The organism is Psychroflexus aestuariivivens (genome assembly GCF_004010055.1).
GTDB lineage: Bacteria > Bacteroidota > Bacteroidia > Flavobacteriales > Flavobacteriaceae > Psychroflexus > Psychroflexus aestuariivivens.
The window spans coordinates 1-43725 of record NZ_RQVT01000019.1 but is presented as its reverse complement, the minus strand read 5'-3'; the positions used below and the strand labels follow the sequence as shown (position 1 = coordinate 43725).

Here is a 43725-nt window from a genome sequence, read left to right as displayed (position 1 = left end):
GCCGCCTTCCTTATTTGCAATAAAAGCCTCTAGAAATAGAGGCTTTTTTGTTTTAATCAAACAATCTTTGACAATAAATAATAATTCGAGTCTTATTTATTTTTGTAAATATCAAATACTCTATTTTTCCTGAAGTTTTCAATTTATATTTCTTTTGGATTTCTAAAGTAGCCATCCCATAATTCCTACTAATTAAATTCACACCTGATGATTTAAATTTTTTCTTTAAATCTTTCGTTTTAATGATCTGAATAAATTTAAAAATTTTACCAGGAAATTCATCTATTTTTTCATTAGAGGTAAATATATTTGAGTTTAAGTCTATTTTTTTTAAATTATATTTAACTGATAAAGTATTAAACAAACCACTCTTCATAATTCCTGAATTAGGCTCATATAAATATTTCAGAGGTAAAGAAAATTCAGTATTAAGCTGTATTTCTTCATTTTTATTTCCTTCAAATTTTGAAAATTGATTAGAAGTTTTGTAATTATAAATTTTTATATTCTTATAATTAAATTCTCTCCAATCAATAAGCCATAGGATTTCTTTTACTTCATTTTTAATGCAAATTATTTGCACTTCTCGAATACCTTTAAGTTCTTTAAATCCCATGTTAAGGTCATACATAGGTGATGTTTTTATCATTAATTGCCTACAATGCTCTTCAAATATTTTATAATTTTCAATAATGTTAGGTAACGAATTTTCAAGTTGTATTACTTTTTTTCCTTCATTTCTACGTGAAGGATCTATATAAATCCAATCGTAAGTTTTAGTAGAATTTTTTAAATAATCAATACCATTCCCGTTGACAGAAAAGATATTACTTACTCCAAGTATTTCAAAATTATATTTTGAAATCAGAGATAGTTCATCATTTAATTCTATATGTGTAACTTGCTTTGCGCGCTTAGAAAAGTAAAAATCATCGACTCCAAAACCTCCTGTTATATCCAAAACTTTAGAATTTTTGTCAATAATTTTTGACTTATGATTCGCTGTTATTTCAGATGATGTTTGTTCTAAATTTAGTTTCGGTGGATAAATTACCGAATCAGCATTAAACCAAGTTGGAAGTTTTTTCTTTATTTTTAATTTACTTTCAATTTGGATGGCTATATCTTTTATTGAAATATCTTCAAAAGGACTTCCTTTCAATATTAACCTTGTAATATCTTCATTCAAATTCTCGATAATAAAATCTTGTACCTCTTTTCGAGATAATCGTTTTATTTTCTCTTTAAAGTCATCTATTGAGTTCATATAGTGCAATTCCACAAGATTGGGCAACATTGATGCTCGAGTTTAATCCAAACATAGGTATATGATAAATGGAATCTAAAATTGATATAACTTCTTTTGAAATTCCACCAATTTCATTTCCTAAAACCAAAGTACAAGTTTGTATATTTTCTTGTATATGATAAATGTTTTTGCTTTCTGAGGTAATTTCAATCCCAATCTTAATTTGAGTTACTTCTTTTAAAACTTCAATAGGATTGTCATAAAATTCAATATGGAGATTTTTTTCTGTTGAACGAGATGTTCTTTTAAACCTAGAGCTCCTTAAATCTGCCATATTCGATTTATTTAGCCAAATTTTTTTTACTCCAAAAGCTTCAGCGTTTCTGAAAATAGCTCCTAAATTTGCTGGGCTATTTAGTTTTTCAAGAAATAATTCAACTTTTATAGAATTTTTTTGATTCTCAATATCTTGATGCTCTAATTGATATTGTTTCATCTTAATTTAAAAATGCATATTTTAAAATATTACTTCCCATCTTCAAGGCTTTCAAACGAATTTCCTTTGGGTCGTTATGCACAGATTCATCTTCCCAACCGTTTCCAAGATCACTTTCATAAGTAAAAAGAAGCATAATCCTGCCATTATCATCTTCAATAGCAAAAGCTTGTGGTGGCTTGCCATCGTGCTCATGAATTTTTGGTAAACCATTTTCAAAAACAAATTTATTTTTGAAAATAGGATGATTACTTGATAATTCTTTCAATTCTCGATTTGGAAAAACCTTTTTGATGGCTTCACGGAAATATGGCTCCATTCCATAATTGTCATCGGCATGAAGAAATCCACCACTAAGCATGTAATTCCTTAGGTTTTTTGCAGCTTCTTCAGAAAAATATACATTACCATGACCAGTCATATGAATGTAAGGATATCTGAAAATTTCAGGACTATCTGGCTCAACTTCCTCAGCTTGAGCATCTATTTTTGTTGAAATATTTTCGTTCGCAAAAGCAATCAGATTTGACAATGAAGTAGGATTACTGTACCAATCACCACCACCTTCATATTTTAATAATCCAATTTTTTGACCGTGAGCTAGAATACCAACAAGGAGGAAAATATTTATAAAAATAAATTTCATAAAGAACGCATTAAATTAATTGTATGACAGGCAACAATTCCAGCAGTTTCTGTACGAAGTCTTGAATCTGAAAGATTGATTGCTTCAAAACCGTGACTTAAAGCTTTCTCTATTTCTGTACTGGAAAAATCGCCTTCAGGACCGATTAAAACTAAGATATTTTTTTCAATTTTGGAAGAAAGTTCTGATTTTTCTGAATCTTCGCAGTGAGCGATTAACTTTTTTTCTTCAGTATTCATTTTGATAAAGTCTTCATAACTTTGAAGTGGATTCAAAACAGGTAAATGAAATTTTAAAGATTGTTTCATTGCTGCTTGAAGCACTTTTTCATAGCGTTCTGGTTTGATTTTGCGACGTTCACTGTTTTGGCAAATAATAGGTGTAATTTCTGTAATTCCAATTTCTGTAGATTTCTCTAAAAACCATTCAAATCGATCGTTAGCTTTGGTTGGTGCAATCGCAATATGTAAATGTTCAGGCGTATTTTGAGATAACAGTTCGTCAACCTTTATAACACATTTTTTAGGGTGATTACTAACTAATATTCCTTTAGCACAGAGGCCTCGACCATTTGTAATATTTATTAAATCACCATTATTTTTTCTCAATACTTTGGCAATATGTCTACTTTCTGTTGAATTGATTTCAACAAATTCCTGTTTGTTTTCAAAATCTGGTTCGTAGAATAATTGCATTATCTCACTTCCGTTTCTAAAACAACAATTTCCCTAATTTTACGTGGAGAATAAGTTTTTTTGACCAAATAAAACCATTTTTCATTTTCTAAATCTATTTTAAAAATTTCATTAGCATTTCTCATTTTAGATAATGCTGCATTTCTAAAATCTTCATGAATTCTGCCTTCCTTAAACCAACCAGAATCTCCACCTCTGTTTCTGTTCATGTCCATAGAATATTGCTTGGCAAGTCCTTTAAAATCATATCTTCCTCCTGCCATATTTTTTAGTTTATCTCTTAGTTTATCAATTTTATCGTACGTGAATTTATTACCATCCAGAAATATATAATTAATTCTATAGTGCTCAATTTCTTTACTGGCAACAACTTTCAAAACTTTAGTAAAAGTGCCTTTTTTAATTTCATAAGTTTTTCCAACTTTCAAATCAAACAGTTTTTTTGCTAAACTAGTGGAGTGTTTTTCGACATTGAAAATGGTGAGTTTCCCTTCAGATTTATATTGTTTTAATTCATTCTCGGGAATATCGAATTCTGAAAATTCATCAAAATTTTGATTGAACAATGCGCGTTGTGCTGTTAAATTGAAACTTAATAGTAAAATGAATATAAAAAATATTTTTTTCAACATGTTTTTTAAAATTTAAAATCGATATCTAGCATTTGATTTTGCTGTTAACTCCGTAAAATCCTTATTCAAAAATTTATAATAACCAACAATCCCAATCATTGCAGCATTATCCGTACAATATTCGAATTTTGGCACAAAAGTCTCCCATTTTTTTGAAACTTCTTTTGCTTTCAAAGCTGACCTTATTCCAGAATTAGCAGAAACACCACCACCGATAGCAATTTGTTTGATGCCAGTTTGCTTCACTGCTTTTTCTATTTTTGAAATTAAAATATCAACCACTTTAGCTTGAAATGAAGCGCACAAATCATTTAGATTTTCTTCTATAAAATTGGGATTGTCTCGGGTTTGTTTTTGCAAAAAATATAAAACTGAAGTTTTTAAACCGCTGAAACTAAAATCTAAACCTTTCACATTTGGTTTTGCAAATTCAAATTTTTTCTCATTTCCTTTATCTGCAAGTTTGTCGATATGTGGTCCGGCTGGATAAGGCAATTGAAACATTTTGCCACACTTATCAAAAGCTTCGCCGATGGCATCGTCCAAAGTTTCACCAATGACTTTCATTTCAAAATAATCTTTCACTTCTACAATTTGCGTATGACCGCCGCTAATTGTAATTCCTAAAAATGGAAATTTTGGTTTCGATAAATGATCTTCATCAATAAAATGTACCAATAAATGCGCTTGCATATGATTCACTTCTATCAATGGAATTTTCAAAGCTAAGCTCAAAGATTTAGCAAAAGAACTTCCAACTAACAAAGCGCCCATCAAGCCTGGCCCTTTTGTAAAGGCAATTGCAGACAATTGCTTTTTAGAAATTCCTGCACTTTCTATAGCTTGTTGTATTACTGGTACAATATGTTGTTGATGTGCTCTGGAAGCAAGTTCTGGAACAACTCCGCCATATTTTTCATGAACTTTCTGCGACGCAATAATATTGCTCAAGACTTTATCGTTCTTAAGAACAGCTGCCGAAGTGTCATCGCAGGAAGATTCTATGGCCAAAACGTAAACGTCTTTGGAATTTGACATTATTTTGTTGATATTTCTAAAACTAAGACAAATCTAAATAAATTTGTTACTTAAAAAAATGCATTTGGGATTAGTATTTCATTTATCTTTGAAAAAGTCTCGCTGAACAAGAAAAAAACAGGTTATCAAAAAATTTTTAAACATTCTAAAAAAGATTTTTGTCGCAATATTTTTATTATTGTTACTCATTGTTTTGGTATTTTCAATTCCACAGGTTCAGTCTTATTTTGCTAATAAACTGACCACCAATTTGAATGAAACTTACAACACAAAAATTTCTGTAGATGGCATTAAAGTTAATTTTAAAGGTCAAGTTGAATTAGAGAACGTTTTCATTCAAGATGATTATAATGATACAATTATTTATGCAAATTCTTTATCCACTTCATTGGTGAATCTTTCAGAATTTGCAGACAACACTTACAATTTTTCAAACGCTGAATTTGAAGGTTTAAAATTCAAATTGAAGCAATATAAATTCGAAGAGGATGATAGCTTCTCTGCTTTTCTTAATAAATTTGAAGATACAACCAAAGTTTCAAAACCTTTCGAATTGTATATCGACCGAGTTTTAGCAATCAATAGTCGTGTAATTATTGAAGATGAAAACAAAACAGAACAGCGTACATTCGATATAGATGAATTGGATTTCAATATTAGTGATTTTAAAATTATAGGAACAGAAGTCGATTTGCAAGTTCAACGCTTATCCGGAATTTTACAGGAAGGTTTGGTTATAGAGGACTTTACGTCAAAATTCAACTACACAAGATCGTCCATGAGTTTTGAAAATCTTCAAATTGAAACGCCTAACTCAAAGCTAAATGGCAAAATTGACTTGAGTTATGAACGCAAAGATTTGAAAGATTTTACCGACAAAGTTAATATTAAAGCCAGTTTTGAAAATGCTAAAATTTCCAGCTCAGATTTACGACGGTTTTATGATGGTTTTGGCTTTGGTCAAGATTTTGTTTTAAGTAGCGATTTTAGCGGAACGCTTAATAATTTGACATTATCCAATCTTGATATTAATGGCATTTCTAAAAGCAAAATTGAAGGAGGATTGACGTTGAACAATATGTTTGGCGAATCTGATTTCAATTTGGATGGTGATCGCTTTTCTGTGACTACAAATTATGAAGATTTGGTAAGCTTGTTACCTAGAGATTTAGGTACAAATTTACCAGAATTTATTTCAAAATTTGGAATGATGACACTAACGGGAAGAGCAAAAGTTTCTGAGAATGATTTAAGTCTAAATATGTTGGCTTCAACTGAAATAGGTCAATCCAAATTGAAAATTAATTTCCAAAATTTCAAAGATCCTGAATCTGTAACTTATCAAGGCGATTTGCGTTTTGATAATTTCAATATCAAATCTTTTTTTTCTGAAAATATTCTTGGCAAAACCGCCTTCAATCTTAAAGTTGATGGCAAAGGTTTCACTAAAGAATCACTGAATACGCAAGTTGCAGGCCAAATAAAATCTATAGAAATCAATAATTATGAATACAAGAATATAGAAATCAATGGCAACCTGAAAGCTCCCTATTTCAAAGGTGATTTGAAAAGTAACGATCCTAACTTTCTGTTCGATTTCAAAGGTTTAGTAGATGCCTCGAGCGAACAAAATGTTTATGATTTTGAAGCCGATATTGAATATTCCAATCTTAAAGCTTTGAATATTGTTACTCGTGATAGTTTAGCAGATTTCAAGGGCAACGTAAAAGTTGACTTAGTTGGAAATGAAATCGACCAAATGCGCGGTGATATTGTCTTCAATAATTTTGAATACAACAACGAAAAGGAAAAATTCAATTTTGAAGAATTACAGATTTCTTCAAAATTTGATGAAGAAATTCATACCATCAGTATCAATAGTCCAGATATCATAAGCGGAAGTTTAGTTGGAGATTACAAAATCTCTGAGCTCCCAAAATTATTCTTCAATGCGGTTGAAAATCTATATTTCAGATCTGAAGAGACCGACAAAACGAACTATCAGTACGTAGATTTCGATATCAATATTTATAATAAAATTGTCGAAGTTTTCTTCCCAGATATTGAAGTTGCACCAAATACTTTTATGCGTGGAAGTATTGTCGCTAGCGAAAATGATTTTAAGTTAAATTTCAAATCTCCTTCTATTGGAGCTTATGATAATAAATTCGAAAACGTAAACATTCAAATAGATACAAAAAGTTCATTGTATAACAGTTATGCTGAAATCGAAAAAATTCATACTTCAGCTTACGATATTTCCGATTTCAATATGATTAACGTCAATTTGAAAGATACACTTTTCGTGAGAACAGAATTTAAGGGTGGCGATAATAATCAAGATAAATTCAATTTGAGTTTGTATCAAACTGCAAATGAAAACGACAAATCTACATTTGGTTTCAAACGCTCAAGCATCGTCTATAAAGACAACCTGTGGTTTATAAATAAAAATTCTAACAAGCGGAATAAAGTAAAAATTGAGCGTGGCTTCCAAAATTTTGAAATTGACTCTATACTTTTATCACATAATGATCAATTTATTAAATTGAATGGTGAACTTAGAGATTCCACCTACAAAGATGTAAACTTGAAATTTGAAGAAGTAGATTTAGCTAAAATCACCCCAAATATCGATAGTTTGAATATCAATGGCGTTTTGGATGGCGTATTGAATATTTACCAAGAAAACAACCTCTATAATCCTAATTTTGACGCAACAGTTAAAGATTTAAAACTGAATGATCAAGATTATGGAAATTTGAATTTATTAGCAGATGGAAATGAGGATTTGAGTAATTTTTCTTTAAAAGCCTTGCTGAAAAAAGATAACAAAGAATTGTTTAAAGCTGAAGGTGAAATCAGGAGCCAAAACCAAAATCAGTTTTTCGATATGAATGTTGCTTTCAAGGATTTCAACATTCTTCCATTTAGTGGTTTCGGCGAAGATGTGGTTTCTAATATTCGTGGTTTAGTTTCAGGAAATGTTGATGTTTCTGGACAAATCAACGATCCAGAATTTGATGGAGAACTCAATTTGGACAAAGCTGGTCTTAACGTACCTTATCTAAATATCGATTACGATTTTGCTGAAAATTCAAAAGTAAAATTCAACAGAAAAGAATTTGTTTTTGATAACATTGAAATCATTGATACAAAATATGAAACCAAAGGAATTTTATCGGGAAGCATTACAAATCAAGCATTTTCAAAATGGAATTTAGATCTAAATATTTCTTCAGACAATCTTCTAGCATTAGATACAAAATTTGAAGATGGTGCGCTCTATTATGGAACGGCTTTTATAGACGGAAATGCGCAGATTTCTGGACCGACTGATGAGCTGGTTATCGATGTAGAAGCAAGAACACAGGAAAATACTGTTTTCAAAATTCCTCTGGACGATTCTGAAACGCTTGGGGATAATTCATTTGTATATTTTTTAAGTCTAGAAGACAAACTGAGACAAGAGGAAGGAAATCAAATAAGAATTAAAGATGTAAAAGGGGTAAGTTTGAATTTCAATTTGGATATTACGCGCGATGCTGAAGTCGAAATTGTGGTTGATCAAATCAACGGAAGTAGTCTGAAAGGTCGTGGTGCTGGAACTTTATTGATTGAAATCAATACCAATGGAAAATTCAATATGTATGGCGACTTTGTGGCTTACGAAGGCGAATACAATTTTAAATATTCAGGATTAGTTCAGAAAAAATTTCAAGTTGTTCCAGGTTCAAATTTGACTTGGAATGGTGATCCAGTTCGTGCAAATATTGACGTTCAGGCAAAATATGTAACCGAGGCTAATCCTTCAATATTGTTGGAAAATCCAAGTATAAATCGTGAAATCCCTGTTGAAGTGATGATTAACCTAAACGGGCAAATTATTCAGCCAGATATTACTTTCGACTTGAACTATCCCAATCTTTCTTCAGTAGTGAAAAGCGAGTTGGAATATCGAGTTCAGGGTAGGGAAAATACAGAATTGCAAGCCCTGTCTTTGGTCACTCAAGGTACTTTTTATAGTCAAGCTGGAATTGGGCAAAATGCGATTACTGGAAACCTGATTGAGCGCGCCTCAGGAATTGTGGATGATATTATTAAAGATGAAGACAACAAATTCAAACTTGGTTTGAATTATCAACAAAACGATCGCACACTTAATCAAAACAATATGGCGGATCGTGTTGGATTATCTATCAAAACACAAATTAGTGAGCGCATTTTAATCAACGGAAAATTCGGTGTTCCCGTTGGTGGTGTTACAGAATCTGTAATCTTTGGCGATGTGGTTGTCAATTTCTTGCTAAACGAAACAGGTAGTTTACGTGCTAATGTGTTCAATCGAGAAAGTGATATTCAGTTTATAGGTGAAGAATTAGGTTATACACAAGGTATTGGTCTAACTTACACCGTAGATTTTGATACTTTTAAAGAGTTGATTAATAAAATTTTAAACAAGGAATTCGAAAAGCAAGAGAAAGGCAGAGAAGAAGAGGAGCAAAGAGCAGAGCCATCCAAACAACCAGATTATATTATTTTTCCTAATGAGAAAAAAGGTTTCAATTGAATTTGAAAGGAATCATCACGAAAAAGATTCTTGAATTATTTCAAATTCAATATTTGAGCTGAATGTTTTAAATTGAACTTCATTTTAAAACAATAGTACCAATTTGAAGTTTAAACTGGTATAAAATCAACTTAGAATTTTCTTTCGAAATTTTATAATTATTCCAATAGAAATCACAGAAATTGATGTTGCAATTACAGATAACATGAAATTTTTGTAAATAAAATATCCAGTCGCAAATAAAGCCGAATAGACGCCAGAAATTCCAAACACAAATCCTAGTATTTTGTATTTGAAATTATGAAATTTATCGCCTTGGTCGAAGACTTTATTTTCAAATTTACGGAGTGTTTTCTCATCAGTTGGTCTCGTGCAAAAACTCACTGTAACCCAAATAATAGTGGTGATTAAAACCCCAATAACCAATTCAATATGCGATTCTAATTGCCACCAGTTTTGTTTTTTACCAACAAAAAAAAGAACTGCTATAATGAATGAAGATAGCATGGCAGCAATTTCACTATATGGGTTGATTTTGTACCAAAACCATCTTAGAATAAATAACAATCCTGTGCCAGCACCAATTTGCAAAAGCAAGTTGAAAGCATCTCTGGCTTCATCCAAAACCAAAGCCAACAAAGCAGCACAAACCATCATCAATAATGTAGACAATCTTCCAGTCAGTACTTTTTGAAATTCAGTAGCATTTGGCTTTAGAAATCTCACAAAAAAATCATTGACAACATAGCTACTTCCCCAATTTAAATGTGTTGAAATGGTACTCATAAACGCTGCAATTAGTGAAGTGACAACCAAACCTAGTAAACCGGATGGTAAGTAGGAAAGCATAGCGGCGTAAGCCAGGTCATTTTTGATAAAATTTTCACTCAAATCTGGAAAAGCTACGGCTAAACTAGCCAAGTCTGGAAAAATTATTAATGAAGCTAAACCAATAACAATCCAAGGCCAAGGTCGAACCGCATAATGAACCACTGTGAATAAAAGTGTAGCCAAAGTGGCGTGTTTTGTGTTTTTTGCAGCCAACATTCTTTGAACAATATACCCACCACCGCCAGGTTCGGCACCCGGATACCAAACGCTCCACCACTGTACGGCTAAAGGAATAATTAATAAAGGAATATAAATTTCAGGTTTCGAAAAATCTGGGAAAATGGAGGTTTTTCCTTGAATTTCTGCGCTAGCTAGCAAATTTTCTAAACCGCCAATCTCAGGAATATTTACAATATAAATCGTTGCCCAAATACTGCCTGTAATTGCAATAGCAAACTGAACAAAATCTGTAATAATAACACCTTTCAGACCGCCAAGCATTGAATATAAAACAGTGACAGAACATGAAATCACTAAAGATTCTACTGCAGAAAAGTTGAACATGACATGGCCTATTTTAATTGCAGCCAAACAAACTGTAGCCATAATCACAATATTGAAAAATACGCCTAAATATAAAGCCCGAAAACCACGGAGAAATGCAGCACTTTTTCCACTGTAGCGAAGTTCATAAAATTCTAAATCAGTGGAGATTTCACTTTTTCGCCATAGTTTTGCATAAAAAAAGACAGTTAACATTCCTGTAAGTAGAAAACTCCACCAAATCCAGTTGCCATAAACACCATCATTCCTGACGATTCCTGCGACTAATCCTGGAGTGTCTGCAGCAAAAGTAGTGGCAACCATAGAAATTCCCAGCAGCCACCAAGACATATTTCTGCCCGATAAAAAAAAGTTTTTGGCACTTTGACCGCTTTTTTTGGAAACTATAATTCCAATGGCAAGACTGAGGACAAAAAAACTAATAATAATAAGCCAATCCCAAGTGCTAAGAACCATAAATTTAGATGTTTTCCACAGCGATCAAACTGATTTCTACATTGGCATTTTTAGGTAATTTTGCCACCTGGACAGTTTCTCTAGCCGGCGCTTCTTTTTCATCAAAATAAGTGGCATAAACCTCATTTATTTTTGAAAAATTATCCATGTTTGAAATAAAGATGGACACTTTGATTACATTAGAAAAACCCAAATTAGCAGCTTCAAGAATGGCTTTTAGGTTTTCCATAACGCGTTTTGTTTCAGATTCAATATTGTCGAATTCTATTTGTCCAATTTCAGGATTTATAGCAATTTGTCCAGAAGTGTACAAAAAACCTTGGCTTAAAATGGCTTGATTGTATGGCCCAATTGGAGAAGGAGCATTTTTAGAGTTGATGATTTTTTTCATAATTACTATCTTAAAGTTCGGTCGCGTTCTCTGTTTTTATCGTATTTGATGTCTTGCAAAATCGATGATTTTATACCGATAAAGAAAAACCATGATTTTCTAGTTCCAAATGGCGTCCAATTGAAACTCATTTGCCAACTTTTCAAATCACGCATAAATCTCAATTGCGTAAATGTAAAGCCTTTATTTTTAATATCATAACCAGAGGAAACGCCGACATTCCAACTTGGTGATAATTCTACATCGCCAGAAAACATTAAGGAATGCGAAGATATTTCATCTTCTCTGGCGTTGTTGCTATAGGTCATCGTGTAGGAAAGGTTCAGATTCCACGGTATTTTATAATTATAACGTTCGTTGTCGTCTGTGACAGGTTCATCATCGTCAGTATTTCGTCGATTCAGCGGGTCGCTTGTTCCAAAAAGATCATCTCGTCTACCACCATTTCTAAAGGTTTCACTTCCAAGATCTTCTTCCTCTTCTTCCTCGTCTTCATCTTCGCTTTTTTCGAAATCTTTATTTGAAAAAGAATAGCTAAAACTCATATTTCCTCTAGTAAGTCTAAAAAGACTACCACCATTGTTGATGTTTAGCTTGTCAATTCTACGGTTATTGCTGTTTAAAGCGTATGGATCCAAAGTTCCTAAAAAGTTGATACTCAATTTTTCTTGAACTATAGGAAGTGTTCCTCGAATGCTTACAGGACTTAATTTCAAAGAATCTGCGGCAAAATTGTAATTTGCACTGACGCCAAAATTGTTCAAAAGTTTTATTTTTTTGAATCGATCATCACCAGTTAGAGTTGAATCTTTCTTTTTGACTTTAGCTTCAAAATCGTTGGTTAAACTAAATGACATACTACTTGAAAAATCTTTGTTAGGAGCGCCATTCAAAGTACCTTGAAATCTAGAATATTCGACAACTTCGTCTGGTGCGCCAGCGATGCCAGTTCTAACATATTCGTCGTAATATTGATCGAAACCTGGGTTGATGTTGTAAGAAATAGACGGGCGCATAACGTGTCTAATCGCTTTTATTTTTTTATCATCATCAAAATTAAACATTCCATAAACTGTTGTTCCAATGCCAGTAGAAAAATTATAAGTTCTATATGAATCAAACCCTCTCACAGTATCTCTATCCACTTGTCGGAGTTGTTCATCGTAGCGTTGTTCAAAAGTTTTCATAGTCCAAACTTCTTCAAAATTTGTACTTGTACTTACACTGAAATGATCAAAAATTTTAAAATTGGTTGACAAAGGAATAGTATGTCTGGCACCGACGTCTGCGCCTTTGAACATCTCTGGCTGAAAAAATAAAGAATCTGTGGTTTGAATTCTATTTTCTGCTCTTACATTGTATTGTAAATTGATATTTTCAATGGCTCCTTTTTTGGTTCCAGTTTTGGGTTCAAATGGAAAAATACGACCAATGCTAAATTGCATAGTAGGCAAAGTTAAATTGATTGCTTCCGTGTTTGTATTTTGATTGTGAGTTGCTGTTACATTCAAATTCATACTTGGTTCACCTTCAAAAGACTTTGAATATGAAATAGAAGAATTCATTGTGTTATTCAAAAAATTACCTGTATTATTTTGGTTTACAGATTGTTGGTAATAATCGCTTGAGCCTAGGTTTACTGAAGCAGAAAATCGCGAACTTGGATTTGCTTTCTGATCCTGATTGTGTGTCCATCTAAAGTTGAAAACTGTGGTTTCACTAAAATCAGGAAAACCACGTTCTTCCAATAATAATTTTTCGTAGCGGAGCGCAAAATTTCCATTGAATTTATACCGCAAAGCATAATTCGACTCCACGCGCAAACCATAACTTCCGTTGGTATAATAATCACCCTGAATCGCCAAATCTGCATAATCACTTAAGGCTAAATAGTAACCGCCATTTTGTAAGAAAAAACCTCTGTTTTGATTTTCACCATAGGATGGAATAATGAAGCCTGAAGACTGTTTGTCGGTCAAAGGGAAAAAACCGAATGGCAAACCTAAAGGCGTTGGAACATCGGCGATATACATATTAACTAATCCTGTGACTATTTTTTTGTCCGGGACAAATTTTATTTTTCTAGCAAAAAAGTAATAATCTGCATTATCAATATCTTCAGCGGTTGTGAACTTTGCATTGGCAGAATAATAGGTGGAGTCATTTTGTCTTTTCGAAACTTCACTTTTCACTTTGAAACCACCCTGCTCAGTTCTGGAATTGTAAACCAAAGCTTTTTGTGTATCAAAATTGAAAGTCAAACTGTCAGGTTTTATTTCTTGTTGTCCTTGTTTAAACACAGGCATCTGGGTGTAAGTTCCTGTAGAATCAACAATACCTGCTGCAAAAACTTCTTGTTTAGCATTATCTATTACAATCCGGCCAGCGTTTATTTGCATATCGCCATAAACAATCTGAGCTTCGTTGTACAAATACATTTTGTCTTCTTTTCTAGAAAATCTTTGATAATCTTTAGCCTCAGCTTTTACGATATCTGTAAGAGTTTCATTTTTTACTTTTACTGAATCTTGCTGAATGGTGTCACCAATTGCAATTTTAGTAGCTTGAGTGATAGAATCGATAGGATTTTTAATCAAATAACCAAGGTCAGAGTCGCCGGTCTTTTTTTCTTGAGCGTTTAGACTGAAGTTTGCAAACAGTCCAATCCAAAAAAGTATATGAAGTATATTTGTGCGCAATGCTTTTAGTACTATTTTTGTAAAAACGGCTTAGTTTTTGAAACCCCAAAATTACATTTTATTTTTATGCTAGCTAAAAAAGTTTCAATTATCATTAATAACATCATATATATGTCTTCCAAAAACTTCAGTTTGTGTTTTTTATTGTTTTTAAATTTTATTTTTTTCAGTCCAATTCAGACTTATTCTCAGCTTTCGTCTTCAAAATTCAAGGTTGTTTTGGATGCTGGACACGGTGGTAAAGATTCTGGAAATACAGGGAATGATTATTTGGAAAAAGATATTGCCTTAAGTATTGTTCTTCAAGTCGGTGAAGAATTGAAAAAATATGATGATATAGAAGTCATTTACACCAGAACAAAAGATGTTTTTATTCCATTACATAAACGTGCTGACATTGCTAATAAAGCCAAAGCAGATTTGTTCGTTTCGGTACATTGCAATGGTGTAGCAAACAGTTCGCCTTATGGTACAGAAACATTTGTTTTAGGTCTTCACCGAAATAAAGATAACCTAGAAGTTGCGATGAAAGAAAATGCGGTAATTAAGTTTGAAGAAGATTATGAAGTTAAATACGATGGTTTTGATCCAGAATCTCCAGAATCTTATATAATTTTTAGTCTTACACAGGAAGAATTTTTAGACCAAAGTATTCTATTAGCAGATTTTGTTCAAAAAGAATTTACAAATACTTTGAAACGAAAAAACCGTGGTGTAAAACAAGCTGGTTTTCTTGTACTAAGAGAAACTTATATGCCAAGTGTTTTGGTAGAAACAGGTTTTTTGACCAACAAAAAAGAAGGTGCTTATCTGAATTCTAAATCTGGTCAGGATAAACTAGCAGATGCTATTATTGACGGAATTAATAATTATAAAAACACTATAAATGTAAGTAATATTGAAGCTGAATTGGAAGAATACAAAGTGAGTACCGAGGCTGTAGTTGAAGATTTTGACGATGTGATTTTTAAAGTGCAATTGGCGGCGAGCTCTAAGAAAATAGATCCGAGTCCAGAAAATTTCAAAAAATTATCTCCTCTGAGTAGAAATTTAGAAAACGACTTATACAAATACTATTTTGGAGAAACCAATAATTATATTGAAGCCCAAAACCTGAAAGACAAGGCTAAAGCTCAAGGTTATACTTCTGCATTTATAGTCGCTTTTAATAAGGAAGCAAAAAAAATATCAATAAAAGAAGCCTTGAAAACCAAAGCAGATGAATAAGTTTCATCAAAGTTTATTACATTTGAACTAAAATTTATTCATTTGAAAAAAGAACTAAAAGCCGGAATTTTAGCTATTGTAGCTCTAGCTATGTTGATCTTTGGTTACAACTATTTGAAAGGTAGTAACTTATTTGATTCCTCACGTGTGTTTTATGCTATTTATGACGATGTTGAGGGTCTAAGTGCTTCTGCACCGATTACCATAAACGGTTATCAAGTTGGAAACGTGTCTGATATAAGTTTTATTGATAATACAGGTAAATTAATTGTAACTTTAAGCATAGATCATGATTTTCAGTTTTCTGAAAGTAGTGAAGCGAAGATTTACGGTGGTGGGTTAATTGGAGGAAAAACCATGACAATCGTGCCAGATATCGGCAATAAAGAAATGGCACAACCTGGCGACACTTTGCAGTCTTCAGTCGATGAAGGCTTAATAGAATTAGTCAATGAGAAATTGAGCCCTCTTAAAGATAAAATAGAAAGAGCTGTTGTAAGTATCGACACTTTGGTTTCTTCTGTAAATTTTATTTTAGATTCCGAAACAAAATCTTCTGTCAAAACTTCTTTTGCTGAATTGAATGAAACTTTGCAATCTTTAAATAAAGCTTCGCAAGAAATTGAAAAAGTAGTTGGTTCAAACTCAGAAAATATTGACAAAACATTTCAAAATTTCAAAAAAACATCAGATAATTTAGTCAAAGTTTCAGATACTTTATCTCAAATAGAATTCAATAGAATTGTTTCTAATGCTGAAGAAACAGTGCTTAGATTCAAGAAGATTAGTGAGAAATTGGACAACGGAGAAGGCAGTATGGGTAAACTCTTAAACGATGAAAAACTTTATACTAATTTAGAAAAAGCAACCAAAGAACTGGAAGAGTTGCTTCGGGATATTAAAGAAAATCCAAAGCGTTATGTGCATTTTTCAGTATTTGGAAAAAATAGCGTAAAATATAAAGATTCAGAATAAACACATAAATGATGCAATATTTACCACAAATTTTATTCATTCTAGCTTTGGCTTTTGCCGTTTGGTTTTTTATAAAAAATGTAAAAACTTTATCTAGAAATATAAAACTAGGAAAAGACATTGACAGAACCGACCAAAAAAACCTTCGTTTCAAAAAAATGATGCGTGTTGCTCTAGGTCAATCCAAAATGGTCAAACGACCAATAGCAGGTTTTCTTCATATCATTGTTTATGTTGGTTTTATAATTATAAATATAGAAGTTCTAGAGATTATTATCGATGGTATACTTGGAACACATCGTATTTTTTCATTTCTAGGACCGGTTTATGATGTCTTAATTGGTAGTTTCGAGATTTTAGCTTTATTAGTTTTAGTTAGTGTTATAATATTTTTGATAAGACGTAATTTTTTGAATATCAAAAGATTTTTAGCTAATGAACTTAAAGGCTGGCCTAAAAGTGATGCCAACTACATTTTGTATTTTGAAGTGGTTTTGATGGTTTTATTTCTAACAATGAATGCCACAGATTATCAATTACAACTCAATGGTGCTGAACATTATGCAAGTGAAGCAGGAATTGCAGGCGCATTTCCAGTCAGTCAATATTTATTACCCATTTTTGACCAGATGAGTAATTCAACATTAATTATTATTGAAAGAGCAGCGTGGTGGTTGCATATTATCGGAATTTTAATTTTTCTGAATTACCTATACTATTCCAAGCACCTTCATATTTTATTGGCATTTCCCAACGTATATTTTTCAAATTTGAATCCACAAGGAAAATTCAAAAATCTTGAAGCTGTTACTAATGAAGTAAAACTAATGATGGATCCAGATGCCGATCCATTTGCAGAACCTGAAGGAGGAGAAGAAGATGTTCCAGAAAAATTTGGGGCAAGTGATGTTAAAGACCTTAATTGGTTTCAACTTCTTAGCGCTTACACTTGTACAGAATGTGGTCGTTGCACTGCAGAGTGTCCAGCCAATCAAACTGGGAAAAAATTGTCGCCAAGAAAAATAATGATGGATACCAGAGATCGCTTGGAGGAAGTCAGCAAGAATATTGACAATAAAAAAGAAAACGACGATAAACAACTTTTAGATGATTACATTTCCAGAGAAGAACTTTGGGCTTGTACAACTTGTAATGCTTGTGTAGAAGCATGTCCCGTAGGAATAGATCCATTATCTATTATTATGGATATGCGACAATATTTGGTTATGGAAGAAAGTGCTGCGCCAGCGGAACTAAACAACGCCATGTCCAATATCGAAAATAATGCTGCACCTTGGCCATATAATCAACAAGATCGTCTGAACTGGGCGACAGAAGAATCCTAAATATTATGAAAGATCAACTTCAACAAAAAAAAATTGAAGGCGAAAATGTAAGCCCTATTTTACCAGCAGATATTAAAAATTATCTGATAGATATTGATGGTACAATTACAGAAGATGTTCCAAACGAAGAGCCGGAAAGAATGGCAACATGTGAGCCATTTTTAGATGCTCTGGAAACTTTGAATTCATGGTACGAAGATGGTCATCAGATATGTTTTTTCACCTCAAGAACAGAAAACCATCGAGAGATTACTGAAAACTGGTTGAACAAACACGGTTTTAAGTACCATAATTTATTGATGGGGAAACCAAGAGGAGGAAACTATCATTGGATAGATAATCACCTTGTGAAAGCAACAAGATATAAAGGAAAATTTACTGAATTAGTTGAGAAAAATGTGACAATTCAAGTTTTTAAAGATTAAAAAATATGAGTGAAACACTTAAAGTGCCAACGATGGCATCATATCTAGCAGAAGGCAAGCAACCCGAAGTTTTATTCTGGGTTGGATGCGCTGGAAGTTTTGATGACAGAGCAAAAAAAATAACTAAGGCTTTTGTAAAAATTCTTAACAAAACCAATGTCGATTTCGCTGTTTTGGGAACCGAAGAAGGTTGTACAGGAGATCCTGCAAAACGTGCTGGAAATGAGTTTTTATTTCAAATGCAAGCGATGACAAACATCGAGGTAATGAATTCTTATGAAGTGAAAAAAATTGTCACTGCATGTCCACATTGCTTCAATACAATTAAAAATGAATACCCTGCTTTAGGTGGAAATTATGAGGTCATTCACCACACACAATTTCTAAAGCAATTACTAAATGAGGGGCGTTTGAAAGTTGAAGGTGGAAAGTTTAAAGGCAAGCGTATTACTTTTCACGACCCTTGTTATTTAGGTCGTGCTAACAATGAATATGAAGCGCCACGAGATTTACTTAGAAAACTCGAAGTTGAACTGATAGAAATGAAATCTTGCAAAGCAAAAGGGCTTTGCTGTGGTGCAGGTGGTGCTCAAATGTTCAAAGATGCAGAAAAAGGAGACAAAGAAGTTAATATTCACAGAACAGAACAGGCTATAGAAACAAAACCTGATATTGTAGCTGCGGGTTGCCCGTTTTGCAATACCATGATGACAGACGGCGTTAAGAATAAAGAAAAACAGGATGATATCGAAGTTTTGGATGTCGTTGAAATGATTGCAAATGCAGAAGATTTATAAATTATGGTTGTAGATTTTAAAGATTTACCAGACGATTCAAGAGTTTGGATTTACCAAGCTAATAGAGGATTTAATGAAGATGAAATTGCTGAAATCAGTCAAAAACTAAATTCTTTTTTACAGGAATGGACAGTTCATGGCAAAATGCTGAAAGCTGGTTTTGAAATAAAATACAACCGATTTATTGTAATAGGTTTAGACGAATCTCAGGCAAATGCCAGCGGTTGCTCTATAGATGCTTCAGTTCATTTTATTCAACAATTAGAAAAAGAATATGATGTTGATTTGCTAGACAAAATGAACGTCAGTTTCAAAAGTGGTGAATTTGTTGCCTATAAGACATTATTGGATTTCAAAAAAATGGTAAAAACTAAAGCAGTTTCGCCAAAGACAATTGTATTCAACAATCTTGTGAATACAAAAGCTGAATATAAAGATTTCTGGGAAGTGCCGATGACTGAAAGTTGGCATAACAGGTTTCTATAAAATTTTAATATGAAAAAGAGAATTAATACAATAGTCATCATTTTGGTGACTATTTTTTCATCACAAACTTTTTACGCTCAAAACCCATTATTTGCTGAAGATCTAAATGCGCAAAGTCAGTGGGTTGACTCTGTTTTTAAGGAGATGACATTAGATGAAAAAATAGGTCAGTTATTTATGATTGATGTGTTTTCAAATAAGTCTGAATCTGAAATAAATCAGCTTAAAAAAACCATAAAGAAATACAAACTTGGAGGTGTCATTTTTTCAAAAGGTGGACCACAGCGACAGGCTAAAATTACCAATGAAATTCAGAAAAATGCAAAAATCCCTTTACTTATAGGAATGGATGCAGAATGGGGATTGGCTATGCGTTTGGATTCTACTTTCACCTTTCCGTGGAACATGACTTTAGGTGCTATTCAAGACACAAGTATTGTGAAAGAAGTGGGTTTTCAAATCGGCAAACATAACAAAAGACTTGGTGTTCACATTAATTTTGCGCCAGTTGTCGACATCAATACCAATCCTGAAAACCCAATTATCGGAAATCGCTCTTTTGGGGAAACTAAAGAAATTGTTAGCAGAAATGCTCTGGCTTTTATGAATGGTATGCATGAGGCGGGAATTTTGTCAAACGCCAAGCATTTCCCAGGACATGGAGATACAAGTCAGGATTCTCATAAAACGCTACCAACAATCGATTTTACAGAAGAAAGAATTAGAAGTGTTGAACTTTCGCCTTTCAAAAAATTGATTGATGCTGGTGTTAGCAGCGTTATGGTTGCACATTTGAATGTTCCGAGTTTAGACCCAAAAATGAATTTTCCTTCTTCTTTGTCTAAAACAATCGTTTCAGACTTATTGAAGTCCGAACTAAATTTTGACGGCTTGGTGATTACCGATGCTCTTAATATGAAAGGAGTCAGCAATTTTGATGAAGCAGGTGAAGTTGATGTTCAAGCTTTGAAAGCTGGCAGTGATATTTTACTGATATCTGAAGACATTCCCAAGGCAATTCAAAAAATTAAGCAAGCATTGAAAGATGGTGAAATTAGTGAACAACGATTGGCAAGTTCTGTCAAAAAAATTCTCTATGCGAAATATAAAGTTGGCTTAAATAATTTTAAGCCTGTAGAAACTGAAAATTTAATTGAAGATTTAAATAAAACTGAAAATCACGCCCTTTGCCAAAAAGCTATTAAAAATGCCGTTACTTTAATTAAAAACGATATTGGCATTTTACCGATTTCGGATTTAGCATATCAAAAAACAGCTTATTTAAAACTTGGAGATGATTCTGGCGAAGAGTTTTTCAAAATGTTGAACCGTTTTACTAAAGTTGAACGCATTCAATCTAGCAATTTGGATGACATAAAATCCGAATTGAAAAATTTTGACCGTGTTATTATAGGTTATCATAAATCCGACGAAAGCCCATGGGCAAGCTATAAATTTAGCGAACAAGAAATTCACTGGATAGATGAAATTTCTAAAAACAACAAAACGATTTTAGTGAATTTCACAAGACCTTACAGTCTCCTAGATTTGAAAAGTTTCATCAATATTGACGGTATTATTCAAGCTTATCAGAATAGCAAAATCACCCAAGGTGTAGTTGCTCAGCAGATTTTTGGTGCTTTGCCTGTTAATGGAAAATTACCTGTAAGTATCACTTCAGCTTTTCCAGTAGGTACAGGATACAGTTACAGTGATAACGGACGTTTGGGTTACGATTATCCAGAGAATTTAGGATTCGACCCCGATGAACTCTCAAAGATAGATTCTATCGCAAATCTTGCTATTGAAGAGAAAATGACGCCAGGAATGCAAATTCTTATTGCTAGAAAAGGTAAAGCGATCTTCAATAAAAATTTCGGTTTTCATACCTATAGTAAAAATAATCCGGTAGAAGAAAATGACGTTTACGATTTAGCTTCAGTGACCAAAATTCTTGCAACTTTGCCAATTTTGATGACTCTAGAAGAAGAAAATAAAATTAGTTTGGACACACAATTGGTTGACATTTTACCAGAATTAGCCAACACCAATAAAGCTAATATTACGGTAAAAGATATGCTAACCCATTATGCAAGACTAGAACCTTGGATTCCTTTTTATCTAAATACCTTGGAAGATTTAGAAAAATATTACAAAACCCAGCCTTCAAAGGATTTCAATATAAAAATTACTGAAGAAATGTATCTGCGTAGTGATTTTAGAGATTCTATTCAAAATACTATTATTGATAGTGATTTGAGGGATGAATTGGAGTATAAATACTCTGATCTGCCTTATTACTTTTTGAAAGAATACATCGAAAGAGAAACAGATTCAACTTTAGATCAAGTCGCTTATGAATATTTTTATAAGTCAATGGGAGCGAATAATTTAAGATTTTATCCTTTAAAACATTTTGATGAAAACCGCATTATTCCAACTGAAAATGATGAAATCTGGAGAAAAACTTTAATAAAAGGTACAGTACATGATCAAGGTGCAGCCATGTTAGGTGGTGTAGGCGGTCATGCTGGTTTGTTTGGAAATGCCACTGATGTTGCTAAATTTATGCAGATGTATTTGAATGGTGGTTATTATGGAGATAAACGTTATTTCTCTCAAACAACGATTGATAAATTTAATACCTGCTATTATTGTGATAATGAAGTAAGACGTGGGGTTGGTTTTGATAAACCACAGCTAGACGAAATCGGCCCAACTTGTGGTTGTTTATCGATGACGAGTTTTGGCCATTCAGGATTTACAGGAACTTATGCTTGGGCAGATCCAGAAAAAGAAATTGTTTACGTCTTTTTATCTAATAGAATTCACCCAGATGCGAGTAACAAAAAATTAATTGAGGAAGACATTCGTACCAAAATTCAAGGAATCATTTACCAAGCGCTCGAAAAAGAATAGACAATTGACATTTGTTTAAGACAATTTTTTTCTAAATGCGCTAATTTTGAACAAACAAAAAACCGAATGAAAATAGCAATCGTGTGCTACCCAACTTTTGGCGGTAGTGGAGTAGTAGCAACAGAATTAGGTATTGCCTTGTCAAAAAAGGGACACGAAATTCATTTTGTAACTTATAAACAGCCCGTCAGATTAGAGCATTTGAGCCATAAAATAAAATACCATGAAGTCTTGGTTCCTGAATATCCATTATTTCATTATCAACCTTATGAACTGGCTTTATCTAGTAAATTAGTAAACACGGTCAAAAAATATAATATTGATATTTTGCACGTGCATTACGCAATTCCTCATGCTTATGCTGGTTTTATGGCGCAACAAATGTTGGCTGAAGAAGGCATAAGCCTACCAATGATGACAACTCTGCACGGTACAGATATTACTCTCGTTGGTAGTCATTCTTTTTATAAACCAGCAGTAAATTTCAGCATCAACAAAAGCGATGTGGTGACTTCGGTTTCCGAAAGTTTGAAAAAAGATACTTTAGATATTTTCGATATTAACAAAGATATTCACGTTGTTCCAAATTTTATAGATTTTGAAAATCTAAATGACGACCATTCAGATTGCCAACGCGAACTTGTGGCAAATGAAGATGAAAAAATTGTAATTCATGTCAGTAATTTGCGAAAAGTCAAACGAATTGACGATGTGATTAAAATATTCGATAAAATTCAAAAACACGTAAAATCCAAACTTATTATTATTGGAGATGGTCCAGAACGTGAAGCAGCTTCAGATCTAGCCCATAAATTGGGTATAAGAGATAAAATTATTTTTCTAGGCAAGAGCAACGAAGTCGAGAAAATCTTATGTTATTCAGACTTGTTTTTATTACCATCAGAAAAGGAAAGTTTTGGTTTGGCAGCTTTAGAGGCTATGGCACATAGTGTTCCTGTTATTTCTTCAGATGTTGGTGGTCTTTCTGAAGTCAATATTCACGGAGTTTCAGGTTATTTGAATAAAGTTGGAGATATCGATGGAATGGCAGCAAATGGGATCAAGATATTATCTGATGAAAATTTGCTAGCAAAATTTAAAGTTGGTGCTAGAAAGACTTCAGAAAAGTTTGATGTCAAGAAGATTGTTACAGAATATGAGGCACTTTACCAGAAAATGATTTGAAATTTTATTTTAAGTTAGTATTCAAAAAATCAGTACATTTAGACTGATTTAATTTCAAAAATCTATTTGAAAAACTAACCTAATTTGAATTATGTCTTCTGCAACCAAATCCTTTTTAAAACTTTCACTTTTAGTGTTGTTATGTTTTTCAATTTCTTGTAAAAGCAAGAAAAAAACAGCTGAAAATAGCGACAAAAAACCTAGAACTGAAACCAAAAGTTCCAGTAAAATTTCTAATTCTGGCAAGGAAAGTTTTGAAACTTTCAATAAAAAATTCCACAATAATCCTAGTTTTCAAATGTCGAGGATAAACTTTCCTCTTGAAGGTGTTTTTGTTGATGGTGTGAAAAATCATAAATGGAGTAAAGAAAACTGGGAATTTATTCAAGCTGAAGTATCTGAAAATCCAAAATCTGAAGAATTTGAGCATAGTTTGAAAAAAACAAATGATATGGTCGTTGAGAAATATTGGATTGAAGATGCTGGATTCAAAATTGAGCGACGCTTCAAATTGAAAGATGGGAAGTGGTATTTGGTCTATTACGACGACATAAATATGTAAATTCTAATAAAAAGTAAATGCGATATCCCGTTAATTTATTTTTATCACGAATCTGCTTATCCTATATTTGCAAATTAAATTAAGCTATGAAAATTTTTAAATTCATATTTAGTAAAGTTTTTTTACTTCAACTTATACTAGCAACTATTGTATTGGTATTGCTCGGGTTTGGTACAATGCATTACTTGGATGTTAAAACAAATCACAACGAAACAATCGATGTTCCAGATCTTTCCAAGCTGACATTAGATATTGTAGATAAAAAGTTGGAAACAATGAATCTGAGGCGAGAGATTTTAGATTCTGCCAATTATAACCCCGATTACCCACCTTATTCTGTATTGGAACAATTTCCTGCAGCAGGACGAGAAGTTAAAGAAAATCGTAAAATATACCTCACTTTAAATCCATCTGGTTTTATAGATGTTGAAATTCCAGAAAATTTAATTCGGAAAACCAGAAGACAAGTTGAACCTACTTTGAAATCTTTGGGCTTCAAAATTGGTGAAATCATAAAGAAACCTGACATGGCAAAAGGAGCAATTTTAGAATTGAGGCATGAGGGAGAAAAGCTAGAATCTGGTGATTTTCTACCTAAGACCAGTGTCATAGATTTGGTTGTTGGCGATGGAAGTTTAAGGTTTGACCAAGATTTAGAAGATACTACTCAAGTTACTGACACGATTCAGTCAACAAATCAATCAAACACAGACTAATTTAATGCAACACCAAGATATCGACGAAGGCAACGACGACCTTTTTGAACACCACAGTTTTAAGGCTACAAAAGGACAAGAACCTTTGCGAGTAGACAAATTTTTGATGAATTTCATTGAAAATGCGACAAGAAATAAAATTCAAAAGGCAGCCAAAGACGGAAATATTTACGTTAACGGAGATCCTGTCAAGCAAAATTACAAAGTAAAAGCAGGCGATGAAGTCAAAGTGCTTTTGGAATACCCGCCCTACGAAAACTTACTCACTCCCGAAGATATTCCGCTTGATATCGTATATGAAGACGATAGTTTACTCGTTGTGAACAAACCCGCTGGAATGGTAGTCCATCCAGGACATGGCAACTATTCTGGAACTTTAATCAACGCATTGATTTATCATTTTGATAATCTGCCAAACAACTCTAGCGAGCGTCCAGGTTTGGTTCATAGAATAGATAAAGACACAAGTGGACTTTTAGTGATTGCCAAAACAGAATCTGCAATGACATATCTGTCTAAACAATTTTTTCATAAAACCAGTAAACGTGAATACATCGCCTTAGTTTGGGGCAATGTTTCCGAAGAAGAAGGAACTATTGAGGGAAATATTGGTAGAAATCCTAAAAATAGACTTCAAAATATGGTTTATGAAGGCGATGATGCTGAATATGGCAAACCTGCCATAACCCATTTTAAAGTGCTAGAAAGTTTGGGTTACGTGACATTGATTTCCTGTCAACTGGAAACTGGCAGAACGCATCAAATCAGAGTTCACATGAAGCATATTGGTCACACGCTTTTCAACGATGAACGTTACGGTGGTCATAAAATTCTGAAAGGCACGACATTTTCAAAGTATAAGCAATTTGTAGATAATTGTTTTAAAGTTTTGCCTCGACAAGCTCTGCATGCCAAAACTTTAGCGTTTGAGCATCCAGTGACTAAAGAGTGGATGGAATTCAATTCTGAAATACCAGAAGATATGCAGACTTGTATTGAAAAGTGGCAAAATTATTCAAAAAATAGCGTTCATAAAATATAATCAAATTATTTGATGGTTGTATTGTGAATGATTAATTGAATTGATTTCTGAAACCAATAAATTCATTATTTTTAATCAAAATTGAAATTATGAAAATTGTTATTTCACCAGCAAAATCTTTGAACCTTGAAGATTCATTGCCAACCAAAAAACATACAACACCAGAATTTGAAGAAATCGCAGCCCAAGTCAATCGGAAATTAGCCCGAATGACTAAATCTGAAGTTTCTGAACTGATGAGTATCAGCGACAAGTTAGCAGATTTGAACTATGGTCGTTACCAAGATTTTGAAGAAAAGCACACCACAGAAAATGCAAGACCAGCAATCTATACTTTCGATGGTGATGTGTATGACGGCATCGACGCATATTCTATTCCAGACAATAAAATTGAAAAGCTTCAAGATTCACTGAGGATTCTTTCCGGTTTGTATGGTATTTTGAAACCTTTGGATCTCATCCAACCTTATCGGTTAGAGATGGGTACAAAACTCACTATTGAACAAAATGATGATCTTTATGAATTATGGCAGGAGAAAGTTACGGATTCACTGAATTCAGAATTGAAAGAGGACGAATTATTCGTGAATTTAGCAAGCCAAGAGTATTTTAAAGCAGTAAATCATAAGGCGTTGAAATCTAAAATCATTTCACCAGTTTTCAAAGACTTCAAGAATGGAAAACTAAAAGTAATAAGTTTTTATGCTAAAAAAGCACGTGGTGCGATGGTAAGATATATTCTAGACCATAATGCTCAGAACTTAAGTGATCTTAAAGGTTTTGATTATTTAGATTATCATTACAGTGAAGAATATACAGAAAAAGAAAGCGAGCCGGTTTTTGTACGTTGATTTATAAAAAAAGAGCTTCAAATTTGAAGCTCTTTTTTTATAAATTTTTCATCTAGAAATCAAAACGGCGTTTAAAGATAATTTAAACGCCGTTTATCTCATATTCACTTATTATAAATTATAGTTTTTCAGGACTCAAAACATCATCTTGAGGTCTTTCATTATCGAAATGGAAACGATAACTTTTAACGGTATTAATATTATTAAATTCATTTTCTACAGCACTAGGTCTGTCTGCGCCAATAATAAACTTAGCAATTGACAAAGGTCCATTACTATCATCTGCAGGCGTGAATGAGTCATTGAACGGATTGGAACCTTCCGTAACATTGATCAGTTGACCATCAAAATAAACGGTTACCGTATAATTTGTGTTATTTGGAATGTCACAATTTGACCATAAGTCAACCATCACTTCGTACTCACCAGCTTCAAGGATGCTACTGTCTTCATAGAAAATATTTTCACTATTGATGCCATCAATACTGCAACCCGCATTACTGTCTATATCAAGCATTCCACCATTTTGAGAGGTAGCATTAGCATAATAAATTACTTCTCCATTCGGTTCTTTAAGATGTAAGTCAACATCATTTTCTTTGTTCCAAGAGCAATTAACTTGTAGTAATCCAGTACCAGCTTCAATAATGGTGACAACGAGATAGACATATTCACTCACATTACCATCTTCATCAATCACCGCAATAACTATCGTGAAATCTGATTCTGCGCCCTGACCGATTAAAATTTGAACGATATCATAAGTGACAGTTGAAGATAAGCTTCTGCCAGCACTATTTACATAAGGTAGTTGGTAGTATCCGCTTTGTCCCTCAATTCCAATTAAAGTATGCGTCGGGTCGCCTTCTGCAGCAATAGAAATATTATTGCTACCGCCCGGCAATATTGTACTATTGCCATCTACTGAAGTTATGGATAATTCAGTTGAGTTGCTTTCTGGCATAGAACCAGTTTTGAATTCACCGTCTTGAATTGTGAAATACGATTCTTCAAAAGTGGATGAAGTATCAGAATTGCTCTTATCATCGTCGCTGCTGCAACTGAACAAGGCCAAAGCAACGCAAGTTAACATTGAAAGGTAAATTTTTGTTTTCATAATTAAAGATTTAAAAGTTGTTTTCTGTTAAAATTATTTAACGAATATAGTTGATTAATGTTAATAATTTAATACCTGTCAATGGGTATTTTTTATTTTAGGTTCAAAAAGAAACAATTTTCAGGATTCTTATTGAAAGTATACTATTCTGAAAATGTTGTCGTTATTTATATAAGCTCAAACAAAGAAGCTCTTCTGAAACTTATTCTTACGATTCTTTAAAAGGAAATTATTATGAAATACTTTTTCACCTACAATGGTTTATTATCAGTTTTATTCGTGTTTGTTTTTTACACATTTAGTCATTCCCAAAATATAAATGTCACTTACCAATACACATCATTTGGTGGTTTGCTACAATACGATTCGGAGCTTTTAATTACAGAAGATTTGGCACAATTTAAAGTTGACTTTGAAGGAGAGACCTTTGAAAAAGACGGTACAGAATTTCAACTACACGGACAACATTATATTGTGAACTATGATTACGATACTGAAAAATTTACAGAACAACGTCAACTGGATGAATACCAAGTCAAAGCAAGTTGGCTCTACAATCCTGAGTGGACTATTACAGATGAAACGAAAACAATTTTAGGCTATACGGTGAGAAAAGCAACCAAGATTAACAATATGGATGGAACTACATTTGCGTGGTTTACTACAGATATTCCTGTTGAAGCTGGGCCTTTTAAATACGCTGGACTGCCTGGATTGATTTTAGAATTTTATTATTCCAATGCTAACAACAAGTGTGTTGCGACAGAAATAGATATGAATTCTGATAAAACTTTAGAAGATATATCAGCAGCTTTTGAAATATCCAAAGATGAATTGAATAATTTAGAAAATAACAAAAAGGCAATCAAAAAGCGTATAAGAAAAGCCAATCGTTAAGCTTGAATATTATTTTATGAATAATCATATTGCTTTTATCTTTTGCTTAATGATTTGTTGTGTTTCGTTTTCTCAAACAAAACTATCAGGCAATTTATACAGCGAAGATTCAACATCAATTTCTGATGCAAATATTTTAATTTTAGAATATTACTCTAATAAATACATCACTTCAACAAAAACGGATAATCGCGGATTTTTTCAATTTTCTAAAGCTTTAGATATTGGTGTTTATAATATTGAGGTTAGTCGTCTAGGCTTTTCAAAACTAAAGCAGACTTTAGTGATAGAAAAAGACAGTAAAGCAGCATTGACGCTGGATTTGTTTATGACAACTTCAGAATTGTCAAAATTGGATGAAGTTATTGTACAGAGTAAACCACCAGTGATTGTCAAAAAAGACACTATTATCTATGACATTGAACATCATACTGAAGCTTATGATGAAAATTTAGAACAAGTATTGTCGCGTTTGGAAGGTTTTGAAATACAAGCCAATGGAGATATTAAAGTGAACGGGAAAATTATCAACAAAATTCTTATAGACGGTAAAGAGGTTTCAGATATGGGAAATGCTATGCTCACTAAATCTTTATCACCAGAAGAGTTAAAAATATAGAAGTTCGTTTCGATGAGAAAAACAGGAAACTCAAAGAAAGTTTGCTTAGCGATGAAAAATTCGCCGTTCTTGATGTTCAACTTCAGTCCGACCTCAATAAATCGTTTTTTGGAAAAGAGCAAGCGTCCAAAGGTTATCAAAATAACACAAAATTTGGAGCTTACGGCAATTTTTTTTCTTTAAATGAAAATTTCAATTTGCAGCTTTTTGGAGAAAGTACCAATTTTGGAAACAATAGAATTGATCTAAAACAAATTAAAAATATTGGTGAGGAAGCTGTGCAGAATATGCTTTCGTTACCCAAAGATTTTAATGAAGTAAAAGAACGTCAAGGTCTTCAAAAGGAATTATACGGATTTAATAATTTCACACAAAACGATAATAGTATTTTAGGCTTATCGACTAATTTTGTTTTGAGTGAACAAACCGATTTGTATTTTGGGACGTTCAACAAATATGCTTTCACAAAAAACGCTAGTCAAACCACTCAGTTTTTTCAAAATATACTTCAAAACCAACTTCAAATCGATAATACTAATCGAGAGTTGCATACGAAGAATAAACTTCAGCTAAAACATACTGAGAAGCATATCAAAATAAAAACCGATGTGAATTATGTTTGGTTTGACAATGCTATACAAACCCAAGCTGAAAGTGGTTTCAATAGAGATTTCGACAGGGAGAACAGGACAAGAAATCTTTATCTGAACAATGCCATAGAATACGAGTTCTCTTCAAAAATTGGTGCAGTAGCTAAAACGTCCTACAAATCTGAAGATTACAGAATTCAAAGCTTTTTTGAAACCGATGATTCGGATATTGCAGCTTTTATCGGCAGAAGTATCGATGAAAGCGTGTATGAGCTAAACCAAATTAATGATCATAAAGAAACACAATTTGTACAAGATATAAGACTCAACTTGAAGTCAAGTTGGGGCAATCATTTTTTTGGTTATCGGTGGCGCTACAATCAGTTAGAAAATAGTAAAAACACTAACTTTTCTAACCAATTTGATTTTGAATTTAACAATCCAAATCAAAGCCTGGACTATCGTTTGCATAACGGCATTTATAGCTATCAAAACGCTTTTGGAGAACTCTCTATCAACACCGATTTGACTTTATCTGAAATGGAGTTTCCTTTTGGTGAAACTCGTGAAAAGGATTACTTTTTTCAATATAGCTTAGCACTGAATTATGATTTTAGTGAAACCGCTTCACTAGATTTTATGGGATCTAAAACATTAGGGAATTTTCCGCTCGATAAAATTATTGGAGGGAGTTATTTTCAGAATTTTCAAACTATTTTTTTACCCAGCCAGTTCTTAGAGCCGTTTTTCAATACCACTTATACATTGTCCTATTTTAAAAATTTCAGAAGTCGAAATTTTGAAATCGATGCTGCCGTTTTGCATGGCATTTCAGAAAATTTAAATAATCAGACTTTTAGTAATAAATTGATTTTACAAACCGCCGATCAATTACAGAGCAGTTATACAGCTTATTCAGTGAAATTTAAAAAGACTTTAGGACAAACAAAATTGATTTTAGAACCGGAAATGCTCAATAATAGTTTTCAATATTTAGTAGAGGACAACTTACAGACTAATAAAAGTCATCGATACTTGCTCGGTTTTAAAGTTGATACAGGTATTTTTGAGTTTTTAGATGCCAATTTATTGTCCAAATATTCTCATTTTGAATTTGAAAATATTACAGATGATTTTCAAGATACGTTCAATTTTTTGACCAACAGCATCACATTAAAATCCAAGTTGATGTCGGATCAACTACTCATGGCATTGGGTTTCAAAAGTGTGTATTTTCTTCAAAGCAAAGATCAATTTAATCATTTGGACTTTGTATTGCGTAAAAAAACACAAACCAATTGGTCATTCTTCTTAAGTATTTCTAATTTGCTGAATGCAAAGAGTTTTGAAACCAGAGACTTCAATCAAGCCGTATTTACTTCAACAGAAAATGCAGTTTTCAAACGTTACTTCAACTTAGGTATAACATACAAATTCAAATAAATTAGAATTTGTTTCTAGGTGTTAAATATTTTTTGTAAATTATATTTCTATTGCTGTACTTTTGGTGTAAAGACAGGAAAAGGAGTTTACATATTTTTGCAACAAAACCAACTAAATGCCTATTCAGAAGAAACTTCTTATTGTAGAAGACCACCTGCTCACGGTGGATGTTTATCAAAAAGCGATAGCTTTGGTAGACATAAAATTTGAAACCATAATAGCCTTAGGCTTATCTGAAGCTCATAAGGCCATCACCAATCCTTTACACAAAGATGTGACTGGTATAATTTTGGATCTCAGTTTCAAAACAGTCTATAATTCTGGCGATGCTTATTACGAAAGTGGTGTGGATTTGTTGCCATTGATAGAAAGACATATGCCAAAAGCTAAAGTGTTAGTCGTTACAGCTTCATTTTCTACAATTACACTTAAAGCTTTAGAAAACGAATATAATCTCCGTGGTGTGCTCATCAAATGTGATATGGATTTGGATTTTCTCATCGAAACACTACAAAGCATAGATGAAGATAAATTTACCTGCACGCCGACTTATCGAGATGCGGTAGAAAATCTTAAAAAATTTGAAGCTTTAGATCATATTGATTTAAAAATTCTGCAAGGTATTTATCAGAATAAATCATTAATAGAAATCGCTTCAGAAGTTGCACTTTCTCTAAGCGCCATCAAGAAACGTAAAGCCAAAATAAAAGATGTTTTTGGTTTAGAAACCAACAGTGACTTTGAGTTATTGAAAGTCCTACGCGCCAATAATTTTATAGATACTTTGATTTGAACCTTAAATTGATGAATTTTCTGATTTTATGCAAGTCGCTTTTAAAATACATATCGAATTGTATGCTAGTTGATTGAATTATATTATATGACAATTAAACTTCTTTGAATAAGTACGAATAAGTCTAACAAAAAAATAAAAAGTAATTTTTTTCATATTAAATGAAATAATTTGTTTTACTTTGTACTTCAAAGTACTTTAAGTATGAACAAAATAGATTATTTAAACGACATTAGTGAAATCAAAACTTTGATGAATAGATCTTCAAAGTTTATTTCCTTAAGTGGATTATCGGGAATCCTAGCTGGATGTTTTGCACTCATTGGTGCTTCTTTTGCATATTGGCTGGTTTCTGACCAAATTGGCACTGGATTTTTGATATTAGACTATGATACTTTTTTATTGCTCTTATTAGATTTAGTGTTAGTTACTTTACTCAGTGTGGGTTCTGCAATCTATTTAACGACCAAAAAGGCAAAAAAGAATAATCAAAAAATATGGGATTCCTTAACAAGAAGACTACTTTTTAATTTTCTAGTACCGTTATTAGCAGGAGGCGTTTATACCTTAATCATTTTAATGCAAGAGAAATATGGACAAACCGCCGCCTTGATGCTACTTTTTTATGGCTTGGCACTATTTAATGCCTCTAAGTATACAATTGGTGATATTAAATATTTAGGAATCATTCAGATTATTTTAGGCTTACTTTGTGCATTGGTTCCAAAATATGGATTTTGGTTTTGGGTTCTTGGCTTTGGTGTAATGCATATTATTTATGGAAGTATTATGTTTTATAAGTATGACAAAAAACCTAACAAAAATCAGATTTGAAAAACATACTTTTAAATATTAATAAAGCTTTTGACCATAGAATTCGACTTGGTATTATGTCAATTTTGATGGTTAATGAATCTGTAGATTTTACAACTTTAAAAGATTTACTTGGTGCAACAGATGGTAACTTAGCTAGCCATACGAAAGCACTTGAAAAAGTTGGATTCATAAAGGTTGAAAAGCAATTTGTTGGCAGAAAACCAAATACAAAATACAGTGTTACTAAAATTGGAGAACAAGAGTTTAAAAAACATATTGAAGCATTAGAAAAAATAATTAACAAGACCTAAATTTTTTTATTAATCAACTTTGAAATACAAAGTACTTTTTAAACAAAAAGAATGAAAAACCTTATTTCACTTATAAGCGCATTAATATTCAGCACATTATTTTACAAACAAAACATTGGGTTGAATTTATTTTTATTTTCAGTATTGACTTCTTCAATACTAATTCTGAAAAATCCTGAACTCACAAAAAACAGAAGTATACTACTTAAAATCGCAGCTTATTTAATCACTGGAGTAATGGTGTATTTTTATAATTCAAGCTTGGTGATTCTAGCCAATTTAATTGCTTTTTTTACCCTAATAGGAAGTGTTTCTGAACCTAAATCTTCTATATATGTTAATTGGATCAATGGCATATACACCTCAATTGTTTCTTATTTTTCTAGGTACTACGACAGGGCTGATCTAGATGATAATAACGAAAAAAAGAAAAAAATAGACTATTTGTACTGGTCAAAAATAATTGGAATTCCTTTAGCTTTGTCATTGATATTCATTGCCTTATACAGGAATGGGAATCCCGTTTTTAATGATATGGTTTCCAAAATAGATTTCAGTTTTATAAATATTCAATGGATTATTTTTACAGGCTTAGGTTACTACTTGTTTTACAATATCTCTCATCCCATTACCGTAGAAACTCTAACGTCAAATGATTTAAGAATAGGTAATAATTTAAAAGAAATTAACCTAAATAAGTCTAAAATACAAAAAGTAAAAAAAGAGAAACAGTTGGGACTAGTATTATTAGTTGTACTGAACCTACTTATTTTATTTTTTTTAGCAACCGACATTTTTTACCTTACTGAAATTTACCAAATGACTGCACCACAACTTTCTGATCAAGTTCATAATGGTGTTAATGCTCTAATTATTTCTAATGTATTGGCTATTGTCATTATACTATATTTTTTTAGAGGAGAACTTAATTTCTATAATGAAAACAAAGATTTAAAAAAATTAACTGCTATCTGGATTTTTTTAAACCTGATGGTAGTTTTCAGTACCGTATTGAAAAACATTGAGTACATGTCATCTTTTGGGCTAACCTATAAAAGAATTGGCGTAATTTTTTTCTTAATTGCTACATCTATTGGTTTAATAACGACTTACATCAAAGTGTTTAAAATCAAAAATTTATGGTTTCTGTTTCGCCAAAATCTCAGTTTGGCTTTTGCTATTTTAGTTATATCAACAACTATAAATTGGGATAAATTGATAACCCATTACAACATCAATTACGCTGATGTAGTAGATTATAATTACCTGATTAATTTATCAAACAATAACACTTTTATGCTGAAAGCCTATGCGGAAAAGAATGACATTAATCTCAATTTTCAAAAAAGAATAGATCAAAAATATGAGAATTACATTAAAGACTTAAAAGATAATTCTTGGCAAGAAGTAGTTTATGATAATTCAAAAATTGAAAAATGAATCATTTAGCAAGTTTATTTCTAATTTTATTAAAATCTAGTTTTCTATCAACACTCATTTTTTGGATGATGATCACTGAAGATTTTGGAATTTTTTTTCCTATCGCAATATTAATTTCAATGATACCAATCACAATAATTAGTTCTTTTACAATTTTAATAAGTATTCTTCCAATTGTTCGATTAAATAAACAAGACAGTTTCAAAAAGTATTTTCCTTATTATTCGATTGTAGTCTTTTGTGGATTCACGTATTTAATCGTAGAGTCTAATTTTGACGAGTTCATCAGTGCATTTTTAGTCTCAGCCTTTTTCACCTTGATGCAAGCTTGGGTTTGGATATGCGAAAGTCAGCTAAACCCTAAAAATAATGATATTACCTTTGAATAATATGATTAAATTTCACAAAAAATACTTTATACTGTCAATCGTAATTTTTACGTTAGAAATATTTATCGAAAAAACAACTGGTTTTATTAGATACACTTTAGGCGATTTTTTTGCTGTGATTTTAGTTTATACGCTGATTAAAAGTTTTTTAAATATATCGGTTTTAAAAGCAAGTTTACTCGCCTTGGCAGTTGCTTTTGGAATAGAATTTCTTCAACTCTCTTCTTTGCAAAATTATTATCCTGAAAAATATAAAAAAACTGTGAGTCTTATTTTAGGGACATCGTTTAGCATAGGTGACTTGATTGCTTACACAATAGGAATAGTGTGCACCTTTTTTGTAGAATATAGAGTGAAAAGTTTTATGATAAAAGATGATTTATAGAGCTAGTTTTTAATTATGGCAAACTTTTATATGACACATAAAAGAACTTAAAAATGTACTTCGACTATGTTTAACAGACTATCTAGAACTATTCATGATTTTTTGCTATCAATGACTTCTAGATATATTTCCTACCCGTTTAGCGTTCATCGAAAAATACTCTAAGTGACAAAATTAAACCATGTCGACGATTGCAGAAATCTTCAGTTTTTATTTATACTAAGTACAATTCATATCGCAACCCATCTGAAGTATTAAAACTAAGTTTAAATTATGAACCCTCCAACCTCTGTATTTCTTCTTCAATCCTTTCAATCAGAGCTTCAATTTCAGTTTTGATTTGTTCTGAACTCGCCGCGCCGATTTGCCTAAATCCTGCCAACAAACTGACCATATTGATGAATTCATCATTTTGAAGCAAGGCTTTATAATCAATAGGATTGGCTTTGGGATTTAGCAAATCTTTATTGAAATCAAAACGAATATGTTTTGTAGCCAATGGGAAATAATCAGTGTTAATACGACTCAAGTTTGAATCTAAATCTTTGATCAAATAATAAAAATCTACTTCGTAAGCATTTACAATATCAAATCGTAAATCTTTATTTGAGATCAAGTCAATGCCTTTGGTTTTTAAACTTTCATAAGCGCTGTAATCGAATTTTGGCGAAGGAAAACTCACCAAACTCATCAATGCTGTTTTTACAGAATCGTTGATTGGTTTCTGTTCTTGGAGATGACTCTTAATAAAATATAAGTTGTCAGCAGAATATTCAAAACCATTTGCATTCATATCAAGTTGTTCAACTGCGGCGGTTAAGCTGGTTTGTAAATCTTTCAACATGGTGATTTCCTTAGCTTGAAGTTTTCGTTGTTCATTCCAATTATTCAGTTGCACGGCAATCAAAATTCCGATAACCACAAGGACAATTTCACCAATAGCATAAAGCAGATAATCTTTGGTGTTCTTGTTTTTAATTAAAATTCGACGTTTGCGTTGTAAAAGTTTAGCCATAATTTTTTAACATGAATGGACTAAATTACATAAAAAATTCATAGCTAATCAGTATCAAAAAAATATTCAACTGCTATATTTAAAAAATTTGTTGCCAGAATTTTGTATATATTTTTCCAGTAAAGACCGCTAAGCTTTTCGCAAAGTATGCAAAATTATGTTTGATGATTATCAATAATTTGCGTGGCTTGTGTTTTCTCTTTGCTAGCTTGGCGTGAATTAAAACTTTGATTTCAATGTATAAAAAAGACTGATCGTTTAGAAAAATTTAATCAAAATTCAGAAAAACGTTGGTCTAATATAAAATTGTCATCCGTTAGACTTTGAAGAAATGCCAATAACTGTGATTTTTCTGTGTCTGAAAGCGGAATGCCTATTTCATTGTCATTGATAAAAATCGGATCCAGATTTTCAGTGTGATCCATTCCAGAATCATAATGATTCAAAACTTCAGATAAGGTTTGGAAACGCCCATCGTGCATATAAGGGTAGGTGAGGGCAATATTTCTTAAAGTTGGGACTTTAAATTTATAACGATCATCACTCTCGCCAGTGACGCGTTCGCGACCAATGTCGTTATATTCTGGATTTATCGGTAAACCATTGTTGCGGTAACTTTGGTCGGTGAATAAAATCCCAGAATGACAACTGGCACATTTAGCTTCAAAAACAGCTTTGCCAGAAGCTTCTTCTTCACTAAAAACAGCATTGCCTTGCATGACTTTATCATATTTGGTGTCGGCAGAAACCATCATAATCAAAAACTGGGACAAAGCTTTGAACATATTGTCCGCATCGATATTTTCATTCTCAAAAGCAGCGGCAAACAAACTTTGGTAATCTTCATCGGCTTTTAGTTTTTCTATGACATTGCCCACGCTTTCATTCATTTCCACGTCGGTGGTGATAGGAATAATCGGAAAGGCATCCAAATGTGCCGCCGAACCATCCCAGGAGAAATCTTCCATATATGCTAAATTCATCAGCGGTTGCGCATTTCGTGTGCCCAAAGCACCATTCACACCATGACTTACGATATGCGTGTGATGCGTAAACGAAAACTCCTGAATATGACAAAACCCACAAGAAATAACACCTGTTGAAGACAAACGCCCGTCATAAAAAAGTTTTTTTCCCAATTCAAAACCTTTTTCAGTCGGTGGATTGGCTTCCAAATCGTAAGTGGGTGAGGGGAAAAAATCAGGTTGTGGAAAATCTAAAACTCTGTTTTCGTCTTCAATATCTGTATAGCTGCTGTCGTCGCTACCACAAGCAACGAGCAAAAACAATAAACACAACACATACAAAGCTCTACACATGTTTAATTCATTTGAATTTGAAACATTTCTACAACATTATCCGCTATTTTCGGAGCGTTTTCCGGGTCTATTTGAATATCAGACTTTTGTTGTAAAGACATTTGATGCGTGGCATCGAATATTTTGGAAACATCCGCAGAAATATCAAGTTGTGTGTCAGCGTTTAAATCTAAATCGACTGCTAATTCTACGGTTCTGTAATTGTCCAAATTTTGTCCATGACTGCCAACATGGTATAAAAAGTTTTCCGGTGCAATTGGATCGACTAATTGATATTCGCCTTCAAATTTTAGGAAAATATAACCGGCAGACCAACTCCAAAGCATATCATTCTCTTCAGCAGTCGGCACAAAATTATTAACGCCATTCAATGGGTAATTCGATTGGTCAACGCCAAATCCAAATCTGATGTTTTGATAATTTCCATTCGGGATTCCTGAAAGATTAACGATTAAACTTTCTTCAACTCCAGCATTGATCAAGAAGTAGCTGTCTTCAACAGGATAACTAAACCAGTTTCCATTTTTATTTTGAAGCTGAATGTTACTGATGATATATTTCAATTCAGAAATGCTATAAAATTCATCTGAATTATTTTCGTAATTTATTTCATTAAAGACCAAAACTTCATTATCGACGTGGTGTTCAAAATTGAGATTAAGTTCAACTAAGTAAGCATCATCATCGTCACAAGATGTCAACACCAATATTAAACTTAAAAAAGCTAATATTCTCATTATTATTTCAATTTAAAAATCACGGCATCTTTATCGCCCTTATTCATTTCTATGTCGCCAGTGTCACTTTCAGAGCTACCAACAACAATTATGCTTCCATCTTGCAATTGAACGGAATCATTTCCAAAGTCTAAACCATCACCACCAATATTTAATTGCCATTGTAGCTCGCCATTTGTTGAAATGATAAAGTTCCAAATGTCATTTTGCCCATAATTTTGGTTTAAATCATTATCGATGCTTTTGCTATTTCCGGTAATCAGAAACTCGCCATTATTCAAAATTTCAATGGATTGCGCTGAATCAAAATCGCTGCCACCAAAGCTTTTTTCCCAAATCATATTGCCTTCGCCATCAAATTTTATGACCCAGACATCTGCATTACCTTTTGGATTGCTAATGTCTTGGTCGCTGCTTCGGGTGTCGCCAACCAAGATGAAATTTCCATCGGAAGTTGGCACTAAATCATAAGCGATTTCAATGCTGCTGCCTCCAAAATTTTTCTCCCAAAGCAAGTCGCCTTCCGCTGAAGTTTTCACCACCCAAACGTCATAACTGCCTTTCGGGTTGGTGATATCGAAATCATCGCTTTCGGAATGTCCAGTTTGTAAGAAACCACCATCAGCAGTTTGAATCACTGCGCGACTTCTATCGTTATTTGTTCCGCCAAAATAACGTCGCCATTGCATCTCGCCCTGAGCATCGAGTTTGATGCCCCAAAATTCGCCAACACCATGTTTAGCCGAAAAACTTTGCATCGGTCTGCCTTCAGAGTTGAAATCGTCATTCCCTTCACCATTACTGGCGGTAACATCTAAAAAACCGGTAACAAAATAGCCGCCGTCCTGGGTTTGAATTATGTCGTATCCGCGGTCATTGCCAGCAAAACCTATGCTGGTTTCCCATTCTATACTGCCATTAGCATCGAGTTTGACCACCCAAAAATCCTGGAAACCATAATTTGTACTAATGTCACCATCATTGCTTCGTGTAAAACCTGTCACAGCAAAACCACCATCAGTTGTAGAAATTAGACTTTGACCGCGATCGTCGCTACTGCCGCCAAAAGTTTTTTGCCAGATCAGGTTGAGGTTTCGATCGAATTTTACCAACCAATAATCGCTGTCTGTCGTGGTTTTATCGGTAATGTCGCCGTCATTACTTTGTGTGAAACCAAAAGCCACAATGCCTAAATCTTGACTTTCTACCACCGATAAAAAATCATCTTGTGCACTGCCGCCAAAACTTTTCAAAACATCGATTTCGCCTTGAAATTCTGAAATATTGTCTCCGTTTTCAGGTGAATCATCATCAGTATTGCAAGCCATCAAAGCGAAAAAAGCACAAAATAATATGTAGTGTTTAAACTGCATTATTTTACAATCAATTTTTCATTGTGCTTGCCGTTTATTTTGACTAAGTACATGCCAGATTTCAAATTTTCAATATTAATTTGAACGGAATTCTCGCCTTCAAATTGAAAACTTTTTACTTTTTGACCGATAAGATTAAATATTTCAATAGAATTTAATAAATTGTTTTTGTGTTCAAATTCAACCACATTAGTGGCAGGATTCGGATACATTTTAAAGTGTTCTGTAGCAAATTCTTGCGTTCCCACAGTTCCTGATTTCCGAATTAAAAAGAAACCTCGATCAATGTCGCTCAATACAATATTTCCGCTTTCAAAATAAGGGTAATTGCTCCATAATCCGCTGAAACTAGGACTGTCATTTTCTGGATAAGTATCGAAAAAACCGATTTCTGTCATTTCAGCATCACCGATATTTTCAACATTTATCAATCGTAAGCCTGCGGAATAGTTAGAGAGATAATAGGTGTTGCCATCCACATAACCATTGTGATCTATGGCTGAAGTCGGCCCAAGGTATTCATGGTGAAGTAGGGGATTGTCCAAATCTTGTAAATCGAAAATTAAAGTTCTGGTATTGAATCCAAAATTAATTTCATCGATTTCGTCACCAAGGATAAAATAGCGCTGGTCTTCGGTCAACCAGGCTTGATGTGTGTAGCCAATATTGCTATAATCTATACTTGAAATCAAAGTTGGATTAAATTTATTGGAGACATCAACAAACACGACTTCGTCTTCGTTGCTACCAAGAAAAATCTCCTGACCGATATAATCTTCATCGGGGCCGTTGTAAGTCACCACTTGGGCATCATGTGTGTAAAAACTAGAGTCATAACCACCAGCTTCAACGGGGTTCAAAGGGTCAGAAATATCTACAAAATGCGGACCACCAGAATAGGTTGAGGTTCCCACTGCGTATGCAAAAGGTTCGCTAGGGTTGATGATAATGTTGTGTGCATTCCCGAAACCATCATAATGGGCGTCAGCATCAAAAGTTAATGGCGCGTTAGGCACATTTCTAAGTTTCGTCAAATCGAAAACTTGCATGCCATGACCATTGGCTTCGGAAACGATGAAAGCGTAATTTCCATAGACTTTGATATCACGCCACTGACTATTAGTAGTATGCGTAGGAAGTTTGCCTAAATAAATTGGATTTGTAGGCTCTGAAATATCGATAAAAGCAGTACCATTATTCAAGCCAACAATGGCATATTCAGAATTGTCTTGTGGGTCTGTCCATCCCCAGGAATCATTTCCAGAACCTGCAGAAAGTTCATTTAAATCAATATGAGCCATCAAATCGTAGTCCAGGCAAGGAAATTCATCGGCAAAACCATTTTCGCATGGTGTCTGTGCAAAAGTTATGCTTGCGCATAACAAAATAATCGAGTTGTAGAAAGTTTTCAATTTTTGATTCAAATATAAAGAAATGTCCTGTAATAAATGAACATCTTAAGCTTTATCACATTGACTTTTGAAAGTTTTTCAAAAAAAGGCTATCATCTAAAACTTTTAAATGTTCCAAGCATAGAACCAAGAATCTCCTAAAGTTTGCTAATTCTTAAAGAAAGATGATTTGTCCTCAAGGATTCTGCTTTTTGTTATGATCAATTCGAAATCAGCTAAAATTTGGGTTTAAAAAAAACTTCCAATCGTAATAATTGCACAAATTGCAAGTGATACTACACTTAACACTGTCAGTGTATGTCTTTGATTTTGAATTAAGTATTTAATTCCGATGAAAAGAAAAACTATTTGAGCTAAAAAGAATGGTATAGTAAATAATTCTCTTAGAACTCCAATTAATACAAACTCTATTTTAAAATAATACAGCAAATAAATTGTGAGGAAGTAAATGATGATTCCGAAATTAATAATGGTCAAGTTTCTGTTATTAATTATTTTGTCCATAATTGTTGAGTTTAATTGGATGAATTAAATTTAAAGTTACTCGATTGATTTTGTTAGTATTGAATAATAAAGTTAACAAATAAAACTTAGAAAGAAAGTAAAATTTAAAATTTTGAAAGTAAATATTTTATTTACTCTTTACGTTAACAGCTTTTTCATAGTAATTTTAATCTTGAGCAAGTACTAACAACTATCTGATTTTGTAAAATATATCTAATAACTCAGTTTAATAAACATTTCAAAAGCTAACTAATTTCAAGTCTTACTGAATCAATATATGGTTTCTTCAATATTTAGTATTATCAAATTCTGAATTTGGGCCATTCTAGAAGGCTTCATTTAGAGTTTTCAGTATATTTGACTTCAAACTTACACCACTAATGCTGCTTTGTTTGAATGTAAACTCCACACTAGTACAGTAAGTTTTAAAGATGACTAATTTCATAAGTTTTAAACATATATACTATCTTTTTGTATTTTTGATAAAAACCACTCTATCATGTATTACAATTTTGAATTCTTTGACAAAAATCCTTCTGAACAAGATATATCTTATAGGTTAAAAGATATTGATGATACACAAGAATCAATGATTAGAATTTTTATTAAAAATCTACTTGCTTTTTGTTATTTCAATAATTTAGTTCAAGATCTTGATCATGACTCTTATGATATTGTTGATGGACAAGATTTGCTTTTAAAAAGGTTTTTTTTAGGTAAACTTCAAGTTGTTAGAATTCCTATAGAATTTAATCACGAACCTTATTCGCCTTTGGATCATTTCGCTTTTACCGAAAGAATTTCATTATATTCAAATTGTAAAGACCCGTTGGTGGAACGCTATCTGGATTTTATTGAGAAGAATTCACGAAATTTTGAATCTTTTGATACATTAGTAAACTCAATGAATTCGCATATCCCTCTAGAAGATGATCTATTAGCTGGCACCGAACTTTCTTTGACAGGTTATTTATTAGCTAGAGGTGTCAAAAGGGAATTCATAAATCTTGACAAATTAAACGACGCATTTTGTCATTTAGAATATTTGATTTCTAAAGCATTGGTTGATGAATTTTTAAAATCATTCAGCTTTGAAATCGAAATTAATACACCTATGAACAATGTGATGAAAGAAATTATTCACCATTCAGACTCTCCAATAATACCAAGTGTTCAAATTATAGAAGTTAAGGAAGGCTGTTATAATTGGTTTTTGAAGATGGTAAGGGATTTTGATATGAGTGTCAATTTTGTCACTCGCCCAAAGATATTTGAAAGTTTAGCCAGTAAGCTCAACGAGGAATTTAAAATTGATTTTAAAAATGATAGAAATGCAATCTCCGATTTCCCTCAAAGTATTTTTTTAGATGCTCAGGCTTATGATATCTTTTGCACATTAGCTAAAGCCGTTGAAATCCGTCAATCCGTTTGCTATTTTTATAGAAGAATGTATGAAGAAGGTCTTATACTTGTTAAAGATAAGACCTTTCGAGAATGGTATAAAAAAGCAAAAATTTCTGTTCCTTTAATTAATCCCACGGAAACTTTAGCCAAATGCTACTCCAACGAACGTAAATACTTTGTCGATTTAGTCTATAAATTAAAAGGCTTAAGCACTGATAATCAGCAACTAGAAAATTAGAAAGTCAACTCGGCTAATTTTCAGTCAAAACTCGGCGATTTTTCGGTCAGAAGTTTTGAATCTACCCGCTAGCTTTGTCAAAAACAAAATCTCATGATGGTTTTAAATCAATTTGACATAAATAC

The 43725-nt window shown here is 32.7% G+C and carries 38 protein-coding genes; 23 read left to right on the top strand and 15 right to left on the bottom strand.

Annotation, left to right across the window (positions count from 1 at the left end; all coding sequences use genetic code 11):
* Nucleotides 1–52: 52 nt before the first annotated feature.
* Genes EIG86_RS04545 through tsaD form a run of 6 tightly spaced genes read right to left on the bottom strand, consistent with a single transcriptional unit; the run spans nt 53 to nt 4756 of the window.
* A complete protein-coding gene (locus tag EIG86_RS04545) occupies nt 53–1267 on the bottom strand; it encodes a class I SAM-dependent methyltransferase (RefSeq protein WP_240032181.1) in 1215 nt (404 codons plus the stop codon).
* Nucleotides 1251–1745 carry a TrmH family RNA methyltransferase gene (locus tag EIG86_RS04540; RefSeq protein ID WP_127844973.1) on the bottom strand — a complete coding sequence of 165 codons (495 nt, stop codon included), beginning with the start codon at nt 1743–1745 and terminating at the stop codon, nt 1251–1253. Before EIG86_RS04540 ends, EIG86_RS04545 begins: the two co-directional genes overlap by 17 nt.
* Nucleotide 1746: 1 nt before the next feature.
* Nucleotides 1747–2391, bottom strand: coding sequence for a DUF4159 domain-containing protein (locus tag EIG86_RS04535; RefSeq protein ID WP_127844972.1), 645 nt, complete (start codon nt 2389–2391; stop codon nt 1747–1749).
* Entirely contained in the window at nt 2388–3086 is a 699-nt protein-coding gene (locus EIG86_RS04530) for a 16S rRNA (uracil(1498)-N(3))-methyltransferase (RefSeq protein WP_127844971.1), read from the bottom strand. Before EIG86_RS04530 ends, EIG86_RS04535 begins: the two co-directional genes overlap by 4 nt.
* Entirely contained in the window at nt 3086–3718 is a 633-nt protein-coding gene (locus EIG86_RS04525) for a peptidylprolyl isomerase (RefSeq protein ID WP_127844970.1), read from the bottom strand. The genes EIG86_RS04530 and EIG86_RS04525 overlap by 1 nt, the downstream gene beginning before the upstream one ends.
* Before the next feature lie 12 nt (nt 3719–3730).
* Nucleotides 3731–4756: a tRNA (adenosine(37)-N6)-threonylcarbamoyltransferase complex transferase subunit TsaD gene (gene tsaD, locus EIG86_RS04520; protein WP_127844969.1), complete on the bottom strand. Its 1026-nt coding sequence runs from the start codon at nt 4754–4756 to the stop codon at nt 3731–3733.
* Between the two features lie 178 nt (nt 4757–4934).
* Between tsaD and EIG86_RS04515 the strand changes: the two genes are divergently transcribed.
* Entirely contained in the window at nt 4935–9326 is a 4392-nt protein-coding gene (locus EIG86_RS04515) for a translocation/assembly module TamB domain-containing protein (protein WP_240032180.1), read from the top strand.
* A 126-nt stretch (nt 9327–9452) separates the two neighbouring features.
* Here EIG86_RS04515 and EIG86_RS04510 read toward each other — a convergent pair whose 3' ends face one another.
* From EIG86_RS04510 to EIG86_RS04500, 3 genes are read right to left on the bottom strand one after another with little or no spacing between them, the layout of a single operon-like run.
* On the bottom strand, nt 9453–11177 hold the full coding sequence (locus EIG86_RS04510; protein WP_127844967.1) for a sodium:solute symporter family protein: 1725 nt from the start codon (nt 11175–11177) through the stop codon (nt 9453–9455).
* A gap of 4 nt (nt 11178–11181) precedes the next feature.
* The gene (locus tag EIG86_RS04505) at nt 11182–11568 is read right to left on the bottom strand and encodes a Rid family detoxifying hydrolase (RefSeq protein WP_127844966.1); all 387 of its coding nucleotides are present in this window, start codon (nt 11566–11568) and stop codon (nt 11182–11184) included.
* 5 nt (nt 11569–11573) lie between these two features.
* The gene (locus EIG86_RS04500) at nt 11574–14267 is read right to left on the bottom strand and encodes a putative LPS assembly protein LptD (protein WP_127844965.1); all 2694 of its coding nucleotides are present in this window, start codon (nt 14265–14267) and stop codon (nt 11574–11576) included.
* Between the two features lie 66 nt (nt 14268–14333).
* On the opposite strand from EIG86_RS04500, the gene EIG86_RS04495 reads away from it, so the two are divergent.
* From EIG86_RS04495 to yaaA, 12 genes are all read left to right on the top strand, one after another.
* Nucleotides 14334–15494, top strand: a complete 1161-nt coding sequence (locus tag EIG86_RS04495; RefSeq protein WP_240032179.1) for an N-acetylmuramoyl-L-alanine amidase family protein — start codon at nt 14334–14336, stop codon at nt 15492–15494.
* A gap of 42 nt (nt 15495–15536) precedes the next feature.
* Nucleotides 15537–16469, top strand: a complete 933-nt coding sequence (locus EIG86_RS04490; RefSeq protein ID WP_127844964.1) for an MlaD family protein — start codon at nt 15537–15539, stop codon at nt 16467–16469.
* Between the two features lie 11 nt (nt 16470–16480).
* Nucleotides 16481–17815 carry a (Fe-S)-binding protein gene (locus tag EIG86_RS04485; RefSeq protein WP_127844974.1) on the top strand — a complete coding sequence of 445 codons (1335 nt, stop codon included), beginning with the start codon at nt 16481–16483 and terminating at the stop codon, nt 17813–17815.
* A gap of 5 nt (nt 17816–17820) precedes the next feature.
* Nucleotides 17821–18240, top strand: coding sequence for an LNS2 domain-containing protein (locus EIG86_RS04480; protein WP_127844963.1), 420 nt, complete (start codon nt 17821–17823; stop codon nt 18238–18240).
* A 5-nt stretch (nt 18241–18245) separates the two neighbouring features.
* Nucleotides 18246–19037 carry a (Fe-S)-binding protein gene (locus tag EIG86_RS04475; RefSeq protein WP_127844962.1) on the top strand — a complete coding sequence of 264 codons (792 nt, stop codon included), beginning with the start codon at nt 18246–18248 and terminating at the stop codon, nt 19035–19037.
* A 3-nt stretch (nt 19038–19040) separates the two neighbouring features.
* Entirely contained in the window at nt 19041–19523 is a 483-nt protein-coding gene (locus tag EIG86_RS04470; protein ID WP_127844961.1) for an ABC transporter ATPase, read from the top strand.
* Nucleotides 19524–19532: 9 nt separating this feature from the next.
* Nucleotides 19533–22442, top strand: a complete 2910-nt coding sequence (locus EIG86_RS04465; protein ID WP_127844960.1) for a glycoside hydrolase family 3 N-terminal domain-containing protein — start codon at nt 19533–19535, stop codon at nt 22440–22442.
* 66 nt (nt 22443–22508) lie between these two features.
* Entirely contained in the window at nt 22509–23627 is a 1119-nt protein-coding gene (gene bshA, locus EIG86_RS04460) for an N-acetyl-alpha-D-glucosaminyl L-malate synthase BshA (protein ID WP_127844959.1), read from the top strand.
* A 91-nt stretch (nt 23628–23718) separates the two neighbouring features.
* The gene (locus tag EIG86_RS04455) at nt 23719–24189 is read left to right on the top strand and encodes a DUF4348 domain-containing protein (RefSeq protein WP_127844958.1); all 471 of its coding nucleotides are present in this window, start codon (nt 23719–23721) and stop codon (nt 24187–24189) included.
* Between the two features lie 86 nt (nt 24190–24275).
* Nucleotides 24276–24905, top strand: coding sequence for a PASTA domain-containing protein (locus EIG86_RS04450; protein ID WP_127844957.1), 630 nt, complete (start codon nt 24276–24278; stop codon nt 24903–24905).
* A gap of 4 nt (nt 24906–24909) precedes the next feature.
* Nucleotides 24910–25947, top strand: coding sequence for an RluA family pseudouridine synthase (locus EIG86_RS04445; RefSeq protein ID WP_127844956.1), 1038 nt, complete (start codon nt 24910–24912; stop codon nt 25945–25947).
* Between the two features lie 89 nt (nt 25948–26036).
* The gene (gene yaaA, locus EIG86_RS04440) at nt 26037–26798 is read left to right on the top strand and encodes a peroxide stress protein YaaA (protein WP_127844955.1); all 762 of its coding nucleotides are present in this window, start codon (nt 26037–26039) and stop codon (nt 26796–26798) included.
* 118 nt (nt 26799–26916) lie between these two features.
* Here the strand turns inward: yaaA and EIG86_RS04435 are convergent, their stop codons facing one another.
* The gene (locus EIG86_RS04435) at nt 26917–27915 is read right to left on the bottom strand and encodes a hypothetical protein (RefSeq protein ID WP_127844954.1); all 999 of its coding nucleotides are present in this window, start codon (nt 27913–27915) and stop codon (nt 26917–26919) included.
* Nucleotides 27916–28149: 234 nt separating this feature from the next.
* Between EIG86_RS04435 and EIG86_RS04430 the strand changes: the two genes are divergently transcribed.
* The 9 genes from EIG86_RS04430 to EIG86_RS04390 all read left to right on the top strand — a co-directional run bounded on the left by EIG86_RS04430 (nt 28150) and on the right by EIG86_RS04390 (nt 35598).
* On the top strand, nt 28150–28812 hold the full coding sequence (locus tag EIG86_RS04430) for a GLPGLI family protein (RefSeq protein ID WP_127844953.1): 663 nt from the start codon (nt 28150–28152) through the stop codon (nt 28810–28812).
* A 16-nt stretch (nt 28813–28828) separates the two neighbouring features.
* A complete protein-coding gene (locus tag EIG86_RS04425; protein WP_127844952.1) occupies nt 28829–29431 on the top strand; it encodes a carboxypeptidase-like regulatory domain-containing protein in 603 nt (200 codons plus the stop codon).
* 41 nt (nt 29432–29472) lie between these two features.
* Nucleotides 29473–31464, top strand: coding sequence for a hypothetical protein (locus tag EIG86_RS04420; RefSeq protein ID WP_127844951.1), 1992 nt, complete (start codon nt 29473–29475; stop codon nt 31462–31464).
* A gap of 115 nt (nt 31465–31579) precedes the next feature.
* Nucleotides 31580–32257: a response regulator transcription factor gene (locus EIG86_RS04415; RefSeq protein WP_127844950.1), complete on the top strand. Its 678-nt coding sequence runs from the start codon at nt 31580–31582 to the stop codon at nt 32255–32257.
* A gap of 204 nt (nt 32258–32461) precedes the next feature.
* Nucleotides 32462–33091: a hypothetical protein gene (locus EIG86_RS04410; RefSeq protein ID WP_127844949.1), complete on the top strand. Its 630-nt coding sequence runs from the start codon at nt 32462–32464 to the stop codon at nt 33089–33091.
* On the top strand, nt 33088–33384 hold the full coding sequence (locus tag EIG86_RS04405; RefSeq protein WP_127844948.1) for a winged helix-turn-helix domain-containing protein: 297 nt from the start codon (nt 33088–33090) through the stop codon (nt 33382–33384). Before EIG86_RS04410 ends, EIG86_RS04405 begins: the two co-directional genes overlap by 4 nt.
* A gap of 51 nt (nt 33385–33435) precedes the next feature.
* A complete protein-coding gene (locus EIG86_RS04400; RefSeq protein WP_127844947.1) occupies nt 33436–34824 on the top strand; it encodes a DUF4153 domain-containing protein in 1389 nt (462 codons plus the stop codon).
* Nucleotides 34821–35213: a hypothetical protein gene (locus EIG86_RS04395; RefSeq protein ID WP_127844946.1), complete on the top strand. Its 393-nt coding sequence runs from the start codon at nt 34821–34823 to the stop codon at nt 35211–35213. Before EIG86_RS04400 ends, EIG86_RS04395 begins: the two co-directional genes overlap by 4 nt.
* Nucleotides 35194–35598, top strand: coding sequence for a ribosomal maturation YjgA family protein (locus EIG86_RS04390; RefSeq protein WP_127844945.1), 405 nt, complete (start codon nt 35194–35196; stop codon nt 35596–35598). The genes EIG86_RS04395 and EIG86_RS04390 overlap by 20 nt, the downstream gene beginning before the upstream one ends.
* 271 nt (nt 35599–35869) lie before the next feature.
* Here the strand turns inward: EIG86_RS04390 and EIG86_RS04385 are convergent, their stop codons facing one another.
* From EIG86_RS04385 to EIG86_RS04365, 5 genes are all read right to left on the bottom strand, one after another.
* Nucleotides 35870–36613: a DUF6090 family protein gene (locus EIG86_RS04385; protein WP_127844944.1), complete on the bottom strand. Its 744-nt coding sequence runs from the start codon at nt 36611–36613 to the stop codon at nt 35870–35872.
* A 272-nt stretch (nt 36614–36885) separates the two neighbouring features.
* The gene (locus EIG86_RS04380) at nt 36886–37932 is read right to left on the bottom strand and encodes a cytochrome-c peroxidase (protein ID WP_127844943.1); all 1047 of its coding nucleotides are present in this window, start codon (nt 37930–37932) and stop codon (nt 36886–36888) included.
* A 2-nt stretch (nt 37933–37934) separates the two neighbouring features.
* Nucleotides 37935–38669: an MbnP family protein gene (locus EIG86_RS04375; protein ID WP_240032178.1), complete on the bottom strand. Its 735-nt coding sequence runs from the start codon at nt 38667–38669 to the stop codon at nt 37935–37937.
* Nucleotides 38670–38671: 2 nt separating this feature from the next.
* The gene (locus tag EIG86_RS04370; RefSeq protein WP_127844941.1) at nt 38672–40042 is read right to left on the bottom strand and encodes a hypothetical protein; all 1371 of its coding nucleotides are present in this window, start codon (nt 40040–40042) and stop codon (nt 38672–38674) included.
* Nucleotides 40042–41454, bottom strand: coding sequence for a choice-of-anchor B family protein (locus EIG86_RS04365; RefSeq protein ID WP_127844940.1), 1413 nt, complete (start codon nt 41452–41454; stop codon nt 40042–40044). Before EIG86_RS04365 ends, EIG86_RS04370 begins: the two co-directional genes overlap by 1 nt.
* Nucleotides 41455–42457: 1003 nt before the next feature.
* On the opposite strand from EIG86_RS04365, the gene EIG86_RS04360 reads away from it, so the two are divergent.
* Nucleotides 42458–43600: a hypothetical protein gene (locus EIG86_RS04360; RefSeq protein ID WP_127844939.1), complete on the top strand. Its 1143-nt coding sequence runs from the start codon at nt 42458–42460 to the stop codon at nt 43598–43600.
* Nucleotides 43601–43725: the final 125 nt, after the last annotated feature.

Bases quoted from the DNA above. Each gene is read 5' to 3' on its own strand.
- EIG86_RS04510 (WP_127844967.1), bottom strand. From the start codon at position 11,177: ATGGTTCTTAGCACTTGGGATTGGCTTATTATTATTAGTTTTTTTGTC.
- EIG86_RS04410 (WP_127844949.1), top strand. From the start codon at position 32,462: ATGAACAAAATAGATTATTTAAACGACATTAGTGAAATCAAAACTTTG.
- EIG86_RS04375 (WP_240032178.1), bottom strand. From the start codon at position 38,669: ATGAGAATATTAGCTTTTTTAAGTTTAATATTGGTGTTGACATCTTGT.
- EIG86_RS04470 (WP_127844961.1), top strand. From the start codon at position 19,041: ATGGTTGTAGATTTTAAAGATTTACCAGACGATTCAAGAGTTTGGATT.
- EIG86_RS04370 (WP_127844941.1), bottom strand. From the start codon at position 40,042: ATGCAGTTTAAACACTACATATTATTTTGTGCTTTTTTCGCTTTGATG.
- EIG86_RS04505 (WP_127844966.1), bottom strand. From the start codon at position 11,568: ATGAAAAAAATCATCAACTCTAAAAATGCTCCTTCTCCAATTGGGCCA.
- EIG86_RS04525 (WP_127844970.1), bottom strand. From the start codon at position 3,718: ATGTTGAAAAAAATATTTTTTATATTCATTTTACTATTAAGTTTCAAT.
- EIG86_RS04545 (WP_240032181.1), bottom strand. From the start codon at position 1,267: ATGAACTCAATAGATGACTTTAAAGAGAAAATAAAACGATTATCTCGA.
- EIG86_RS04400 (WP_127844947.1), top strand. From the start codon at position 33,436: ATGAAAAACCTTATTTCACTTATAAGCGCATTAATATTCAGCACATTA.
- EIG86_RS04475 (WP_127844962.1), top strand. From the start codon at position 18,246: ATGAGTGAAACACTTAAAGTGCCAACGATGGCATCATATCTAGCAGAA.
- EIG86_RS04430 (WP_127844953.1), top strand. From the start codon at position 28,150: ATGAAATACTTTTTCACCTACAATGGTTTATTATCAGTTTTATTCGTG.
- tsaD (WP_127844969.1), bottom strand. From the start codon at position 4,756: ATGTCAAATTCCAAAGACGTTTACGTTTTGGCCATAGAATCTTCCTGC.
- EIG86_RS04435 (WP_127844954.1), bottom strand. From the start codon at position 27,915: ATGAAAACAAAAATTTACCTTTCAATGTTAACTTGCGTTGCTTTGGCC.
- EIG86_RS04360 (WP_127844939.1), top strand. From the start codon at position 42,458: ATGTATTACAATTTTGAATTCTTTGACAAAAATCCTTCTGAACAAGAT.
- EIG86_RS04395 (WP_127844946.1), top strand. From the start codon at position 34,821: ATGAATCATTTAGCAAGTTTATTTCTAATTTTATTAAAATCTAGTTTT.
- EIG86_RS04495 (WP_240032179.1), top strand. From the start codon at position 14,334: ATGCTAGCTAAAAAAGTTTCAATTATCATTAATAACATCATATATATG.
- yaaA (WP_127844955.1), top strand. From the start codon at position 26,037: ATGAAAATTGTTATTTCACCAGCAAAATCTTTGAACCTTGAAGATTCA.
- EIG86_RS04445 (WP_127844956.1), top strand. From the start codon at position 24,910: ATGCAACACCAAGATATCGACGAAGGCAACGACGACCTTTTTGAACAC.
- EIG86_RS04425 (WP_127844952.1), top strand. From the start codon at position 28,829: ATGAATAATCATATTGCTTTTATCTTTTGCTTAATGATTTGTTGTGTT.
- EIG86_RS04415 (WP_127844950.1), top strand. From the start codon at position 31,580: ATGCCTATTCAGAAGAAACTTCTTATTGTAGAAGACCACCTGCTCACG.
- EIG86_RS04455 (WP_127844958.1), top strand. From the start codon at position 23,719: ATGTCTTCTGCAACCAAATCCTTTTTAAAACTTTCACTTTTAGTGTTG.
- EIG86_RS04535 (WP_127844972.1), bottom strand. From the start codon at position 2,391: ATGAAATTTATTTTTATAAATATTTTCCTCCTTGTTGGTATTCTAGCT.
- EIG86_RS04450 (WP_127844957.1), top strand. From the start codon at position 24,276: ATGAAAATTTTTAAATTCATATTTAGTAAAGTTTTTTTACTTCAACTT.
- EIG86_RS04485 (WP_127844974.1), top strand. From the start codon at position 16,481: ATGCAATATTTACCACAAATTTTATTCATTCTAGCTTTGGCTTTTGCC.
- EIG86_RS04530 (WP_127844971.1), bottom strand. From the start codon at position 3,086: ATGCAATTATTCTACGAACCAGATTTTGAAAACAAACAGGAATTTGTT.
- bshA (WP_127844959.1), top strand. From the start codon at position 22,509: ATGAAAATAGCAATCGTGTGCTACCCAACTTTTGGCGGTAGTGGAGTA.
- EIG86_RS04385 (WP_127844944.1), bottom strand. From the start codon at position 36,613: ATGGCTAAACTTTTACAACGCAAACGTCGAATTTTAATTAAAAACAAG.
- EIG86_RS04540 (WP_127844973.1), bottom strand. From the start codon at position 1,745: ATGAAACAATATCAATTAGAGCATCAAGATATTGAGAATCAAAAAAAT.
- EIG86_RS04380 (WP_127844943.1), bottom strand. From the start codon at position 37,932: ATGTGTAGAGCTTTGTATGTGTTGTGTTTATTGTTTTTGCTCGTTGCT.
- EIG86_RS04390 (WP_127844945.1), top strand. From the start codon at position 35,194: ATGATATTACCTTTGAATAATATGATTAAATTTCACAAAAAATACTTT.
- EIG86_RS04465 (WP_127844960.1), top strand. From the start codon at position 19,533: ATGAAAAAGAGAATTAATACAATAGTCATCATTTTGGTGACTATTTTT.
- EIG86_RS04480 (WP_127844963.1), top strand. From the start codon at position 17,821: ATGAAAGATCAACTTCAACAAAAAAAAATTGAAGGCGAAAATGTAAGC.